Source organism: Klebsiella sp. 141240 (genome assembly GCF_050600805.1).
GTDB lineage: Bacteria > Pseudomonadota > Gammaproteobacteria > Enterobacterales > Enterobacteriaceae > Klebsiella > Klebsiella aerogenes.
In genome coordinates this window covers 1-56712 of the sequence record NZ_JAQIRK010000021.1, presented here as the reverse complement: position 1 = coordinate 56712, position 56712 = coordinate 1, and the positions used below count along the sequence as shown (strand labels likewise).

The window sequence follows — 56712 nt, the reverse complement described above, 5'->3', positions numbered from 1 at the left end:
GCACAAATGTCTGAAAAACACTTTATCGTAAAGATCCAGAACCGTAACGGCGACCATGAGAAAAGCTATGTTCGTATACTCGTCAGCGATTGTGAGAAAAATGCTTGCCAGACGGCACTGATTTCCGAGTGTGCTGGCGAGGTTGAACAGCTGAGTTTTGAAGACGGTGGGGTTTATGACTACAACGGCGAAAATCACTACAGTGTCAGGAGCTGCGTGGAGGTTGCCCCTGAAGATGTTGCAACTTTGCAACGCTACCTTTAACACCTGCGGCATTAAAAAAAATATCGGGTGTCTGTTACAGGATGCCGCTGTTTTAAACGATGCCTCAAAGATCGCTATCGCTCCTGATGCCTTCATTAAGAGCGGGTTTGTGGTAGGTTCAGCGTAACAAAACTACTGGAATTTTGGTTGCCTCGATGAAGAGCTGCTTTTCTGATTTACCCGTTAAAGACGGCAAGTCCGGAACTTGGAAACTGGACACTTTCGAAATTACCACAGATAAGGCGCTGACCCTCGCCCTTCGTGCCGAGTGTACTGGTAATACAGATGAGTTTATCCCGCCCGGTAGATATCGCCGCTTGTCCAACGGCTGGGATGTGGTGATGTCCAATACCCCGATGGAGATCCGAACCTGCCAGGATTTTATAGAGCGAGCCACCGGGCGGGTGCTCATTAATGGTCTTGGTCTTGGTATGGTGCTCCACGCCATTCTTCAGAAAGACGATGTAACCCATGTCACGGTAATCGAAAAAGAACAGGATGTTATTAACCTCGTTGCAGCCTCGTTTGCAACCGATCTTCGCGTTGAAATTATTAATGCTGATGCAATGGAGTATTGTCCACCAGCTGGCGTTACGTACAACGCTTGCTGGCATGACATATGGACAGACTTCGCAACAGCTAATCTCGCACAGATGGATAAGCTGGAAAGTAAGTACCGGGACATCTGTGACTGGCAGGGATCGTGGGGCAGGGAGGAGTGTGAGCAAAAGCTCATTGAGTTCCAGAATCTTGAGGCTGATTAATCCAACTTGCGAAGGTGTCTCCGCTAAAGGAGCCCGGCTCGCTCTGTGCAAGCCCAGCTGTGCTGCATGATTTGGCAAAGTCTTCAACAAACCAGATCGGTCTGATTTAGTAATCTCACTTCCAACCATCAGGCCGATATAATAACTGTATCCCCATTAGGATGGCTGATGAGTACGATTAATACGGACTTAATTGCGCATATCTACGCTGCCTCCGAATCGCCGTTGACCAACGACGAGCTTTATCGCGAAGTGCAGCGTAAAACTGGCATGTCGGATGCCGAATTGCACGAACTGAAAGAATTTGGGTCAGATAAAACCAGAACCAGCGGCGTCAAACATAAGGTTCGCTGGTTTCAGCAGACTCTCCGTCAGGCCGGGGTCATCGAACGCGTTCCAGAAAAACGGGGCGTCTGGAGATACGCCTCTAAGACGAAAACAAACCTGCATGAGTCATGGGAAAAGCTCTGTGTTGTCGGTTTCTCAACTTCTCTTGGGGCATCGGTTTTTGGAAACGCCTATGCCTTCTTCAGCAATATCACCGAGCAAATTCATCTTTGCCTGACCTCGCCACCTTACCTCCTTCGAAATTCAAGAGACTACGGGCACGGAGGGGGGCGTGGCGAGCAGGCTTATATTGACTGGCTTCTGCGTATCCTCGAACCGATCGTGAAACAGCTTGTACCGGGCGCAAGTGTGGCATTGAATATCACTCAAGATAGCTTTAATAGGGGTAGGCCTTCACGTTCTCTGTATCTGGAGCGTCTGACACTGGCATTATGTGACAAGCTGGGGCTTGAGCTCATGGACAGGCTTCAGTGGGTGAATCGCAGTAAGCCCCCATCGCCAACGCACTGGGCATGTAAGCAACGGGTGCAGCTCTGCTCATCGTATGAGCCTGTGCTGTGGTTTACCAATGATGCGAGTAAGGTTCGTTCAAACAACTTACGTGTACTACAACCGCATTCAGACCAGCATCTAAAATTGCAGGCAGCAGGCGGTGAAAATCGCACGACCTTTTATGGTGATGGGGCGTACCAGCTTAAAAGCGGTTCCTTTGGAAATAAAACAGAAGGAACGATCCCCAAGAATACTTTGTTTTACGGCAATAGCTGCGCTGATACGAGATTTTGCCATTCCATTGCCCGCGAGCTCGGTTTTCCGCTGCACGGTGCAACGTCTCCTACCAGGCTTGCAGCGTTTCTGATTGAGTTTTTGACAGAGCCGGGAGATCTTGTTGTAGATCCCTTCGCTGGCTTGCATAAAGTCCCCATCGCAGCCGAGCGACTTGGCAGACGTTGGCTGGCGACGGACAAAATCATGGAGTGGCTGGCGATTTCCCGAAACCTTTTTACGGCCGCACCGGGATATAAGAGTAACCCCATGCTGGATGAGCTCGCCGAACTGTATCGGACTTAATGCAAGTTAACGGTTTTGATAAAGTGGTTTGAAGCGACAAACGGTTTATTCATTTAGCAGTGGTTCCACCAGAGAATGGCAATATTAACGGCTTAGCATATACCGCTGAGATAATCAGGTAGTCATTCATTTCCGGTTGTCTGTATTAACGAGTGTATTCATTATTCACTTGTTTCTACGATATAGACCCAACAAAAACAAATTGATGGTTGTGATACAGATGTTGTTGGATTAACTAATTTGGTAATTTAGACGGTTTCTAAATTAAAGGTGGACAGATATGAAGTCAGATTCAGAAATGGCTTCTCCTATCGAGTTGCACATTGGCGATCATGTCCAGCGGCATGGTGCTTTATCTGAGGTCATGCATATTGTTGAATCCAAATGCGATATTCCCGGCGGCATCCGGGTAGCAGCATGCATTTGACGGGTTATCGGTAACGTTCCGGGCAATATTCCTCGTGGTTGGCTGGAAACACCGAAGCGTATGGCTGAGCGAGGCGTTAAGTGGGCGACGAGTCTGCCCGGAGGGCTTTACTTTAACATGCAGGGGAACGCACATGCGAAAGTAAGCCGGGTTATTCGTAATGTGACTAACTGAAACTTTTTTCTGAATTGCGGTGTAAAAGTTACTTTTCACCGCGTCGTTTTCCATCACTACTAATTCAGAGTTTTTCTGAAATAAGCAGAGTTAAAGCTAACGATTTATTCAGGCCATTTTATTCTAATCATTATCCTACACTTCAAAAATATGCAATATTTTTTCTTCTGACCTATTAGCCAGAATTCTCGATTCGGTATCATTTACTTACGGTAATTCTTTTAAAAACGAGGTAAATGGCATGCATTCTCAGGATCCTATCACGAAATTAACCCAGACGTTGCAACGCGACGATGGTTCTCAGGTTCGTATTGTAGCGCAGCGGGGATATGGAAGCGGGCTTACAGCCTCGCTTGATGTGTACGTTCTCCGTCGTGATTCCTCTGAAAGCAACTGGTCACTGTGCGGAAAAGATCCTCACCCCGAGTGGAGAAAGATGTCAGTAGATGAGTATCAGAAATTTGGACGCTCAGAAATGCTGCGCTATGCCACACCAGGTGAAATTCTCAGGGTGGCATCCGCTATTGGCCAGCCAATGAGCTTCCTCGATGGCAACCCTGCGTTTTAGCCTGAACCCTGGCGACGCCTTTTAAACCGGCGTCATTCTTTTTACGAGCAACAGACGGAGAAAAAATGAATCTGAACGAACGAAGCACGAGCGCAGCGACGCCAGATTTGAGCCGACTTTATCTCATTTCCGGGCGCATTATGTTTGATGATGATGATCAGGCCTACCCGGTCGAAGCCGATTCCCCTGGTGATGCAGAGGAGGCTTTTCGGCATCATATTGCCGACAGTGCCGACGACTTAGAAAAGGTGATTATAGTTTCCTCTACAAGTTTCGCTTCAGCTCACAGCAGTCGCGTAATTTGTCGGCCTGCCGTGAAGTAATTTCAGCTTCCAATGATATTTCCCTCTTTATAAAAGCCGCCGTCTGGCGGTTTTTATTTGCAAAAATGAATATTAATCCTGAACAATATTAATTTAAGATGAGGTGGTGTTCATATTCTTCTTAATATTTTTTCTAAAAAAACGACTTCAGGTTATTAGTTGGTAGTAGTGTGTTTGTTATGATCTTCTCATCAAATACATTAATTAAATAATCAAGGAGTCAACTGTGGCAGATAATTATACTCTGGCGTCGTTTATTATTCCCTGCACTCAGGAGCAGGCTAAAATGGCACAAGAAGCAATCACATTCGTTACCGAAGCAGAAATTGCAGAAGGTGAGCGTTTGCTTGATAAGCCACTGGCAGATTGTTCTCTGACTGAGAAGCTGATTCTCAGTATTATTGAGAACCACCCTGAGTATGACCCTTCAGAGCCGAGCTTTGGGCAACCATCCTGCCCAGACTGTAATTATGAACTGTCGTTCGCAACAGAAGTTAACAGCAGTGGGCTGTCAGTTTTTCATGGAGAGACTATTGATCTTGACCATGCAATTTGCCTCACAACTGCCGTGCTGTCGGTATTCGACCTCCCGGAAATGGTAACAATTACTGCTGCATTTACATGCAGTAAAAGCCGGACAGATGAATTTGGGGGTATGACTATTCTGGTCACAAAGGATACCCACTATTACCAGGATGGCTGTCAGTTTTCTCGTCTCATGAATGAGGCTCACAAAGCCGGTATCCAGTATGCTCTGTGTAAAGTGACGCATTACCACGGTGAGAGCAGCTATGTGGCAAGCTATGTCCTGAGCTGCGACGTAGCGGATTCAGCCCAGGAGGTCGTTAACAGACGACTGAAGGCATGTGCCGGAAAAGAGCCAGAAGACGGAATCTATATTCTGAGTGAAGAAGACAACACCAGTCTTTCGGTCGAACTCGTTACAGAACTGTCTCCGCTCGATTACGACAAGCTGAGCAAGCTTCTTCCTTCCCTTGACACCCTTTGCGGCGCATAAGCCTGCCTGATAACCGTAGCCACCGGTTCCCCCGGTGGCCTGGAGCCTGCCATGACCAATAAATTCATAGTATCTACCGTTGTTTGCATCAATGACTTTGCAAGTGATGTTCCGCAAAGTGTTTCCTTACGGATAGATACAATGCTTGAACAGCGTATCCGCAAATTGGCGACATACGTGAAAAAAAACGATCTTCAGTTAACTGAGTTTTACTTCTATGACGCTAACTGGTCATTTTGTGGTGAAGATGAAATTCAAGAAATAACAGACCAGGATGAATATAAGCATAGCGATAGCACAAGGCAGGAAGCGATGCTGCGGGAAGTAATGCCATCAGCACGTACGGAATGCCCGGTTATTAGGGTGATGAAAGATTCATTTCAGCTTTCTGCTCTACCACGCCATTGTGGTGATGACATGACTCTTAACACTCCTTCAATTCCGCTGTCTGAGTTGAAAACAAATGTCACGGCTTTTATTACACCACCAACCTATATCTAATAGCTGTGCTGGGAGATTAAATTACAATGGGTTTTTATTTTAAATCTATTTAAGAATTAAATTTGCGTGATTTTGATTTAATATAATTTCGCTAAATGGTTGCGCTGTAGTTATTTTAAAGTTCTAATAAAAATATCAGTGATGCAGCATATGCCGTGGTTCAGGAAAATATATGTTTATTGAAAAAAGTGACTCATTCCTTGAATTACCCTCAGAAGTTATTTTTCCTGAGGCGGCTAATGCTGCCATTTTGAAACATGATAAATGGGCTGATGTTTGGGAGACCCTGACAACCGATGCCGATCTGAACTATACCGATGAAAAGGAGACTGTGAGTCTTTCTTCTCTGGTCACGTCAGCCACATCTGCTATTTATCAGGCTATTACGGACGGATGGACGATGTGCGTGGGATACAGTGGCGGTAAAGACTCCCATTCTCTTCTTCACCTATTTCTGATGGCATTGATCAGGGCAGTACGTAACGGCACAAATATCAGCGAACATCATTTCATTCAGATGTCCGATACGCTGATCGAAAACCCTGAGATGCACTATCAGGCTTCACAGGTTCTCAACCAGCTTAGAATGTTCATTGCTGAACACCAGCTACCGGTCACAGTCCTTGTCGCCCAACCGTCTCTTACGCAGAGCTGGGTAGGCCGCATTCTGACTGGACGTGGACTTCCGACCTGGACTAATTCTTCAACCCGTCAGTGCTCAACCGACTACAAAATCGCCCCCCTGCGCAAGGCCAAAGCTCGTTATCTAAAAAACGCCCCGGCATCCGTACGAAGCAGGGTATGCCTGATGCTGGGCTCCAGGGATGATGAAAGTGCCCGAAGGGCCGGAAATATCCTCAAAATGGGAGGGCAGGCGAGGAAAGTAACCCTGACTGAGCACGGTGGTGAACTCTATCCAGTAAAGGAGTGGCGCACTCAGGACATCTGGTCTTTTCTAATGGCCTGTGGTTCCGAATCCCGCTTCCCTTTACCAAGCTTTATGCCGGATAACTTCAGCCTGGCAACGCTTTATAAAGACGCCACCGGAGAGTGTATCTGGTCGCCGGAGAAACCCACGCGAACCTCAGCTTGTGGGGCTAGATATGGGTGCTCGCTTTGCACAGCCGTAGGGGTTGACCATTCAATGGAAACGCTCCTTCGCACTGACCCTGAGAAATATGGTTATCAGGCAGGCCTAAGTCGTCTTCAGCGATTTCTTTCTAAGATCCAGTACGACTGGAGCCTGCGGGATTATATCGGTCGTAAAGTGTTCGAAGGCGGGTATGTGCGTCTTCAACCCAATATCTTTTCTTCGTCCCTGACTGAACGTCTTTTTCATGTCTGTTGCAGCCTTGATTATGTTGAAGCCAGACGTGCGGCAAAGCATCGCAGAAAGCTACTTTCCGGCGAGGTGGACGATACGGCTTATAACCGTCGTATGGCTGAGCCACAATTTCGGCTTGTACATGAAGCAAACGTGATCCACGTTGATTTCCTCTGGTCGTTGCACTGTTTCAACCCTCGCCCGTTTCGGGCAATTGAGATCTATCGCAGAGTCTGGGAAGAGGCCGATCTGGACCTTCTTGAGGATGAGCCTGACATGCTGCCTGTGGCCCGTACACCAATGCCAGCTCCACTCTGGATGAAACTGCCCGGAGGCCGGTTCGGTACAGCTTATGATGGACTGACTGATACGTTGCCGCTGATGACCTATTTTGACGGGCAGGCTGACCCCAGGGCTTCACGTAGCCTAAAGACCGGAGAGAGCAGTTCTGTCGTCGTGGCATTCGAGGAAGAGGATGAGCTGACTGTTGAAGAAGATACGGCGTCCTGGATTATCTGGCATGAATACGACGGGTTACGCCAGAGCATCGCTGACGGTGAGTTTACTCCAACGACTGCTGCTCAGTATCTTCTTCGTTATGGCGCGGTCCGAATTTCAAAAGGGAAGGGCGCTGTCTATCATCGTCTCGCACAACGGGGACAAACCTTTTCCCGCCTGGGGATAGGCGAAAGAGTGTCGCTTCCAGAGCTGGTTGCCAGTCGGCGTTTTAAAATACTCAGCGATACTGCATACCGTCAGGTTGTAGCCCGGAAATTGCGTGGACAGATAAAAAAGTTCAGATTCTGGGCATGCGTAGCTGCCTGTGTACAGTTGCACGTACACAACAAGACGGCACTCGGAGAAAGAATCTTAACGTTACTCGAAGGTGAGAGGGAACAGCAACAAGGTGCGATCCAGGCGAAGCTGAAGGCGGGAATGATGGATGCAGTTCTAACTCTGTGTAACCAGCGACTCCGGGTGAAAGAAAATACTAACCAGCCAGAGGAGTTCCGCTATTACCGTGCCGTAAGAGCTCGTTTCATGCGCCATTTATCTGAATGCCTTAAGCCAGAAAATGGCGGCGTTATCCGTGACGTTATCTGGGAACTGAGGGTGCTGAGCAGTGCTCACGGTACGACCAAAACAGGTTTTTACTATGTCGATAGCAATCGCCCGACAGCGAAAGGACTGTTAAACCGCCTTCTGATGAGGATGGTCAGGCAGGTCGTATAAGCGTCTGAAACGCGAAACACACGAAAATGAAGGGGTTATACAAAAAAAACTTAGCTTTGATCGTGATGTAATGTGGACATCATGTCCAAGCGTTGCTGCATCCAGAAAAGTAACTTTAATCCTGTTGATACAGCCTTTGCATTACCTGTTTACGCATAGCCTGGAAACGTTCTAATTAAACCAGACAAATATAAATTTAAATTAATTCACTCACCCCCGGAATCGGGGAACTAAACAAAAGGATCATCAATGCAAAATCAAAATACCCCCGCTCAGGAAAAACACACCGTATACCTTTTTAATGCTGAACATGCTGACAAGACAGCCGCCAAGCAAGCCGGGAAACTCTTCACGCTGGACATTGAACACCCAATGACCCTCAACGATCTCTCGCTGCTGTGTGAGTCGGTCGCGGACGCTGTGGGAGCACCTGGCGGTATTAAATATGAAATCACAACAGAGCCTAATGGGGTTCAGGAGGAATACTGAATCAGTGTGGTGTGAGTCCATTTTAATTTGAGGTTTCATGAGTTCTATCGAGAGGCTGAAGTATGACTTTGAAAATGGGAAGTCCCCGGACTTCCAAGCCTGAGGGGCCATTTGTATTAATCACTTTTGAGGGGGACGAATTTCTTTTTGATGACAGACATAATGTCGTCAAGATAAATGGCAGGCCTAAAAAAATGGATGTAAAGCGAAATTATTTTGAGTCCGATCTGGGAGAAGGGAAAGCGAAATACTGGACTTTAAATATCGAAGAGGCTCATCGGTTCAATTCGATTGATGAAGCGACAGAACAACTTTGTAAACTGAATCGCCCTCATCTGATCAAAATTCGCAAAGTTGAGGGGGTATCTGAATGACCAAAGAGATGTTTTTACGCATTTTAAATGAGGCACAGGCTCGTGTGGATAACGATTCGCTTCCGCTTGATGTTCGTATCCGGTCACGCACCACGGTAAATGATTGCGTCATCCGGGCAGATAAAGAGGGGTGGCCTATTGAGTATAAACAGAAGGTCTGGGTAGAGGCAGTCAGTGGCTGTTAACTTCAGCGGTTACTTAAGCCAGCTCCTGTGCCCGTGAGATTAGTAAAGGCGGAAAATGATATGGTCAAGGTGATAAATATCAACGGGAATTTAGTTGAGTTACCTGAGCCCTCAGCAAAGTTATCCAAAGCGGAATCACCTGATGGTAGGTTCTCAAAACCTAAAAATAAGATCTCTAAAATACAGCGAGCTGAGCTGCGAATGAAATTTGGGGGGCGTTGTGCCTATTGTGGTTGCAAGCTTCCTGAAAAAGGGTGGCATGCCGATCATGTTGAGCCTGTTCGACGCGACTTTGAACTGGTGAGAGCCCCGGTCGGCAGCGGCGTAACTCATGTTGCCCGAAGTACGGGTAAGGTTATGCACCCTGAACTGCATGCAATAGAAAACTTATTTCCATCATGCGCTCCCTGCAACCTTTTTAAAGGAGCTTTTAGTGTTGAAGGAATGAGAAATGAAATTACCAAACAGGTTGAACGGGCTCGCGCATATAGCGTGAATTTCCGTACCGCAGAACGTTTTGGTTTGCTTCATATTGTAGTAAAACCGGTCGTCTTCTGGTTTGAGCAGTATAACGAACAGAAACAAAACGAATAATTTCTCAGAGACATAAAACAAGTCAATCAACAGTGGTTAACCAATTAAAAAAGTCTATTAACTATTTTGATGCTGCTGAGGATCTGCCAGTTATATCCATAAAAGGAGAAAATGATGTATCTGCATCTTGTGCCACGTATTCTTCACCATATGAAAAACAAGTGTACTCTCATGTCCGTGTCTGTCCCTGAATTGTCACTTGAGCTTAAAGCTGATTCGCTGGTGGCAATGAAACCCTATCCCAACAAGACCTACCACGTTGGCATGCTGAAGGGGCGACGAGCATTAAATGGCTTTCTGGTAAAGAGCCCACGAACTTTAGCTGAGTTCACAATGATAACGCTCTGGGAAATAGACGGCTTTGGGGAAATTAGTCATACCGTAAAAACGCTCGTTCAGGACAACGACTATGACCTGGTCTCCCACGATGTCCTTTTGGCACATGCATACCATCAGACGGAGGAGGGATTGGGGTACCGTGTTCATCCATCCTATGACAGTTTAGCCCCTGTCGATTTTGAGCCAACAATGCAATCCCGGTACATAAAGGAATCCGACCTTTCTCACGACGTATGGGAAACCTATTCATGGGGGGAATTTCTGCGTTCGCGTGAAGAGACATTTCTGGCGATGACCATTTCTTCTTCTCGTTTAAACCACCCTGCATTTATCAGAGGAAACCGGCTTCCTCAAACTGACCAGGCCATCATTATTAGTTCCTAACTCTGCCTGGAATAAAAGTCAGACGACGGGTCAGATTTCTAGCATCTAATTAAATGAATGCCCGGTAAGCCGGGCTTTGTCTATTCAGCAATCAGCTTCTAAAATATAGTTGCTAACCGAAATTCACTCCTCCAGCTTGTTAGCTAAAGTGCTTACTTATGTATAATAATTTACGTCTGGTTATAAATTTTTTTGAATCATTTAACGCAACGTCTTAAGGATACATAATGTATAAGTTCACTCCCGTCCAAATTATTGCTGATTATATACTGAGGTTTCTTAAAAATAATGCGGATGCCAAGCTTTACGAGGCAATGCAGCGGCTTGAAACAAAAATCGGTCAGTTTATCGCTGATGGGGTTGATGAACATCAACTACGCTCTTCATTAAGCAAAGCCAGTCGATCTCGTTCCAGGGCGACTCTTATACAGGAGTGTGAGAAACTTATTTCGTAAAAAGAGCATCATCCGGGAAAGTTACTTTAACGATAAATGGCTCCCTTCTTATCGGTTTAAGTTGACGGCCATCCCTACTAAAGCCATCATAAAGCTTGATTAGCATTCGAGTGTAGCACAACTGATTTTCATAGAGTCTTTATCCATTCTCCAGTTCTCTAACTGTATAGGTTCTATTCATGCCCAATAGCTTCGATAAGCCGCAGACGCGCCCAGCACATAACTCTGATGCCGAACCCTTTTTTCCCAAAAACCTTGGTTCGTTTATAGAGCAGGTGTCCGGAAGAGATCTGGCAATGCTCACAGAATCCGAAAAAGAACAGCTTGCGCACCTAATCAAAATTGGACGGAGATATGGAGTTTCTGTAGCTATCGTTCCCGATACAGACTCTGCTGAGCTTCATGAATTACTGTCTAATGCCGGTTCCATTGAAAGGCAGTTTTCCATCTATGAACGCATCCAGACGAAGATTGCGTTCACACGGTGTCAGGAAGCATAAACAAAGTGAGAAATACAACTACGTGGTATGACGTTGTACATGTTGAAATCATTACAGGCGAGCGAGACGGCAGGATATGGGTGCTGAAGCTCTCCTGTGGCCATACAGTATTTCGTCGAATACCTCCTCTTCGTCTTCATAGCCTCACCGCTTTTTCTCTGCGGGAGCCCCCAGAAAAATGTCGGTGCTCCCTTTGTAATTCGAATCCAAAATAAAACCTTTTTAAGGCCCCAAACTGAATATCACTGGATAAATCAACCTCTACAGCGTTCAATCATAAACGCTAAATTTATATTTCATTCATTCTATTTTAAAAGCGATATAAAAGACGGAATCCGATTTAGTCTGTTTGATGCTTAAATCATCTTTAGTGCCCTTTATCTTTTACACAGCGACTTTAACATTAACCTGAGCAGAAAAGTTGTTTTCAAACAAAGTGCGAAAACTTTCTGCTCAGGTTATTAGCCGGGTAAGCCACTTTGTTATATTTGTTTCACATTAACAGAGGAGGCGATATGCAAATTGAAAAGGTGATGTCATTACTTGAAGTGCTTTCAAGCTGGCTTGAAGATAACATCAATATGGATTCTGAAATTATCTTTGATAATGACGAAGATAATACCAACTCAGAAATTCTGTATCCTGCTGTAGAAAAGGCTAATGCCGTTTTGCGCAAAATGGCATCTTTATCTTCAGATTCTGTTCATGCAATTCGACAGCGCTTGCAGCTTGCCGTAGAAGGCAAAGCTGAATTGTCCCTCAAGGATGTGGGAGAGCTTCTGCTGGCAACAAAGTATCTGATGTTGTCCACTGAAGAGGGAGAGTAAGCCTGTGACCACTCTCGTATTTGAAATGGCGGATATTAATAAACTGATCGAAGAAATTCGCACCGCAAAAACGTTTTCGGTCACCGCAGATCAGATCTATGACCCGGCATGCTATCCGGGGGGAGCCCTCCTTAACGCTGAGGGACAGACTGAAGAAGAGGCGCGTAAAGCTGGTAGGGTTTTCTTTCCCTCATCCTCAAAAATTGCCAGCACACATCTGGTGCCAAAAGTGCTTCTCGCGCACAGTCATGGTGTATACCTGATCACTAATGCTGAGCTTGAGGGCTCTCCCGCATCCCGCGATACTGTGGCTTACGCCCAGGGGATGAATCCAAAACTGGATGAGGACTGGGATTACGCTTGTGATGCCGCTTTGGGTGGGTCTGATTGTAGCTATACCATTCCCGTTGAGTGGCTGGAGTTAGCGGTAGAGCAGGGTTTTCAGGAGTTTCGACTTCGAATGAGTGAAACCAAGATCAAACTTGTCACTAAATAGTATGTCCTTGCTGTTGCCAGTCAAACATTGTCCGCCAGTCGAGCTGCTGGCGGATTGTTTTATATAAGGAGGGGAAGGTATGTCAGGTTTAAGCAGTTCCGCCCAGAAGCTTACAATGGCACAGATTTACGTGTTACGACGGATGGCATCCGGCACGGTCTATGATATCTCTGGCAATTTCAGACGGGCCAGAGAACGGCGTACGTTTATGGGGAATCCTGATGATGTGACGTGCAGGAGCTCTCCGGTCCTGTTCCGGCTCGGCCTCGTGGAGTTATGCCAGCCAGCAAGCCATCTGGAGCCAGGTTTATACTATCGGCTCAAGTTGAGCTCCTCAGGGCATGAGGCTCTCAAGGCGAACGCACACCTCTAACATTTGAGATAGTTCGTTCGCAGCCAGGAAAGTAACTTTCACCTCAAGTGTGACCCTTACTACCTCATTTATGAGTAAACCCCCCCTCTGATATGTCGAAAATGCTCATTTATACGAAAATAGTTTCTCTTCAGGTGTGATGTAATTACTGAGAATTCTCCCTGAATGGAAGGCAACCGATGAAAATGTTTTTTACCCCTTATGTTCGTATCGTTTTCTATTTTTGCGCATTGATTTTTATTGTTTACAGTTTCAGTGATTTTTTCCAGGGCGTCCCTGACAGCACCTTCTTCAGTGCGGTCATCATGCTACTTGTTATCGGAACCATTGTTGCCCGGCATCTGGATCGCAAAAAATCTCTCAAAAATACTTCACAGATTTAAGTTTCAACTCAGGCCACTCTCGGGTGGCTTTTATAATTTAATAAGGACCGGTTCATGCATAACCACGAAATTCAGACCATTGCTATATTTAGTGCCCAGTATAAAAACATCGAAGATGCTGAAAATGCAGGTGCTTTATATTCTGTAGATATTGAATATCCGATGACACTAAATGATTTATCGCGGCTTTGCGACTCTATTGCCGAAGCAGTAGGTGTGCCTGGCGGCGTCAAATACCAGTTCGTGTCCCAGCCGGAAGCGCATGAAACCAGCTTCTGATAACCAGTAACCAAACTGCCTAAAAGCAGGTGCAAAGCCATGAAACAAACAAAGTCTTCTATGTCACGTATTGTGCAGCTGTACGACGGGAGCCGATACGGAAACTGCGAGCAGGCTGATAACGAAGGAGAGCTTTTTACGGTGGTGTTGAATAAGCCTTCGCAGATCGATGACATCCGTAAAATCGTAGACACAACCGCCGAAGTACTTGGCAAAGCTTTGCCAGTACTCCTCTTATAAAGCTTACATCCGTGAAGGATAATTACGGTCTTACTACTTTCAGTTTTTCATTCCAGTGCCGTCCATTTTAATTTATCGATTTTAAGCGGTCGGCGCTATTTCATCGTTTCTTTTCCGACTGTAATTCCTTATATATAGGAATATTTCAAAGAATTTTTCTCAGGTTATTTGTGGCGGGATGCCAGTTGTTATAATGATTCCACATAATCTGGAGAGTTAATCATGATCACATCTCTAATGAATTTCCGCGATTTAACCGGAGAGGCAGTCATCCAGGCGCGGCAATGCGTTATTAATGCGGAGATCGAAGCGGCCCGGGAAAAGGTAATTCATGCTCGTTCGTTATTCGAAGCGGGTATACATAATGTTGTAAACGGTAGTTCTGGCATTAAGGCTGCGGCAGCACATTTTCTGGTGATAAAACGTTTACAGACTGACACTCGGTATCTGGATGCGGTTATCACTGATAACCTTTGCATGTTTTCTCCTGAGGGTTATCTGTATCTGTTTATGCAACAGCGTTATATGCGATAAAACAATGTGTTAGGGAAGTATCTTGCCATTAAAAATATTAAAAAGGTGACTTGATGAAACCATTTGGACTTGCCGGAAAACCCCGGCCCGAACCTTGCGGCTGCTGCTGGTATACCCGTGAGGACTGCCCTTACGTCAGCGCAAAATAGATCTATCGCCGCAGGCAGCGCAAGGCAGAACGCCAGCGTCAGCGCAGCACCATTGTGATGGCCGTTTCTGAATTTCGCTGACTTCTTCTGGAAATATCATTTTTTCTCCAGAAGAATTTTAAAATAAAGGGAAATCTCTTCACGGGTATCTGATGTTTATTGTTTATGGTAAATTGCGCCACATTAATTTTTGTGGCGCAGTTCGTGTTGGCTTAAGGATATAATATGAAAATCAGCCAGCTGGAATCCGGGATGCAGGTTTGGTCTGTAACCCGTACCAAAATGGGAAATACCACCATTACAACGGTCATTGTCCACCCCGTTGTCATTATAGAAATTCATGATAATCATGTGATTGCTCGCTGGAACGGCAATGCACCACGTCGTTTTGGAGAAACGGCTATCAGGGGCTGGAAGAAGGAGAAGCCCCTGCTTGTCCGTGAACCTTTCGGAAATGCTCGCCTGGCCACCCGGGCTGAAAAAGCCGCTATGCAGGAAAAAGAGTAATACCCCTTTTAGCATCCACAATTTCAACGTCCATCTGCCTTTAACCTTGCCTGTTAATAACGGAATCCTTTCTGACTGGCCGGATCCCACGCATAACCTGAACTGTTGGCTAACCGTCTTACAGCCAAATTCCCTCCTTTATCTGGCAGGAGTGCGTCCGTGAGCTCTGTATGATCTACGTGTTTGTTCAGTAGAGCACATAACAGGAGTGGGGTATGACTGAATTAAATAAAAGCCCGTCCGGTTTTTCCGGAGCTGATGTCAGTAAAGAACAGGCTGCCATAAGGGCACTTGTAGAAAGAGTAGTGACCAACTATCGCAGCCGGACAGCACCTGATCGGGTTCAAAAGGCTTCGGTAGCGTTTAATGGGGGATTAATCCTGACCCTGATGCTGGCCTTGTCGCTATTGGGCTACCTTGTGGCGGAATTGTTCAGGGGGTATGTTGCGGATAGTTCACCCTATGTGCCTGGTCTAAGTTATTCGCAATTTTCGATGCTGATGATCGTTGAGCTGTGTCTATGCTTTCTCGCATGGTTTTTGGTTGTCACAGGGGACTATCCCCGGCCGTGGATATTTCAGGTAGTCCCGATGGAGCAGTACTGGTTCTTTGACGAAGTGGATGACGACGATCTTGCCCGGCTTTCCTGTAACCCTTACATCAAGCGCTGGCTACTTGATGAAATGTCCGGTATTCATCGACTGACCTACACGAGGCTGCATGATCGACTGGAGCGCATCTGTAATATTCCATCCCATCTCGAATACAGCCGTATTCAGGCACATAAGCTTTCCCTAATCAACGGAACCAGTGCCTCCTGATCCTACCATTGCATCCGGAAATTAAACGGGCAGGAACTGCACTGTATGTTCCGACCAAGCAGCTGCCCGTTACCCTTTTCTTTAGTGTAAAAAGACTGTCTCCGACAACCGGAAGTGACTCATGTCAAATAAGTTATAAATCAATGATTTATGCAGGCAGGGTGTTTGGCTGATCAGGGCAGAGTGATATAATGACGCTGGTGCTGGAGGCTTTTGCCCCAGCCAGCGGTAACACTGTTTGACTGTGGTAAAAGCAGAAAGCCCCGAGTAATTTTTCAATTAACCTGTACTGCACCCATTTTGTTGGACGATGAAATGGAATAGCCCCTGATATGTCAAAGCCAAAATACCCTTTTGAAAAGCGCCTTGAAGTCGTGAATCACTACTTCACTACTGATGATGGTTACAGGATCATCTCGGCACGTTTTGGTGTCCCCCGAACCCAGGTCAGGACATGGGTTGCCCTCTATGAAAAACATGGAGAAAAAGGTTTAATTCCCAAACCTAAAGGTGTTAGTGCTGATCCTGAGTTGCGTATTAAGGTCGTGAAAGCGGTGATCGAGCAGCACATGTCCCTTAATCAGGCTGCTGCTCACTTTATGCTTGCTGGTAGTGGTTCTGTAGCCAGGTGGCTGAAGGTTTATGAAGAGCGCGGAGAAGCTGGTTTACGCGCGCTCAAGATTGGCACCAAAAGAAACATTGCAATATCAGTTGATCCAGAAAAAGCGGCATCAGCATTGGAGCTGTCAAAAGACCGACGCATTGAGGATCTTGAAAGGCAAGTTCGATTTCTTGAAACGCGGCTTGTGTATCTAAAAAAGCTGAAAGCCTTAGCTCATCCCACGAAAAAGTGAAAGTACTCAACGAGCTAAGGCAGTTTTATCCTCTTGATGAGCTTCTCAGGGCTGCGGAGATACCGCGCAGTACGTTTTATTACCATCTAAAGGCTCTCAGCAAGCCTGACAAGTATGCGGACGTTAAAAAGCGTATTGGTGAGATTTATCATGAGAATAGAGGCCGATACGGATACCGTAGGGTAACGCTGTCTCTTCATCGAGAAGGGAAACAGATTAACCATAAAGCTGTTCAGCGCCTGATGGGAATCCTCTCACTGAAGGCAGCGATTAAGGTCAAGCGATACCGCTCTTACAGAGGAGAGGTAGGGCAAACCGCCCCCAATGTTCTCCAAAGAGATTTCAAGGCTACGCGGCCAAACGAGAAGTGGGTTACCGATGTTACTGAATTTGCAGTCAATGGGCGCAAGCTGTATTTGTCTCCAGTAATAGATCTCTTCAACAACGAAGTTATTTCTTACAGCCTTTCGGAAAGACCAGTGATGAACATGGTCGAGAATATGCTCGATCAGGCATTCAAAAAGCTTAATCCTCACGAGCATCCTGTTCTGCACTCTGACCAGGGATGGCAGTATCGTATGAGAAGATATCAAAATATCCTTAAAGAACATGGTATTAAACAAAGCATGTCCAGAAAAGGCAATTGTCTGGATAATGCTGTGGTGGAGTGTTTCTTTGGAACCTTAAAGTCGGAGTGTTTTTATCTTGATGAGTTCAGTAATATAAGCGAGCTGAAGGATGCTGTTACGGAATATATTGAATACTACAACAGCAGAAGAATTAGCCTGAAATTAAAAGGTCTGACTCCAATTGAATATCGGAATCAGACCTATATGCCTCGTGTTTAACTGTCCAACTTTCTGGGGTCAGTACAACCCGAGGCCCCTGTATGCTAGTCACACACAGCGTAGCCTCTTGCCTGCTTAAATGCAAGGAGAAGAAGGCCATGAAAATGCCGAACCAACCCATTGTTTTGTGCATATTAATAGTTTGTTTAACGCTGTTGATATTCACCTGGCTCACACGAAACTCGCTTTGCGAGTTGCGGATGAAAGACGGAACAAGGGAGGTATTTGCTATCCTGGCCTACGAATCCGGTAAGTAGCTGACAAAGAGGGGGGCAACCCCCCTCTTTTCAGGGTGTGGATTAGTATGCCATCGGCACCTTTTGAAAGGGTTCCTCTAAAGCGGAGGAACCCTTTTTTCTTTTAGTGAAAAGATTGTGGTTAGTAACGTTATGCAGGGTAAGCGTTCATATCAGCGGGCCACCAGCCATCTTTCATTCCCATCATGAAATTGCGGTTCATTGTGCCCACAAACACTCAGCTGGGCACCGTTCCGCTTCATGCAGGTCCGGTGCATCTTCATTTTCAGACGCTAAGCTGATCGGGGTGCATCGTGGAGCAGTGATGCCAGAGGGAGAAATTGCAACCGTGAAATCAAAACTTATCATTCGGCTACCGGGCAGTGGTACTCACCTGGCAGAGCATGTATTTATATCCGGGCCTGGCTGATGCAGCCCTTCATACCTTCTGCTTCTCAAGGACACGGCGGAGTTTTTTTACCTGGGACGCAGTGGAAAGTGTGCCGGTTCTGGGATGGCATGCGCTTGCCTTTTCATCAGGTTTAAGCTCATAGGCTAATGCCAGATCGTTCAGAGCCGCCTCAGCTTTCAGCAGGGCCTCAATGGCCGTGTTCAGGTATACAGTTCGGCTCTCATGGTTCATCAGTATTGTCCTCACAAGGGTAAAATGACAGGCGATACCTGCCGTTTACCCTTTGTCTCCGTTAAGAATGGCATTACGGCAGGCTTCCCAGATAACCTGGGCATTAGCATCACACTCCACGAACCCGCCGCACTGATCGTATATCACCTGGTATACCTCTGGGGGAATCTTCCCAGGCGCAACCGGAGTTGAGCGTTTGCCTTTATGAATCTCATCTGCGGTATCACAGACAGCGTCGAGATGCCGCGACATCCACTCAGATAATTTCAGACCCTCTCGATTTGCCTGTTTTACATAGCGAACCTTTCTGGAAACCGTAGATCGCATCTGAATCTGTGTCACAGCTGGCACATCTTCTTTCATGGCATTCTGTAATGCAGCTTTGGGCTTTTTCATGTTCATGGTTGCTTTAAATTATTCTGGAGTTCGTCTGTTATAAATGCTGCCGTGATCTGTCAGCGTCGCTTAAATAGTTTATCGCCTTCCGCCAGTTCGCCGTTGAGCTGTTCAATCACACTCCAGATGAGCCGATCATCCGGCGTTGAGCCTGCACACTCTTTCACGACCGCCACGGGTCTAAATTCTTCAGGGTCTGCCTGCCCGGAGGTGAAGAGCCTGCTCTCAACCCAGTGGGCCCCCTCTGTGCAGCAGTGGCAACTGGTTTCAGGTGGTTCATCCAGACCGTCCACTCCACAGGCTGAGCAGGTGAACAGTTTGCGAGACCCACCAGCCAGTGGCGTATCGCAAGCTGCTGGAAGTGCGCCAGCATTGCGCCAGTAAAGCACATGATTTGAATCGTAGCAGTGTCCATGAAGCAGAAGCGAAACGCCGCAACTGCGAGTTTCAATGGCTTTGCCTGTGCCAAGGTATTGCCCGATTTCGTCCCATACGTCCACTAAGGTGTCAGGCAGCGGACGCGTAACAGGGAACTTAGCGCAGTCGTCCGGGGTGCCTTTAATGCAGCAGAGGGCCGAATACGCAAGCTCCTGCATTTCGTAGGAGTACTGACCACATACCACGCGTTCCAGTTTGTCGATTAGTTGTTCTTTATTCATCATACTTAGCCTTATTAAACAAATTCATTACACCACTGGCACCATCTGGGCAGGAGCAGACTGCGGCCCGGTAGTAGAGCCGCAGGGGGTGTCGCTGGACTAACAGGCGCTCAGTGAGTCCCGCACTTCCTCATGACTGGTCATATTCAGAAGAAGCTTTCCAGGGCAGCGTGGTTCCGCCTGTGAACGGGTGACGTCTTCATTGAGTGCCTGGATATGAGCAGATTCAACGGTCCTACGCTGTACGACATGGTTGCTAAGGTTGAATTCGCACTGGAGCCTTCTGGCATCAGAATCCGCGTTCATTGCAATGCGTTCATCAAAGCGGCGGTTCATTCGCAGAGCCTCTTCGTGAGCTGCATCAACAAGGGTGCGTCTGGTGACATAGTCGTTACCAGCAAAAAACGATAGCTGAGCGTGTTCCGAAGAGTAGTCGGAGCTTCCCTTACAACGGGCAATCGCGGCTTCAGAGTGCAGGATTAATGAACTCAACCGTGAACAGACGTCATTGATGGTGCCTGTTTTCAGACAGTCGTGGATAAGTGTCCAGGCGGAAATGCTCAGCGGGCGGCTGGTGGTCACATAGGGATTGTAATGATCAACCGTTACGATTGTACGCAGTGAATGAAGCGATTCGGACTGCGTACGTAAGTCACGGCGAACAGTAGATGCCACCGAGGCAACATCTTTACATTCTTTGTCGGACATCGAGTCCAGTACGCGGATCTCCACCTCTGCCGCCTTTGAGGCGATATGCGCACTAATCTCCCCCTTAAGACGTTTGTAGTCAGCCTTGAAGCTTCCCACGCTGTCAATATCGATCCAGTAACCACAGCTGTAACCAGCATTACCAAACTCGTCATCTTTCTCATAGTTCGGACAGCCGTCATTGCTCCAGCCAGCTTTTTCCAGCAGCTCGTCAATAGCGACCAGCTCAGCCATTGGTGCATGTTCGATAATGAAATAATGGACACGGCCCCAGGCATATGCGCGTGAACGGCCATCAACAGAAGTATCAGAAGTCGTCTGACGGGAAAGTTTCATGAGGTACTCCAGTTCTGCCCGGTACCGCCGGGGCGGTGGTGCGAAAGCCGCACCATGAATGACACTATGATCCTCCTGACTTCTATTGTCAATACAATTGAAGCGGCGTTTTATTTATTCATTATTTGGACCCGGCTCGTACGGAACGACCGTCGGGACTTGCCGATCTTTCTACGGTGAGCAGGGGAAGGGAACATCCCAACGCTTGTTTCCAGATGTGCAGCCTGGGAGGGCGCAGAATGCCTGACAGAATCATCGTGCAGCGGTGGCGAAAGACCCGACAAACGGGAAAAGCATCCTTTTATTCCAAATCCAACCTCAGCTTTTAATTACGCCAGTACGTTTCCTAAACATGCCAAATCGGTCTCTTATACGCCCGGATGGGCCCGATGAAAACGATAAAATGAGAAAAAGAACCCGACACATCGCTGCTCTCTGGGAAAGCCGGTCAGCAGATGGAGCGCCAGAAACTAAATCCGCTGGTTTTAATAATGATTGAGGAGAACAAGATGAAAGATAACAAGACACGTCCTGTAGACTCGTATGCTCATGCTGATTTCATGGAGTCCGTCTTCAGCAACCTCAGGGCTTTCTGTGATGCGGAATGCCAGCGGCTAACTGCCGGTTATCCCCCAACTGTCAAACCAGAACAGCAAAGCACTGACGGCCAGCTGTCGGCGGCATAAAGCATTACCTGCCAGTTCGTTCAAATTTCTGCTTCCTTAAGCCCGGGCCAAAAGCCCGGCTCAATCCAAAAACTGAACGTACCAGTTTACCTCTATATCTCCTGAATCCCCTGCGACTTACAAGAGACCCGCACCGGTTTAGCCATTCCTGTCCTGCCACTCTCCCATCACTGGCCCAGACAACCGGAAAAGTAACTTTTCTCTCTGAGTCACCTTCTGAACCAGTTATTTTGCTTAAACGTAAAAACGGCCCACTGTTGTGAAGATTTAAAACGGACGGATCGAGTAGTATTGCCTCAGGAAAATTTTTAAAAAAAGTTACTTTTTCTTCTCCGCAACCTATTAGGAAAAATGTCGAACCTGGTATTGTTGTGTTGTAGCGCAGTTAAACAACCAACCAAAAAAGAGAACAAAAATGTCCGCAATCGAAACTGAAGTAAAAAACAACAGCAACGAAATCAGCCTTCGTGGTTACCTGGAACGCACTGGTAACGGTGCCCGTAAAGGCAACGGCCTTATCATTGACCCTTCGGTTGTTGTAGAGCAGGAAGGCTTTAACACCCGCACGGCCGGTATGGGCGAGCTCTACTATTCAATGCCTCACGTTGTGGAACACCTGAACAGCCTGGCCGATGCCTACATGGAAGACCCGTTCAGCGTGACGCCTATCGTTGTTCAGATGGTTAATGGCGTACCTGTACTGCGTCAGGGGGCTTGCCGTATCCGTTCCATCGCTATTGCAAACCGCCAGCTGGAAGCAGAAGGGCGTGAACGCATTACTCGTATTCGCTGCGAAGAGTTTCGCGGTAGCGCTTCAAAAGCAGAACTCTTCACCCTGACCGGCAACTCCAACCTGGCGCTGTCTGTCGTAGCTGAAGCGCTTTCAATTAAGCGTCTGGTTGAAGATAAAGAAGAGCCTAAGACCTTTGCGGAACTGGCAAAAAAACGTGGTAAATCAGAGCAGCATCTTCGCCAGATGGTTCGCGTACTGGACCTGCCTTCTGAACTACAGACCATGCTTGTGAGCGATCAGGTGAGCATGTACGTTGCACTGGACGAGTATATGTACAGCGGTGAGGATGCGGTAGATAACATCAACAAAGCGATCTCCATCTATGGCAAGGCGACGAAAAACACGCTGAAATTCGTCAAAGCTGCCAAGGTAGAAGAGCGCATGGCAGATCCGCAGACTCCGGAAAACATCGGTGCTGAGCAACCGGCAGATGATACTACCGATAACACCCCGGTACCGGATCAACTGAACGATGAAAGCAATACGGAGACGCTGGATACGCCACCGGTACAGGAACCGGCTCCAGCTCCAAAGGACAGCGCTCCTAAACAGAACCCGGCAGGTAAAGCACCTTCCATGTCCAGCGTTCTGAACAAAAAGACTGTGACCGTCATTGCAGACACCGCGATCCCGATTTTTGAACGTATTGCTGAAGAAGCCAAGCTTAAAGAAGGTGAATCTGTCAGTACTGATACTTACACGCTTGTTCTGACCAATGATGAAATGAACGATATCATCAACGCTCATGCTGACCTGAAAGAGTACCTGCGTAAGCATGCTGATAAGATGAACAAGGGACAGTCATGATTTTCTGACCGACCCCTCCATCCGGACGGGTCGGTAACTTTTTCAGGACAAGGGGAAACAGGGCAATGAAGAAGGCTGTTATCAACGTAGACAAAACTAACCCACTGCCAGTCCTGACGGATTCGGTGACCCGGGTAAGTATTCAGTGCACGGCAAAAGATGAAAACGGGGCAGGGATCGAAGTGAATATACTCGACCTGATTCAGGATCATGATACGGCTGAAGTGAAAGTGCAGTTTGGGAGCTCGCCTGTTCAGGCTCTGGCGATGCTCCGCCGGGTTATGACAGCACTGGAAAAGCAGGCAAACGCAGAACTGAATACAAACCACTATTCGCGTATGCAGTGATCTACTCTGGCAATTTCATCCATGCTGCCTCTGATCTGTCAATCGCGGGCGAAACCTCAGGATGAATAACGCTGATGTTAGCAGCTGGTGGAACAAACAGACTTAAATGGAAAATTGCAGTGAGTAAAACAATGCGTAACGTTGTTGCGGGTTACATTCAGCCGCTAAGCGGTTCCCGGACACTATGCTAAGCGTGGTCAGACGAAAGCTCAGCAGTATCGTCGACATGCAGGAGACCGTCAGACAGTCCTCACAAATGCTTGAGTCTGATGCAGCCATATTCCTGAAACGCGCCATAGTTGCGAGGATGCTTCAAAAAATAAAATATCAGGATAGTGAAGTTTTAAAAGACTGCCTTGGCGATTTTTTTATTTATGAACAACGTGAAAAATTGCGCCGACTTGGCGTGATTACTAACTGGGGGATTAATAAAACAGCAGACGGGAAGAATAATAAGTTGTGATAACTCAGTAAATATTAATTTAAAAAGCGTCTTCAGAAATAGAAAAAATGCAAATTATATTGCTACGGGTTATTAGCCGCTGAGGCTGTTTACATATAATACTTCTAAACAGGAGGTATTATGAAAAAACAACTGGCGTACGCTTCAAACTGTTCTGACAGTCTTTATTCGTATATTTATCGCACTCTGCAAAAACGGGCTGGTGATGAGAATGAAAGCCTTTATCAGCAGGCCATTTCCCGCTGCCGTACAGCTAAACAAAAAAAGAAACTGGCCGGGTATTATGCCGGTCCATGGCAGCTGCTTTTCAACGCGTGGTGTAACAATCGCGTCCCTAACACAGCGGTGCTGGCTCTTCTACTCCAGCAGTGCTTATCTCATTTCCAGTGCGAAGAAGTGATCGCAGCCTGGCAGTAACCCTATCAAGCCCCTTCGTATAGCGGAGGGGCAGGAGATATCTCATGTACAGAAACGACAGAAACGTGGATTCCTTCAACCTGGTTAATGCTCTTCAGCCGGTCTTTCGTAACACCGGCTGTGGGATATTTGAATACGATCGTAAAAAGCAGAATGAAACCGCTGATTCAATCTTACGAGCGTTGGCGTTAAATGCCGATTTCGCGAGGGCCTTAAAACAGTACGTCCGGATTAATTCTGTACGACGGGTTGTTCAGTTCGATGACGGCTCGGTTCGCTATGGTATTCATGCCGAATTTGAAGGGCATGATAAAATTAATTCCTTCCGTATTTTTAAAGATGAAGATACAGACGCATTTGACTCCTATTTTTATTTGGTTTGCGATAATAAAGCTGAGCTGGTGGATTTTAAAATGAACTCTCTCGATATTCAATTACAGGCTGTTTTTGAAAAAGTGACAGGTATTTATCTGTCACATTAAATATTCAAATTTTCAATCCTCGGGCTGATAGACAAAAAACGCACTTTAGAATAAAGATGAGATGAATATGAAAAACGTAAATATTTTGACTACCGATATCGCGGCCATTAATGCTCTTTCTGGCGTAGAACTGACGGACTTTCTCACTGCCGGGTATCAGGTAAACTGGTCAGGAGAAAGGGAGGTTTCGCTGGTGGGCTTTCCGTGTTTAGCAAGCAACAAGCAGCCGGTAGAAGTTGGTCCCGGTATTTTCATTAATCGCGTGTACAGCAAAGACAGCCAGTCTCTGTGCGGGAAATTGCGCTATGACCTGTCTAATGGTCTGGCATCCGGCGCATTTTCATTTTTCTCCCATTCAGGCTGGTATGGGGGATTCCGTGTCGTATCCTTCCGTGACAACGGGCCAGCTGCGTTGATCAACATTGGCATTGTCCATGAAAATGTTTTGAATGCGTTTTGTGCTGACTTCCCCCGGGCCAATGTGAGCGTAAACCGTTTTCATTGTGGCATGACGCTTGAGCAGATCCGCATGTTCATTTCAGACACCGCTTACGATATGCCGCTTTATAACAACGAGTCTGACTTTCGCAGGCTCGCCAGTTAGCATGGAGACTGGCTTCAGTGCTTACGCCTAAAAACCAATGAGCGAAGTGGCGGAACCGGTTGGCTTCGCCCAGTTGGCGTGAGCGATTAGTTCTATACGGGAAGAAGTCATAGTATTCTGAAATGATAGTTATCTCATACGAACGATAGTAATGGAGTTTCTTAATGGGCGTTGATATCTGCTGGCGATTTCAAAGGGAAGAAAAGCCTGGTAAATGGATTAATTTATCAAGCAATTATAAAGGGGACCGATCATATCTCCACTTTGCCTGGCTCGGATTTGATGTAGATCGTGAAAGGGCGAGCACATCAGCAGTTTTTATCCACGCATTACGCGGATTACCTGATGATATACCGTCCGAAGATGATGATTTATTCGGTGAACATTCATACTCATGGCTGACTTCGGAAGAAATTTTGTCAGCCATACCACCCGATAACGCCGGAGAGGTGATCCAGGAATTTGTCGAAGAAGTAAAGCGTCTCCACGTGGAGAACGGCAGCGTCCGTTTCGTCTTTGGATTTGAAGGGTAACCCGTAAGAAAGTAGCTATCTTACCCGGCTAGGTCTCCAATCTCTCAGATGCTCAAAGAGGGCCGGGCATGGTGCCCACACATCCCCTACCATTCCGATTTGATATTCGTCTAATACACCCTTTAAAGAAAACAAGCAGACGGCAATGAGACGTCGGATTAGCGTCAGCAAATATGAGACGTCAGTAGTCGATGTTTGTCCTGCGGAACGTGAATCTGTTTACAGGGGGTAAAGCCGTACCATCCATGAGGGCTCAGAGAGCCGGGGTCTCCTCCAGATCACTGGAAGTTATTGACTCTGGCAGGCCTATCCCTATGACTTTTTCCCGGATGGCAAATTAAGATCGAACAGGGCCAAATTAGTACTCTTTTCTAAACGGAAATACTGAATCACCCTGATATAACTGGTCTCTCACAAGACAGGAGATCATCAATGGAACGTGTAATATTTTCAGTAATCTTTTTTATGATGCTGGGCGTACCTTTTTACCTTCTTTATAAAATTGCCCGGGACATTTTTGGGACCGCCGGTGCTGGTGAGCCTGCACAATTGCCTCAGGGCAAGCAAAGACGCTCAGGAGGCGCTGGTTCGGGTTCGATCTGGCAAGGACACCATCTACAGGGGAGCAGCCATTTGAACCCCCTCGGAGGTGATTGTAATGGTGAAAATAGCATAGCTGGTGGTTGTGATGGTGGCGGTGGAGGAGGAGGAGGAGGAGGTGGTGGTGGTGACTGATAGCCTGCAATTTTAACTATCAGGATGAAACCCATGTCCAGCAACCGGAAAAAGAATTCATATCAACCGAAAAGCCCTGCCTTAAAGTGAAGCGTATTAAACGTGAAGGATGCTGAATTAGAGGGTATCGGTTTTATACTGAAGCGTAACTGGAAGAAGGATCTGAAATTAACTATTACGGAAAAGTAACTTTCTGACTCACCACGTACGCCCCTCGGTTATGCCATACAGTTTGATACGAAAACAGATCAGTAAGTAGATTGCTATACGCCGGAGAGAAGTCTATTTTTCATACACCGAACCTGTTTGGCCTGCAATGGAAGCAGGTATAATAATCACATACAAAGGAGGGCATTATGAATAAATTTTTATACGTGCTTTTGGCCTGGATTGTTGTGCTTTTTATCGCCAACAAACTGCTCGCAAGACGTAAGCCCAAGACGGTTAAAATCCTGGTACAGCGCAACGGGAAAGCCGCAGAGGTTGATGCTGTAGTGGTTCAGGGTTCAAAGAGAGCTAACAACAGTTCTGTTGCGGACAGCGACGCGGTAGATAGTTATTTTGAAATGAATCCTTACTCCCGCGAAAACCAGTCGAATGGTTGGGCTATGCTGGCCAGAGACGATGACCAGCTTAAATAATCAGTTGAGTGTGATGTGTAAAGCAGCTTAAAACTCTAAATGGACGAACAGGGGAGGTGACAAAGATGACAACCAATACAACAACGACCACCTACCGCTCAGAAGAAATCGTGCCGTTCAGACGGCCCAAAGGGGATCTGGATAGTCGGTATATGCCTCAGGTGTATGCAATGGTGCGGAACTGGGCAAGTAACCCTGCTCAATATGGTGAGGGTGTACTGGCCTCCTACCGCCAACCGGCAGTAAACCTTGCCTACCAGGTAAAAGGAACTCGTGTTGTTTTAATTCTGGTACCAGTAGAGTGCGAGCCACCTGGAGTGATAATGACGGAAACAGTCCTGTGGCCGTCACTATCACTTGTAGAAGTCTTGCAGACCTTGCAGGAGGCCTGGCAAAATATTCCGGCGTTAAACCCCTGACGACTTCTGTCAATATCACCGGCTAGTGATTTACCTCTCTGCTGGTGGTCAGCCCGCCTAAGTTCAAATTATCTCTTTCTAAATTAGCCCGGATAAAAATCGGTCCCTCTAAAATAGCCTGCCCTGAGTAGGCTACGTCATACAAAGCGTTGGCCAGTCACCAGCTGGCTGGTGGCCATAATGCTCCACAGGATAAACCGTATCAGAACTACGCAAAGAAAAAGCCCCAACAATTTACCGATGGGGCCTTTTGCAGACATTTTACAGCCTTACCAATGATAGAGCGCTAAGGCTTCTGCTTAGTGAACAGACTTGCCCACAGATAATGGATAAAGTTGAGCAGAATGTATGTTACTCGTTGCTCGAATTTCATCGGGGCTTTGTACTTTGTCGTTATGTTGTGAATATGAGTAAGGTCCGTATAGAGCCCTGGCGACTTCCTTGTTGACTTCAACACCGAACAGATGTGCTGAACAGACTCCGGTGTGAACAACCGTAGCCCTCGTCGTTGTTTGACTTTATGGATAAAATCGTCCATCCCCATACATAACCATTCCGGCTTGATGCCATCAAACTTACAACGTCCGTTTATGATGACGACATTGATACATTCCAGTTCTCTAGCCTTAAGAGCAGACTGAATAGCCCTGATGTGCCCCTGGTTTTGCTTAAACGGGTTCTGCAACTTGAGGGTTCGGGACTGAGTCCATTTCCGCCAGTGGCTTTCCTCCAGAGTACCGTAGAGCTTGCCTACGTAGTTTTTCTGCTCTATGACGTATATACCATGTGGGGCTACGAGAATGTGATCAACCTGAGTAGTGCTATGAGCCGACAACTGAAAGGTGAGATCACTAAGTAGCCCCTGAGCTTCTTCAGGAAGCCCAGATTCAATTGCCTTTGCAGTCCGCCGTTCCGCTATGGCAGAGGTCATAAAACCCAACAGACACAGCAACACGACGAAAATAAGGATAATGAAAGCTACCCCCGTAATGCTCCACAGCAGATTGAAAGCATCCATGTTACCTCACAGAGGGGTAGCTGGTGGCATTAACAGATTCTACCAAGCGGGTAGTGGTACCGGTAAGGCTCTCAATATTTGAAGACAGGCTCATCAGCATGCCGAGTGCAGAACGGAGATTACGATGAGGCTCATTGTAGTTTTTGAACGTGTCAGTGGAGTACATTTTTGAAAGACGTGTACGGATCTCTACTGACGTAAGATCTCCATCCACCAGGCCGTACTTAACTGCCTGAGGTGTTGGCCATACACGGCCTGAATAGAGAGAAACAGCATCGGCATCATGACGCGAGAGAAGCTTTTTACCCCGTCCAAGTTCAACATCAGTTATAAATTTTTCATGCATCGTGTTCAGGATCTCCTTCTGCATGAACTCCCTCGTTGAATCGGACAATGGGTGGAAGGGGTCAAGAGCATCTTTGAACTCACCGGCCGTAAGGGGCTCATTCTTGACGCCTACTGTGCTCATGATCTCTGACAGATTCCAGTGGTCCATACGCACACCGATAGAACCGATCAGGGCATTACTGTCGGCATAAATTGCATCAGCGGGCGATACCGCGTAATAGCATGCGGATGCGCATATGCCTTTCACACTAACGATGATTGGTTTATATGAGTCTGCGATATCAGAGAAAAAACGACCGGTACCGCTGGAGAGTACTTCGAGGGAGTTTTGCTTCGACCGTGCTTCATCGCCACGTTCTGTGCTCCCGGTTTTGTTACTCTTGTCAGCGGCTACAGATGAAAGAGAGCAACCGGCATCTGATACGCGTTCAATCTGTGGCTGGTGGTTTTTAAGCGCGTTTATCTGGCGGTAAATAATGATGGCGTCAGAGGGACCACCACCACCTGACTCTGCCTCGATAATAACTGCTTTGGCATGGGGATTATTGTAAGCTTTGGCAAGAGCTGTTGCGATCACTGTTCCATCGCCCGTTTCCGAGCCGGTACCCATCTCGCCAGAAATCCGTATTACAGCTATATGGTCTTTCTTCCCTTCAGCGTCCTGCCATTGTTCGTAAAGATTGTAGAAAGAAAACCCTACAGCGGTCATGGCAATTAGCGACATAGCAACTTTTGCCGTGGTATGAATGCGAAACATCTTATAAAAACGGTCAGCGTTATCATTGAGCGATTCTTTGATATTTGTAGGGGACTTCCTTTTTTTACTGCTTAACATCTGACCACCTTTACATGAGTTTTTGAAAGTTAGACCACAAGCGATTCAATGCAATTCCCAGTATCAATAAAGCGACTGGTGGGAAAAGTTGAGCGATATTGTTAAATAGTGACATATTCGGCATGACCAGGTAGACCATCGTTAAAGCACTGATCACCCAAAATGCTCGAAACCAAATACGATAAAACTGAACTGTAACCTTACCAAATACGTACCTCTTCAATTTCCACTGGTACATTCCATCTGCTAGCATGGCAAATAGATAGGGCAGAAAAACGATTAGCCACCCCAGGATTAAGTTCCACCGGAAAATGGACTGATAAAGTAAGAGGGGTATGTTTTTGGCCATAGTGTAATTAATAGAGGTAAATTTTTCAGCAACAATGTTAATACCTCTGGCTGGTTTTTTGGTGTCAGGGATCAGAATAGTATTCAGATAGTCAATTAACTTATAGTCATGTACCAACCAATTTAAAGTCGCTTCACTATTTGCAATAACAGACTTCCAACGGTCATTTGATATGATGGACCGGCTTGCATTAACCTCCTGAGTAATCTGATATTTGAGCTCCTCAGTATTCTGGAAAGCCAGGCTGTAACCAAAATAAATGACCATGCCAAAAAAAAGCATTGTTCTGAGCACTGCTGCTCTGCTTGTATTATCCGCAGCCATTGCTTTCCCTCCATTCACGAAAAAGAGCTAGCCTCTGATCGTGATTGCAATAGTTGTTACGCCACATCGTCGGGATACCCAGGAGCCAGTGGTACTGTTTAGGTATGATTTGGTCGATGAGGCTTAACTCCGCCAGTTCTTTATGCTCTGCGCTTTTCCACTCGATCTGTCCCACATCAGGAACAAATACAGCGGTCCTTGCTTTTGCGGCCTGGCGGGAAAATTCTATAAAGTTGATGCCCCACGGCGTCCAGTATCTGTACTGCTCGTTTAGGCCGATGTTAAACACCGGCAGAGAAAGAGTTGAGTCGGCAAAAGCCGAAATCACATTTTTGCAGACTCTTGGACTATCTATTTTTTCCTGTTCGGTTTTGAGATGAGTCAGCAGTGCACGGTCAATAATGCTGTTAAAGGTGTTTGTATAAAGGCCATTAGGGTCAGGAAGCCGATCTATGGCAGTAATGATTTTAAATTTTAACCGAGAAAGAAAGGGAGAGTCCTCAATAGTAACTATATGACTATGTGTTGTTTCTGGATGAATCTGGGGTTTGATGCGCTGTACTTGTTTAAAAGAGACACTACCTGGCAAATTAATGAATGCGCCCACCGTGCGTGTCAAATCGACGAAATAAGGCAAAAGATAACAACCAAGCATACGGGCATTCTTCTTTACAAGATCACACCGTTCGTCATTGTTATCGAAAGAAATACGGAAACTAACGAATTTACGTTCAGGACCTTCGCTGGTGGTCAGCGATTGAATCCATTCATGGCATGAACCTTGTGGTACCGACCAGTAGCTGGTTTCACGGTCCCCAAAGGGATCAGTCGTGATCAACTCTCCCTTTAAAAGGAAAAGCTCAGACAGGGTATTTGCCATGGAGAATAGGGAATCGATATCGTTGCTCTGACAAAATTTTCCCAAATGATGAAACGCGTTTTTTTCTATCTTAGTTAGCCGATCTCGAACTTCCTGAGAATCTGCGTACTTTAAACCCAAAGACTGAAAGCGCCTTTTTACGAGCGAGCGACATTTGCTGACTTTTAGTGCAGAGCTTAAAATTTGCTGGCGCGTCAGGACAATTTTTTCATCCATCAATGCAACTTCCTTAGAAATTTATTAAGATTTTTGATATCGAGATTTTGACGCAAAGTAACTTTTCCGGCCTTCTTGAAAAGCATTTCCGACAGAGTTGTGTTTGGCTTCATTTGTTTCTCAGCAACAGCAATAGGGATTTGGCCTACAACCTTCCTGCCATCTTGAAGCCTGGCAACTATGTGAAACATAGGGACCTGACCCAAGAGATCCTTTGGAATACTCTCTTCTAAAGTTGTCTGCTTTCTTTCTGAGATTGAACCTGAGAAGTTATTATGCGGCAAAGATGTTTCTGAACCGGTCGTATAAGTGACCATATTTGTGCTTATCGCACTCTTACCAAAGTTCTCTACAACAAGCGTCTGAGTAGGAGTATCGTTGACTCGCAAGCTTATATAATTGTTGCAGAGCCCCGTAATTCGATTGGCAGTTTCAACACTTGCCGCAGCAATAAAGTCGGAGATGGTTTGGGTGCAAATAAACAGTGCAATTTTCGCTGCACGACCCTGCGCCAGAAGGTTAATCATAGGGTTGTTAATGGCTGAGTGTGCCTCATCAACAAAAATACTTATCCTGGAATTAGCTGACATATCACCATCCTGAGCGTTGTAGCGACTACCGGCACAGGAGGTCAGATCTGACATTATTAATTGAGAAATAGCAGCTGCTGTATCGGGGTTTGAAAGGCCATCAAGCGAAATGTATAGCACCCCGCCAGTGCTGAACATCCCTTCGCTTGTTACAATTTCTCTTGATGATACTGAGTTCGGGTTAGGAGATAAAAGCTCATTTAAAGGTTTTTCAATGAGCATATCGAAAACAGGCATAATACCTGCGGTCATTTTAGCCATATGCTCTGGGTCGGACATTGAGTAATCAATAAGCTGGGAAACAGTATCTAACCAGTCTATTTGTTCGGACCCCTCGTAATTCATGAAATGAGCCGTAAACCATTCAGCGAGACGCTTGAAACGTACCGGCAAGGTTTCGTTAGCGACGTACTTAACTTTTTCGGTCCAGACATCGTAACCATAATATCTCGCGTAACATGACTCCATTACCTTGACTGTAAGATTCACAATAGACATGTGGCTTTTCATGTTCTTGTGAATCAGATAAATAGAAGGCTTTTTCTCTATGTAAGAAAGCCCGGAAATCACATTGGAAACGAGAGCTTTGGCATACTGAACGAATGGGTTAACCTCACCGGGAACTGTCACCAAGCTCAAAAGACGAGATGTTAGGTCAGAAACATTAGTATAGGTGTTGCAGACATCAATACAGACCGAAGATGCTGGCTGGCCAGGATGAAATTTATAGAAAGGAAGACCGAGGGTCTTAGCCTCTTCCATTAGAGATTCTCGCCACTCTGCATCGTTCTTTGGATCTATGACAACAACAACATGACCAAGATGAAGCATGCTAATGCTTAGTAAACGCTGTAGCACCGTTTTCCCGGTACCCACGTTTCCGGTTATCAGAGTATGACCAAACCAATTGTCTTCAGTTACAAATATGGGTTCCCTACGTTCCACAGCAAAAATTGCATTGCTGCCGCCCATCTTACGAGCCATTGCGTCAAAATGTCTCTTAATTGGGTTGAAGACGAATGGCAACTCGATCTCACGTTTATCACTGGAGAGGTTAGCTATTTGATATGCCCGATCCGCATGTTCCGGGCCCCACTCAAACCCATCACAAAAATAGGACTTTCGCTCGGGTATATCCTTATTTTTATTTTGATAATCCTGAACCAGTTGACGATACTTTCGCTCATTGGAGAAAAAGTTACTTTTGTTAATTACACGCAGTGAATCAAGACTAACGAACATGAAATGTCGCTTGAATACACGCCAATGAGCCATCAAGAATGGCGCTGCTGTTTTGCAACGATAAAGGCACAGCAAAAAAAGCAATATTGAGGTGAACAGAACTATTGGGGCGATGTCCAGTCCGTCTGAAGAAAGTCCCATATAAAGCATAGAAACCGAACAAATCAAAAGTATTGAGGCACTACGATACTCAAGAATAGGCCGATAAAAATTCTCTTGTGCATGGAGGTTAGTCCTCTTCGAATCTGACATTATAGGTTCCCAGCCTCTTTCAGGTTATTGATAATTCGTTCAATGTCCACTTTCGCCCGGTCTGATGCGGCCAGCAAAGTAGGCATGTTAAATGCATGGCATTTTGTATTGATCACAGCACCAGAATTAACGAGGTACTGAGGAAGCTTATTGAAAAGATCTTGAGCCTCTAACTGCGACCCAAATTTTTCCACGCAAGATTGGGTCAGATAGAGAGTATTAGGAGTACTTACCATAAATCTGTTTTTGCGCTTTCTTTTAAACGCCACCTCCATTTTGGACAGAATTTGATGCAGTACTGACGCAATTTCTACAAATTCAAGCTCTGTAACGTCACCTTCGCTTATAAGCGAGAATTCACCATTTTGGTCTGATTCAGTAGTTGCAAAGACTTTACTGTTCAGATTGTGACCAGAAACAGGTGATGCTGGTTTTTGTACTTCTGCTTTGTCCGATGATTTATTCCGGTTGCGCTTGGGATTTTGTTTTTCTACCGGTGCTGTTGGGGCGAACAGTCTGGCCAGTGCTGGCGAAAGATGATGCCCCTTAGCGTCTGTGGGCGCATGCTCTCCATTTGATTCTTCAAGTACAGGAGGTAAGGCGGGCTCTTCACTTGCCATCACACTGGTTGCGGCTGCTTCGGTCTGGGAATACACAACTTCAGCTGGTGGTGGGCAGTTACCCTCAGTATCTGGTTCTGAGTTTTCTTGTCCTACAGAAACATCCATAGAGCGTTCAATCGTACCCTGGGGATCAGCGTTCTGTTCTCGGTTAAGTTCTGGTAATTCTGACGGCTCGGGGAGAAGCTTTTCATTATGGACCGAAGAGCTTGTTGCACAACTACCGACTTCTGGCCGAGAAACACTAAGCTGTGTGAAATCGGTATAATCAATGATCTCATGCTCTTCATCTTCTTCCTCAAAAAGATGTTGATAATGTTCATATTCCACAGCCTCAGTTTTCAGCGGACCAGTCGCGGATGCACTATCGGTTCCATGATATTCCACGTCGCCAGAATGTTCTTCGACTGCATTTACACGTGGGGGAGGCAGCTCAAGCGTTTGCTTTGGACGTGGGGCAGAGTTTTCAACAGAAGACTCATCATTAATCACTAATGCCTGATACATAGAAGTATTGAAAAGTGACTTTAAAGTTGTTGGCCTTCTTGGCTCATGATAGGTGAGCTGGAACCCGGCGCAGTTATCGCCGAGCTGGACTAAACGCAGATCGTCAATGTCCCTTACTATCCACATTCCATCGAGAGAGCCTTCTCTGAATGTCAGTTGGAAATAGGGCTCTTCACTAAATGCTTTTTCATCTAATCCCGGCAGCAATGCCATAGTGGCATCTATGTTGAGGTAGGGGACAGCATCTACACACACTATATAGTCATTGGAAAGTGGAGCGCTTAAAAGGAGTTCATGAAGTTGGTTGACCAGGACATGGGATTCCGTGTCCTTTGCCGATTCATCTTCACTTTCTTCTATATCAGGAATGACAGGATCAGCTGCTTCCTCACCCTCAGATTTAACTATCTGCGTGTCATTATCAATTTCATTATCACTTTCGGCTTTCTTCTCAAAATCGTCGGATGAGCCTTCATTTTTCTTAGAATGTATATCAACATCAATAGAGGCAGTGGAGCGGCCTAAATCATTAACCTTAAGAACAGCCGTCTCAACAGTATCAGTAATTTTAGTTATAGCGTCCCGACCGGGCACTGGTCTTCTGTATTCAGTAACTGTTTTTTGCTCGTCAATGTAAATAAAGTCTTTATTGGCATTAACGCTAAAAAGACCCGGCACTGAGTCAGGGATTTTATAGGAATCAAAGATTAAACCAATCCACCTTAGCTTAAGAAGGTTATAGAATTCTAGTTTCCCTATCCCATTTCTAAAGATGTTTGATATTTCGTTTTCCGAATAGATACCCGGAATGAAGTAGTGAACGACACGCTCATCATCATAGGGCTCGACGTAACCACGTTGAACTAGGGATTCTACCAATACCGTCTTACCAGCCTCTCCCTGAGGGAAGTTATATTTATGTAATTCGAAATCATTGAGAACAAAATCAAGGAATGCGTTCTCGTTAAGGTATACCTCACCATTTACGATAATGATGTGCATAGGCTTAGCATTGTAATTGTTGATATTGATACTGGTAAAGTTGTGCTTGATGGTACTAATGGCCCTTGCTGCTGCATCATTAGAACGCAGACCCATGATAGGGTCACGTAAAACATTAAGGTCTGTACCAGTAGAATAGAAATCAGCGGTCCTCACGCATTTAGACAAAAAGTCATTCCCATCAGTATAAACGTTTAGGGCGGTGATCATTTTTGAATAAACACGTTCTTTATTTACCCGATCCAAAAATGCAAGACATACCGGGTTTAGGATTCGCTCAAGGAAAACGCTGGACCAGATATTATGTTGATTATGAATACGCTTTCGCCAGTGGATTTCGTATTCAACCACGTCATTTTCACGTGCCCAGTCAAGAAGACTTTGTGAGCTTGGCGTCCAAATGATCGGACTAGCTAAATTCAGGCTTACAATATCGAGATCGTAAACCTTTCCGGCATCATGGACTAAACCACAGATAAACGCAGCATAGAGATATACTTTTCTACGGACTACTTCTTCATCTTGATATCCGATTGGTCTCAGTTCTGAGTGATGCGCATTTTTTAAAGAGAGTATGGCCACTTCCAGGCTGTGAGAAAGTAACCCACCAATACCATTATGATGATGATTTTCGGAAGCTGGCAAAAGATGTATCCAGCGAACATATTCAACCAAGGGCTTTAATACTAAATTAGTAAATGTATATGCATCGTCCCTGATGTCGCTATCGCTGATAGCTAACATCATTGAAATTGAGTGCAGCTTTTCCCGATACAGAGACAGGATTGACTGTTCATTAAATGTCTGTATGCCCGTCGGACGAGTTGGATACTCGATGAATTTCAGGACTTCTGGATTTGGATGATCAGGAACAGTGTACTTCTGATCTCCTAGAATCTGCGCAAAAGGAGAGAGGCTTGATATATCCTCAATCATTACAGAGGTTGCATCATTCTCCTGAGATGAGAATATCCCCAAAATCCGTTTAATACATAAATACAGCGCCCTGAAATTCATCATCATACCTTATCGACGTTTGCCTGACAGTTCGGCTGCAATGTATGCCTGCACACTTTTATATTGCATTACTTTGGTGATGAACTCTGCTGGACTGTATGGCCCATCCTTACGGCGAGAAACATTCAGAGTCTTTTTCACATTCTCAACATATAAATTAATACTCTTTATAATGTTGTGAGACATAACCGGATAGTCGCTTACAGCCAGTAAACCCAATGAGTTGTACTCATACATTGTGTTCATGAGCTGGTTCATCTCGAAGATGTACTTGTAAAACCTCATGGTGTTGTGGTTATTGAAGTTGAGTTGTACTGGTTCAAAACTGAAAGGTACAAACTGAGTTGATGACATGAATGAGTCATTCTTGTCGAACTCAATTGACTTAATATAAGCAACAAGATTTTCTTTCATCTTATTGTTTTCTTCATGCAGCTCGTTGAACCAATCCTGAATAGCCTGAACAAGGTCAGGATGTTTAACTGCATCAACCGTTTTAAAGAGAGAGGAAATAGCGATACTCACATCATCAAAACCTCTGATGACTGCTCCATTTCTGGCAGTTAAAAACCGGTTAAAATCTGGGGTGCCGGGGTTAATAATAACTTTGGCCATACCCTGGTGCTCTGGTCTACGTTGAGTAGAAGTTTGAGCGTTTACGCCTTGCTTTTTATTTGAACCTTTTACCATTACATCTTTTGGTTCAATGTTAATACGCTCATTGTCCGTGATAATTGCGTCGGTCATTGTGCCACCTTAGTTTTTGAGTATTGACGGATTTTTCGTCCAAGTTCGATATATGCTGAATGATAGAGCTCAAGCATTTCTCTGTAAGGCTCCAGCAATGCTTCCGTTTCAGAAATCATTTCGTATTCCCAGCTGGCATGGTTTACAAAACAGTTCTTAGAATATTTTCCACTTTTCATTGGTTGCACCCGTTTTGACATGTGACTAGGCGCTCTTGTTTTATAAGGGCTGAACTGATGCCAAGTGATCGTTACTTTTCTGGCATTACCAATTAGCTCAACTTTTGGTGCGTAAGAACCCAGATACTCCCTCTTTGGAACTTTGCTATGTCGGGTAAGGTTAATCTCTTGGTGGTTTCGTTCCTTCCACTTGATCCAGTATTTTGTAATGAGATCTTCAGCCTCAACACGCAAACCTTCAATCTGAGCACGTAAATTTTTACGTGTTAGCTCTATAGAACTTATAAGATTCGAATTACTCATGACGCCTCCTGATGTGAAATTACTATACCGGAGGAAATTTCCGTTTTTTTTCACGAACAGAAGATTTTTGAATGCTCTTTGATGAGGGAATTGAACAGATGTAATGCACTCGCTGTTTCCCCCATTCGGGAGGGGCCTTCAGAAACAGTAACAGCGAGTTTAGCCTCACTTCCATCGCTACCCTCTAAAGTTACTTTTGAGGGAATGACCATTGTGGATTATTGCTTTTGATAATGTGCATTGCTCTATTAAAGTTATACATATATCTAGTGCCACTTTTCCAAAAAAAATGACCCTATGGAACTTTGTCCATAGTGACACTTTTATAAAAAGTGACCCTATGACGACATTACATAGGGTCACTTTTCAAACATAAGTGACCCTATGTGAGGTATTCATAGGGTCACTTTTCTTTGTTTAGTGATCCTATGTAAGCATGAGGTTGATGAAAAGTAAAAATGTCAGTTTATGACGGTCAGTGAAAGACGTCGTTATTCTAATCCAACGTTGGGAGGGGCTGGATTTAGGTTTTTTTTTAATCGCTTCACATTTCGTTAGCATGCGAAGAAATTTTGATAAAATTCTGGTCAGTTTGGTTAAAAAGTGTTACAAGTAAGCGGTGTGGTTGAAGGGATAGATTTAAGGCTTATTCAAGCCTTAAGAAAATACTAAAAGTTACTTTTCACCCTACCGAACACCTAACAAAAAATCCATGTTGAAGATTTGAACAATTGTAATGGCGCAAGGACAATCAGCACATGTCAGAATCTGATAATTTAACTCGTAGCTTACTCGGTAAACTTTTCCGCACTGAGATTTCGCTTATTCGTAGTTACCGTGCATTTTTAATGTTATTGCCTGTGCATGGATCTTCTGCATATCAAACTGGGACTCCTCTTCTCCAGCGTCGCCTATTTGGGAAAGGATTTAGTACAGCCGCTGATTTAGCTTTTGAAGTGGAAACACGTCCAGGTAGTTTTTTGGTTCCGCGTACACTCGGAAAGGAAATTACATGGGAGAGGTTTTTTTCTGCGGTCTTGGACGGTGATTCCAATGTAATTCGTGAATATGATACAAATGATATTGACTATGGTATTTACGATGCCGGTGAAAAAGTGACTTTTCTGAATGGTACAGTGGATATCTATAATCCCAAGAAGATTCATGAGTTGCGTTCTAAATGTGTTGATATACAGAATGACTACTTTATGCAGGTGTTCTTTATCTCAATGCTCGCACCAGAGTTTGTAAGTGTTTTCTTTGGTTTAAAACCAACTACAGCTGATGCTATTAAAGACATTGGTTATTCATCGTTAAAAACAATTAACGATGTCGTTCTTTTCCCACGTACAATTGCTTTCTCACAAGGGCATATTGAAGAGAGTGTTTCACTTAAAACGAAAGTTTTTGCCTGGGCTTATGAATTGTCTGCTGACATCCGGTTAGGAAAAGTTAGTGATGATTTGATGGAACTATTACGTTATGACACTATGTTCACCAGTCACCGTCAGGATGTGTTCAACACTTTAACAAATAAAGTTATGTTAAAGGATTATTAATATGGCAAAGGTCGATCAAACAAAAGCTAATGCTCTATTGCGAGCAGCAAGGACTATGTCGCTTGGGGCAAATAAAAATACAATACGAATTTTGTACGGTAATCATGTTGCTGAAAATATCGATTTTGAGCCTGGTGCAAAAACAAAACTCAAAAAAGGTATCCGGGGCTGGAGCAAACGCACAGATAACCGCCGAGCTTTTTCTGCTGTTATTGATGTCGCAGTTAACTATTTTGGTTTTGATCCAATAAATCCGGAAGCGAGTTTTCGGCAAATTGACTTCAACCGAATAATGAGTGTCCTTCATAATCTGGGATACTTTGTATGCGCACCGGAAGTTAATAAAATAATAGAAATCCTTACTTCTATGAAAGAAATTGAAGAACTAGGTGCCTGCGAAAAATGTAAACGCCCATACATTGTGCCAGTGACAAATGATGCTTATTGTCCACGTTGCAGATTATCTTCAACTGCTTCAGCCATAGAGAGGTATTCTCAAGAAGAATTAGATTAAATTTAAAAAAGATATCGCGAAACTTGCCTTGTCTGAATCTAAATATTGACTTAAGTCAAATTCTGTTGTTTGCTTTACAATCAAATATTAGTTACAACTTAAATATTAACTCTTGACAAGTAAAGATATAATTTGATTTTTCTTTATACAGTCTTTCTTCGTTCCAAAAAATGTTCACCTTTTTTTCTGTTGAAAACGTAAAACTACTTAGGTTCTCTAAAACCTTCTATGCATGACGACTTCTTAATCGCTTTCAATTAATATATTTTATATTCTTGCCTAAGTTCGCTTCTTTGATCCTTAGCTATTCCTTCTTTGAAATATAGAAACAGCGTTACTGGTGATGATTTTTTTCAGCTCTTAATACACCTGTTTTCAAAGCAATATTTGCTTTTAGATATTCGATAAAACCATGTTTTTGTTACACCGGATTTTTCACAATGTGCAAGATGGATGATCTTTCCATCACCGAGACTATCTTCTTAGTCAGCACTCCTTTTCCGTCCTTTTCAACATAAAAACGACCATGCTATACGAGCTCTAACCTTTTTTTTGTATGCCATCATAACCGCATCAGAAAAGGAGAACGGTCTATGACTCGTATTGCATTAGCGCCTTCAAAGATGGTTTTGCTTATGTCTTTGGTAATTACTGGTGCCCACGCCAGCCCTGAGCAACCCCTAATAAAAGATACGCCCTTTGTATCAGGCCAGGCTTATAAGAAGGGTTTCTTCTGGTATGACGATCCTGCTAAAAAAAGCGAAGCTGAAGAAGAAAAGGTTTTGCCACCAACCGGTGCTGCTAGCTCGCCTTCAAAAGAGGAAAAGGTAGATTTAAATTCAAAATGGCTAAAAGAGAATATGCCTCGACTGTTAACGCAGGCAATGGATAACCCTACCGCAGAAAATCTATCACGTTATTACACGGCGCAAAGGTTAATGCTGGATATCAGTACGCGTTTTTCTGACAAATCAAAAGATTATTTTCTTAAAAACCCGATGATGTCTGAAAAACGCAGGCAACCAGTGGAAAAGGTGGCACTGGATGCTCACCGCACTGTTGTTGAAAAAAATCAGCAAACGGTAATGAAAGATATCTTTACTAAGTCAGGTTTATTTTTCTTTTTCCAGAGTACTTGCCAGTTTTGCCACGAAGAGAGCCAAATACTTCAATTTATGCAGAACTATTATTCGGTAGATATTCTTCCAATCAGTATGGATGGAAGGCCATTGCATAATGGCCTTTTTCAGGATTTTAACATCCCCAATGCACAAATTATTGATCAATTTAAAATTCGAGAGGTACCTACAATTTTCCTGGTTTCAAAGGATGGGACATCAGCTCAGCGCATTAGTGAAGGCATGATCTCCGCTGATGAATTAAAGAACACTATTATACTTGCCGCGAAGGGCATGAATCTGATCGATGACGCTTCGTTTCAGTCAACTCTAGATATTAAAAGGCAATATACCATCGGTGATGATGGCGTTATTACCGTTAATAAATCCGAAATGGAATCAGACCCATTCTTACTTCAAAAAATAATGGACCAAAAACTCGAAGGCTATGACATGCCTACGGCCGATCCGGTCAATTATCTCAATGCTGGCGGCAGTTTTGGAGGCACTTATGCGCAGTAATGCCGTTTTCAACTTCAAAAAGTTACTTTTGTCTCTTTCTGTTTGTGCTGCAATTTTAGCCCCGACTGCAAATGCAGACAACGCAATGCGTAACATTTTCAATGGCATGATGACGTCTACCAGCCCGGCCACCTTTTCCACAGCAACCCGTACAGGCATAGTTGGCGGGTCAATGTCTTACCGAACAACAAACGTTAATACCAACCTTGTTTCCATGTCGTTTCCAAAAGCTTCTGTCGGTTGTAATGGTATTGACGTTTTTCTTGGGTCCTTCAGCATGATCAACGGGGACCAGCTTGTGCAGGTGGCCCGTGGTATTGCCCAGGGTGCGGCTATCTATGCTTTTAACGTTGCTGTTTCAGCTATTTGTGCTGACTGTGCTGCAACGATTAATGACATCCAAAACAAACTGCAAGCGCTAAATAAATTTGCGAAAGATTCATGCAATGCAACTTACTCTTTCCTTTCTGAAAACGTGGGTACGCCAAGCCAGTTCGCTAACTCAGTTAGCTCTGGACCAGCCTCAATTCTGGGATCGATTAATGGTCTCATTCCTGATTTTGGCTCATCGATGACAAAGTCACCTGAAGCTGTCACTTCTCAGGTTAAAGCAAAGGATCCCGAAGAGTTCGCTGAAAAATTCAGTGGTAACCTCTTCTATATGTCGTTCATGGATATTGATAAGGGAACAATGAACATCGGAGGGGTAACGGAGTTATCCGGTTATAAATTGGCAGAACAACTTATGTCTCTCGTGGGTACTGTCATTATCAACTGGGATAGCAAAGGCGAAAAAGCGGGAATGGAAGTCCGCCCGTCTACCATGACTGTCACGGATTACATCATGGGGCCACCAGCTGGCGGATCAATTAAAATGCTCAAGTGTTCTCCGGCACCAGATCCATCATCCCCACGAAAGGCTCAGTGCCTTGTCATGTCAGAAGTTAATGACGGTGGTTTTAAGGGATTGAAGGATACCATTTCTGATCTTCTTTTAAACGTACAGAAAAAAATCATCAACGACGTTCGTGTTTCAGATGATGAATTACGCATTATCTCCTATATCGGCATCCCGACCATTATCGACTCTTTGCAAACATTCGAAGCACCGGAAGGGTACGCATACATTCAGGACATAAGCACTATTGCTGCGACGAGCCTCGTAATCAACATGTTGCGCCAGGTTGAGGCCAAAATTTCAACCATGAGCATACCGAGTGAGTCGCTGTCGGGTAAAAGGGATGATCTCAACCGATTAACAGACAATCTCTCAAAACAGGTTAAAGCCGCCTATGAGCTATCGCACAGCCAGGTCGGTACCAGCTCGGACGTCATTTCAACCTGGGATAACCGTCGCCTGCAACGGAAGGCTTTCACTGAAAGTATTCGTGGCACACGTAACTGAGGTCTGACATGGATTACAACATATATACCCTGGGTGATATTGATTTTGTCTGGTCGGCTTTTACCGGTATTGCCCTAATCTTTTCTCAATATACTGGTGTAAAAGAGTTCCTGACCACGGCCGCCGTTGTAGCAGGTGTGAGCCTATTCTATAAAACGTGGCTATGGCTTCAGGCTCCGACCAAAAATGAATTACCGTTTTTCTCCTGGTTTTTGGGGTTGATCCTTTTCATGATGGCAATGGTTCGAGTGGATGTAACTATTGAATCTGTAAAGTCGGGAGAGGTCAGAAACGTCGACGGAATTCCAATTTTTATTGCTGCGATGGCCACCGTCACCACTAACTTAAGCCAGGGTTTGCTGAAGGATTATAAAACTGCGTTTGATCCGCTTTCTCCGGTGGACCTGTCTGCAACAACTCTGGACGATGACATCACCCTCGGTCCGATGATCCGATTCGTGAAGTTTTTGCAATGGGGCGGCGATAGCCAGGGCTACTGTTCTGCATTTCCTGAACCGGCCAGCGGGCTAGGGCCAATGAACGTATGTGCTACCGTTCAGTCTCTTGCATACAACTGCCTGAAGGCTACCCAAAACTCAAGCGCAAATATTGCCGGTAAAGAAACTATTTTTAACGATATTTTCTCAGCTAATCTGGCAGATAGCATGGACCGGATTAATCAGGCGATGAAAGGCGCACTGAAGAATGCCTCTGCCAGTATTGTTGGCGCTAACGGTTCAAAATCTGGTACGTGTGATGAGGTCTGGTCAACTGTGAAACAGGTTACCAGTACAGCTGAAGCTCGCCAGACTATTTCCCTTATAGGACAGACAAACGGCATCCTTACTCCAGACGAAGCAAATGGTGCACCTACCGGCGCAAGTTTTACTGATGTTATGGCGTCAGCAAATGGTATGTACGGTAAGGCTATTGGTTCGTATGACGCCACCCTGAACCTGTTCATAATGAATGAGCTCAGAAATGGCGCAAGCAAATATAAGACCCCACTCGGTCTGGCTTCCGATATGCAGTTGTTTGAGGCTTCTCTGAAGCGAACCAACACAATGGCTTCACAGGGCCAGTTGTGGTTACAACTGTCTGGAGCAGCAATCGCATTCCTTGAGATGTTTGCTTACATGGTTGCTCCATTTGCTTTGCTTATGCTGCTGGCGTTAGGTGGTAATGGTGTTGCCGCTGCGGCGAAATATTTGCAACTTATTCTCTTCGTGAATATGTGGCCGCTTACGGCAGTAATGGTCAACGCGTATGTGAAGAAAGTCGCGACGGCCGATCTGGATACCTGGAGCACCCTCAACAGCCAGAATAATGCCGTCACGTGGATGGGGCTCCCAGGGCTTGCGGAAACATACAGTTCATACCTGTCTGTTGCTTCCGCGCTTTATGCTCTGATTCCGGTACTCACATTATTCCTGATGACACAGTCGATTCACCCGATGATGAATGCGGTTAAGGGAGTGACCCCCGATGCGCCGGTGGATACTGGTCATGTAACGCCCAAAGTATGGGATGGCCCTAACAGCGGTAAATCTTCATTTGGTGACGTGACACGAACCGCCTTGACCAGTACCGGTCAGGGATACAGCGATGGCGGCGCAGTTGATTCAAGTAATTTCCGTCTTGGAATGTGGAATGCTGGTTCAAGTATCGCTAACAGCCAGGGGCAAGGATCAGCTGTAACCTCATCAGTTATGAGTGCGGCAAGTAATTCATTCCAGGCTGGTTACAGTCAGATGAGTGAAATTGGAAGGTCAGGACAGTCGAGCCAGCAGTTCTCAACCAACCTGCAAACAATGAAGCAGATCTCGGATAAGATTGGTGCCTCTGTAGCAGAAGGTATTGCAACGAAACATGGGGTGAGTGCGTCTCAGATGGCCAGCATTGCTTCAAATGTTATTCTAAACGCTGGGCTTAATGGAGGTGCTGGAACTGGCAACGGAGCCGGGCTGAAAGCAGCTGTAGCAGGGCAATTGAGTAGCGGCGCATCTAAGACCAATACAGGCAGTGACTCGCTTTCAAATGACCTTTCAAAAGCAATCACGAATCAGCTTAGCCAGGATTCTGCTTTGACTGACCAGTTCAGTAAAGCGGCGTCTCAGGTAAGCAGCGATCAGATATCCAATACTAATGCGTTTAAAGAAGCATCGTCGAAAATGAACCAGGCGACACAGACGATGGCGCAAAACATTTCTACATCGGTATCGACTAACGCCAGCTCCAATAGTGGAATGAGCCTTGATTCTAAACAAAGCATTAACCTGGACAGGTTCTCCGATTCTATTCGCAACAAAAACTTCAGTGATGATGATGTAAGGAATTTTGCTCGTAAGAATGGGCTGGATGAGAATGCGTTTATGGAGAAATTCAACTCCTATAACGATACCTTCAAGGCCAGTAATCAGCTTGGTTCGCAGCTTCAACGTACTGACGCGCTTGTGGCTGCAACACGAGATTTCAGTGAGCAAAAAATTGCGATTGATACCGCCCGGGGAGAGACGGCCGAAAGTAATAAACAGGATCTCCGTGAAACCTCCAGCCTGCTTAAAAGTCTGGTTTCCGACTTCGGTGGTAATGCACAGCAGCTGCTACCTATCACCAATCAGCTCGACAGAATTTCAGGCGAAGGGTCAGGAATTAATACTATCACTCAGGCACAGGATAGAACTCCTGACAGCGTAAATACGTCTGGCGTGATGAGTGCGTCACGCGTAGGGGAACTGGGTGGAAGTGTTGATTCGCAGGCTAAACTCGGTCTTTCCTCCAACGCTCAGGACGCGACTCAGCGTGTCCCTGGAAAAAGTGAAGCTGGCTTTACTCCGTATAACCTTGATAACGCGGGCAAAGGCGATATTCAGGGAATACATAACAACAACGTGGGCCGCACTTATTCTGATGAAGAAAGGAATGTGCTCAATTCTCTCAAAACGAATGGCCCTGTACTGAATAATCAGGGTGTAGAGAAAGTCGTCAATTCAGGTCAGGATGTCAGAAATGCAGAAGGCACATTTAACGATCTGGAAAAGGCTACCGGAGGTCGGGTGGTTGGTGATGGAATGGATCAACGAGCCACTGCTTTGAACAGTATGTATCAGAGCGGTCAAGTTCGTGGCTTATCTAATAACACTGATAACTACTTTAGTCGTGTTGCCAACAACCCGAACTTAAGCCGGGACGATAAGCGAGCTGAATTGGCACAGCAAGCTGTCTTTACCTATGGTGCCAGCACCATGGCTACCGGTGCCGAAAGAGAGCAGCTCAAAGCGGATACCCAGAAGATCCTTAATGAACTGGGTAACTATAACGTTAACTGGAGTATGAATGACGTTCAGAGCATCCATAGCAGTTTCAACACTCATAACAGAGCTGATGGTTCACTTGAGTCAGTCGTACGGGCAAACCTAGGAGAGGGTGGGTCGGGCGGTGGTCTCGTTGGTAACCGCACTCAGACCGTCACAGATCGCTTGGTTGGGGAAAAGATAGAGGCCAACACTGAGCGGGGCGCGATTTCTGGTGCGCTACTCGGGGGCCAGCAATTTGTTTCGGATACGCTAACCAGCGTTGGGGCGAAACCGGTAAATGAGATGCTTACGGGAGCGGGCATCCTTCAAACCCAGACATCGATAGCAAATGATGCCTCTAACCCTGCAAATATGCCTGATTCTCTCCAGGGTAAAGTCCTTAATCACATGCAGATGTCTGATGGCGTCGCAGCTGTAAGTGACCGGTATCAGAGTATTAGCAGCGACGGCGTTTCGACTTATGCGAATGCAGCGCAGAACTCTGAAAGGGCTATCCGGCAGCAATTGACGGATGACCCACGCTTTGGGCCTCAGAAAGCAGATGAATTCATTCAGTACATGAAGTCAGAGCTGAGCAACACAAATGAGCCTTACCAGTCACGTGTCGATAAAGCGGATCAGTGGCTTAATGAAAATAAAAGGTAGGTGAGTTTCAAATATAACCTAATGAAAATTAAACGTATTTACTAAAATATGGTGTTAAACAGTGAAGGCCGCAAAGTATAAATTTGCGGCCTTTTTTATTCATAAACTTAGCTGATTTCTGTACAATCTCGTTCTTTATGTAGTAGATGTTCCGGCTGAATAGGCACTGAGACACAGGACATGGCAAACAAAGTAAAAGATATTAACCATCCATCTATTAATGATAGAGAACGTCGTGTCTTGGAAGAACTAGGTATATGTAATGGTGCACACTTTAATAATTTGCTTAAAATTGCCCGCTATCGTCTCAATGCTGGTTATTCCCATGCTGAAACTGTACTTTCTTTACGCTGCACAGGCTCATACATTGAGCGTACCGTAATGCATGCCCCCAAAAATACCCGTAAAAAACTACGTGAACACCTACAAAAATTTGCTCTAGAGACAGAGCAGAATAGCGAAACCGTTTATTCTAATTACAATACTCAGCTCCGTGTAATTCGAGAAAAAAAACAAAAAGAACATTTGATGGCCAAGCGTAAGGAGTACATTCGCGTTCGGCTAGAATCTTGTAAAACAAGGGGGGAGCGGTTGATGGCGTTCGGTCTAATTGATACTATCGATCCCGAATATATACAGGAACTGGAAGACCATCTGGCTAAGGTTAGTCATCGTAAGATGTTGGAGGATAATGACCGAAAGGTAAAAGAACGCAATAGACTGTTGAGTGAAATGAAAAAAAATTCAGCCCGTCTCACCGAACGAATAATCCTGTCGGAAAAAGAGGAACCAGATGAAGAAGCCTCTCTTCCAATACTGGTACGTAGATATATTCCCGGCGGACGTGCCGCAGAGTTCGCTATTTATGCACGTTCAAACGCTACATTACCTCCACTAGAGATCATTGAGGGTTTTCTAGGGTATCCAGTTGGTGGCCGCGAAAGATCGCAGGAAGATCAGCCTAAATCTCCACCGGCCGCGATTATGGTCGCTATGAAGACTGATGGTATAGAAGAAAAGGAGCTTCAGCCGAATATTCCTGATGAAACTACTGTACCGGGTAAGCGTAAGGGTAGTAAGACAACTGTCGAGACACGACCAGATCAGGCCTCATTTGCAGAAGCCGTCCGCAACAACTGTTATGACCAATGTGTGATTACAGGCTCTAGACTGCGCCAGCGCACTGAGGCTGCTCATCTGATGGAGCATCGTAACGGAGGAGTAGACCATTATACAAATGGGTTGCTCTTACGCCATGATATACACGATCTTTTCGACGCAAACATGATTGCCATTCATCCGGTGACGTTGGAGGTTAACATTCTCGCTGAAGCTTTGGCGGTAGATCATGATTTAGCGGCATATCAAGGAGAGTTTATTAAGCCGCTGCGTAAACCCATCAATACTGAATTCCTAAAGCACCGTTGGCAGGTTTTTCAGCACCGGAACCAAACTGAGCAGCAAGCTTAAGAGACCGGCATGTTTTCTTCCAACTGTGCAATGCTTTGACCCGGGGCAGAAATGGAGAAGCATAGAACTGATAATGCGGGCATGCTCTCCGTAAAAGTTACTTTAATTCAGGAAGCCCAACGTTTCATAAGCAGATGATACCTGGTGTTAAGAGCTGCAAGATCAGATTCGGTGAGGCCGGTGTAATAATTGGTTTTTTGCAAATGTGGATAACCGACCGGGAATAATGATTCGTCGTCATCAAGGCAGATAAATGCTTTAACTCGATGTGAAAATACAAAGTCCTCACACTCAGCAGCCCGCACACCTGACTGATTAGGTTTTAAATATACCGAATCGGTAGCACCTATGACTTTGTCTCTATAAGGTAGCCGGAAAAGAGATTTCAGGTAAGTTATACTGGCACATTCACGCCACGAACTGGAGATGACAATCACCATGGAAGGGCATTTATCCAGTAATTTTTCCACCAATGGCATTCGCTCAAAGGTTTCATTTTTGCACCTGTGACAAACCCCATCGAAATCTAAGAAAAGCACGACATGCGAATCAGGGAGAGGGCCCCATAAACCAGCTGTTGTTTCTTCAGGAACACATACTTCTTCATGAAGAGGGCTTTTCTGCATCAAGAAAGAAGAGAGAATCTTAAATATATTTCTTGCAGAAAAAGACAATTTATTACCCCTGAGTCTATGCGAATTTTTTGCGGGGGGGTACCCAAGCTACTCGATGATCTTCTGTAATATCAGGTTGAATTTATTTAACAACAGGAGTCGGGTTTTGCTCCGGGACATTTTTAGCTATATGGCCATTGTATCGAGGAGGTTGTTGGGTCCATTGATAAAGCTCACCCATCCCGTTACGCTGCTGGATCCGGCGATTGTACTTTACCATGAAGTTAAATATGTACTTTGCACGTACCTTTGGGGTTTTGCTGTTGTAATCTGCAATCCCTTCAAACACATTGCCCTTGCGATCAACAATTTTTCTGTAGAGCCACCATGTTCCAACCCAGAAACTAGCGCAAGCATCGTAAGCCAGAACCCGCCACGTTACAGTCGGGAAATGCTTTTTTATTTCAGGCAGATTGGATGAGTTGATCTGCATCGGGCCAATATCATAAGTGCCGTTAGTATTCCTGCTGAAAGTACCAACCTTACCGCCTTCATTGTCAAACAACGTAAAAACCAGTTCGGCATCAATTCCGAAGAAGCGGGCGGCATCCGTAATGCACTGAGTGTAAATCTCATCAGGAACGGGAATAGGTTTCACATCATCTGCTGGTGGTGTAAACACAACGATTTCTCCACTGAATCTACGTTTTATCTATTCTCCCATATATCTATCGACTTTCTTTCGGCTTTACCCGTTGATTTAAGCGTTTAAGCAAAATTCTGGAATTTTTGGGCGTGATAATATTAGTGCTCGATTCAAGGAGCATAAATGAAAAAAATTATTAAGGCATCGGTATTACTTCTTTCATTAAGTACCGCCTTCACGATGAATGCCGAGCCGGTTAATACAATGGTACTGCCAGATGCAGCCCGGGATAAGCTCAAAGCCATTGGGCTTTCAATCGAGCACGTCGAACCCTCGCCAGTAAAAGATATTTTTACGGTGATTTCCAGGGAGGGGGTAAGTTACGTGAGCAAAGACGGAGATTACATTTTTACCGGAAGCTTATTCCACGTGAAAGGTAAAGATGTGGTAAACACCACTGAGCAGGCCATTTTAATGGGCGTCCGGGAATTCGCATCCAAAACAAAATCCATCGACTACAAATCACCAAACGAAAAATACCGGCTTGCTATCTTTACCGATATAACCTGTGGATACTGCCAAAAACTGCATCATGATCTGAAGTCTTATCTTGATGCCGGTATTTCGATTAAGTTTCTTGCATTCCCACGTGCAGGACTGAACTCGGTAGTAGCCGGGAACATGGCCAAAATCTGGTGTTCAGCAAAGCCAAACGAAGCTCTGGATGCAGCGATGAATCCGGTTTCAACTATCCCGGAAGGACGTCCTGATGAGGCTTGCTTAAACATTATCAAATCGCATTTCCAGGTGGCCTCAACAATCCCGCTGCAAGGTACTCCTACCATGGTGACACTAAGCGGCAAACCGCAGTTATTTACGGGGTGGCTGAGCCCGGAAAACCTGGTGACCCAAATGGGCGCTGCGCAAAAGTAACTTTTCCGACTGTAAGAGGTGTGTATGAAATCTACTTTACTGAGTACGTTAATGCTGGTTGCTGTAGGTGTACAGCCCGTTTTCGCTGCACAATGTCAGTACGGAGCCTGTGGAACGGAAAACGATCCAGGAATCGTATTTCTGATGTCATCGGTACAAATGGATCAAGGTGAACAACTAAAGGAACTCTCTGGTGTTGCGACCACAGGTGACACCATCTCTAAAAAGATGGAAAGCTACCTGGGAAATAAAAAGCTCAAGGTAAACACCGACAGTACCCGCAAGGGGCCGGGTAATACCACCATCAGGCCTACAGATGAGCTCGCCCCAACGAGGCAACTAAAAGTTATCCGGCCCGAACTGGTAAAAAATCCCGATTCGCAGCTCGTGGTAGCTTTCAATGAGCGCCTGGCCTGATTTATTGACTGAGAGCGTCCAGAAGGAAAAAAGATGTCGATACTCAGTAACTTCGTCATCAGGGCAACGGGGATACCTGACAAAAAGTATCTCCGGGATCCCGTAATAAAACGTTGTTATGAACGTCTGAGTCGTAGGGTGCCTGCTCTAATGACGGGTTGGCTTCTGTGCATTCTGGGTTCAGGGTATGTCAGTATGGCACTGGAACAGCCTGATAGCACTGTGTTACTCAGTCTGCTGCTGTTGTATGTTATGTCAGGCATTTTACTGATGCAGTTCCAGTATATGTATTCAGAGCGAAGCATAGGCTACAAGTTCTACCTGGAAGTGCTTATGAATGCAGCCGCCAGTACTCAACATAAAGAACAGTTACAGTATCTAATCATTAATAAGCCCAATTCCATCACGATGGGCGATCTTTACCGACTTTATGATTTTAATGGGGGAGGGCGATAGCCACGTTTATGTGCGTGTCCAAAAGTCACTTTTGAACATTCTCTTCCCGCCGTCTGCTTTCAGTTCCAGGGGATCACTGCAACATAATTTCCGGAACGCAGCGGCGCATCAAATTTATCAGTAAAGGCGTCGATCATTGCTGAATAAGCAATGCTGTCTGACGGCACAGGTGCATTGCTTTGCATACTCACTTTCAGAACCTGCTTTGCTCCTTTCGCTGACGGGTATACCTCGACATCCAGCTGTCGCATATAGTGCATCTGCGACATCGTCTCAGTGCCTATTACCCCATCGACCGGCCTGTAGTCATAGTCAGTATGCGATTCGCCATGCTTGTCAGTTCTCGTTGTCTTTTTATCTACAACGTAGCCTGTCACCCCAGTAAGAAGCTGCTCGCTATACTGCATGTTCTCCTGTGAGCTGCTCATTCGGAACCTGAGCACATAATCTGGCTGGTGAGTGGAAATAATGACTCCTTTTTTTGCTAATCCATCAGCAAAACGGCCTGAAAACATTCTGGACTGAATACTTTCGTCCGGAGGGACTATCTGAAACCTTTTATTTGTAACAGGACGAGGCATTAGATCGTACGCATCTACCTGGTTTGCGAAATGATATCCACAACCACTCAAAAGCATTGCGGTTGTGAGTATAAAGCCCTGCCTAATCATCCTTTAATCTCCAAAAAGCATTGTTTCACGAATAATTCCGATTTACCGGGCCAGTATAATCCATCGCAGGTTAATAACTAACAGGCTGAAAAGCATAAAGGTAGCTATGTCTAAAGAATTTTATTTAAAACCGATGGCCACGATTTTAATTTCTGCGGTAATTGCTACCGCTGCCTCGGCGTTAATCGCGGCAACTTATTTTAAACCGAAGGTGCTCAGTGAGGAAGAAATTGGCAAAATTGCCGCTACTTACCTGGTAAAAAATCCCCATTATTTAGTGGAAGCAGGTAAGGCGCTGGAAAATCAGAACGTAAGTGCCTCAGTGGAACGAATAATTCCATATGCGCCAGCTCTGCTGGATACCAAGGAGACGCCAAACATCGGCCCGGATGACGCCGACGTCGCGGTAATCGAGTTCTTCGACTATCAGTGTATTTACTGCATGCGGGTTACACCTGTTGTTGAATCGGTAATGAATCAGAGCAAAGATGTAAAATTCTTCTTTAAAGAATTCCCGATTTTTGCCGGTTCAAAACCTGTATCTGCCATGGGGGCCGCTACGGGTCTGCACGTCTATCAGAATTTCGGTGCTGAAGCCTATCGTAAATACCACAACAACCTGATGGCTGTGGCTCATACCTTCATGACCTCTCAACGCAAATTCGAACTCAGCGACTTTAATACTGTGGTGGATAAGTCAGGGTTTAACAGCACGTTTTCTGACAGGGAAAAAAACCGATATGAAAACGTGATCTCCGGCAACATGCAGCTGGGCGAAGCGCTTGGGATCACCGGCACACCCGGCTTCATCATTATGAATATGAAAAAGCCGAATGCGGCGACTACCACATTTATCCCCGGGGCTATGGACGCAGCAACTTTGCAGGGCGCAATCGAAAAAGCTCGCGGGGCCTAAAGTTACTTTCACTTTTGATGAGTACGGCCATGCCGGTCATGGCCGCTACGCTTTTACAACGAGTAATTCATCCCAGCGGGTCGTATATCTCGGTGATAGCATGGCCTGTTTCATACGAAAATCCTGTTGAATGCCTTCCCCCAGCAAAAACAGAGCTCCGCGCTTTTCTTTATTGAACCGGTCCATAACTTTCATCAGTGCCTGACTGCCAGGCCTGGCCGGGCGCTCATCAAACAGGCTGAGTTGCTCTGTGCCGTCAGTCATAGCGGAGAGCATTACCCCAGCTTTCGCATACGCTATCCCGGGTTTGTAAATGCGGTTCAGGATGGTCATGGCTGCATCAACCAGATCGCGGGTGTCCTGTGTAGCGGTAAGCGGCTCGATACCACAATTGCTGTAGCGGTTTTCACCTTGCGCATAATTGCTGCTCTGAATGAAGACTGTGATTTGACGGGTCCACGAGCCATCCTTGCGCAGCTGCTCTGCCGCCCGGGCGGTAAAAAATGAAACTGCCTCATGTAGCTTGCCTATCTCATTAAGGCGCTGACCAAAACTTCTGGAAACGATAATCTGTTGCCGGACAGGAGGGGATTCATGCAGCCGGAAACATGGTTCGCCATGCAGTTCCCGCCAGGTACGCTCGATTTCAACGCCAAAGCTTTTACGTAAAAAGCGAACGTCGCTATTATAAAAATCACCGGCAGTGATGATCCCGAAAGCCGACAGGCGTTCACTGATCTTTTGACCAATACCCCATATTTCTCTGGTACTGATAAGGCCCAGGAGCTTCCTGATCCTGGCCTGATCAGTCAAAACTACAACCCCGCCTGTAGCTGCCCATCGTTTGCTCGCATAGGTGCATAATTTAGCCAGGGTTTTGGTGCTTGAACACCCCACACCACAGGTAAGGGACAGATTATGAAGAAGTGTACTTCTGATCAACCGGCCGTAATCTTCATAATCTATTATCTTGTTCATGTTTTTCAATAACATGAAATTTTCATCTATGCTATATCGACTCGATTGAGGCGCGAAGCTTTCCAGCGTTTCATGGAAGCGATTTGAGTAGTCTTCATACAAAGTAAAGTTAGAGCTCCGGACTTCGATCTGGTGTTGCTGAATCAAATCCCTGCACTTAAAAATTGGGGTCCCACGCTTAATACCAACGCTTTTAGCCAGTTTATTCATTGCAATGACGGACGAATCGTTATTGCTGGCTATGATGAGCGGCTTTTTTGCCAGCTTGGGATCCATCGCACACTCAAATGCCGCATAGGCCCCGTTAATATCAACGTGCATGTACATGGCTAAACTGATTCAGTGCAAAGGTGACGACGCCCCATATCTCAAGGGATTCGGGATTTACACGTATCGGCTTATAGGCTGGATTAGAAGGCATCAAAAGCAGCTCAGGATACGTGTGTAAGATCTTTACCGTGAACTCTCCATCCACCAGCGCAACGACGATAGAGCCGTGTCGTGCCGTTAAAGACCGATCCACAACCAGAATAGCGCCATCATTGATACCGGCATTGATCATACTGAGGCCCGCCGCCCTGACAAAGAAGGTTGAGGGGCGGTTACGGACTACATATTCATGCAAATTTAATTCATTATCTTCATGCCCGGCGCACGGACTCATCACTCCACAGCTCAGTAAATCACTGAAAAAAGGTGCCATTTCGTAAGGCTTGTTGCTAATGTGCTCAAGGATAACAGACATAGCTACACTCGAATTCTCATACTGTATGTATAAACAGTATTGCGAGTTACAGAGAAAAGATCAAATCTCTCCGGTAACGCTATCGAGCCTGACGAAAAATTAAGCTTTGTCACAAACACCAAAAACCATCTTTTACCGATAATGGCGAGCTGGCCTACGAAGAAGGTATACAAGCTAGGATGAAAGGATTCTGATGCCCCTCCCACCAAATTTTTTATCTCCTGAAGACCAGGCTGAGTACGATGCTTATATGTCAAGATTCAGCGAGATAAATCACTATTATGATTATCACACTGTCCCCGTGATTGACTGGTTCTTTAAACAAGCAACCGAGGCGTTGCATCACGAACTATGGATACCGGCCTGTACGAGCTTCCTGAACGGGATTGAAACATCACTCATGGTTACGTTGAAGTCGCTGATGCTGAAACCAACAGTTAACGATCAGCATGCAGCTCCTGAGCTGGTGGACTTGGAGGGTATCTCCGTAATGAGTAATGCCTTACTGAGAAAGGCCAAGCAGGAAGGGGTGCCGGTAGAATTACTTTCATTTCCAGCCGAGCAGGATATGTTGGTTAAGGTAGCAGCCGGGAGAACACCTGAAGCAGAAATTGTCAGGCTGAGAAACAACCTATGCCATGGCAACATTCTGGAGTTTATCATGTCTGTTGATATCGGTACTTCAGGACCCATACGTATTTTTACGCCTGAATGCTGTCGTGAACTGGCGCATGAACTTTCGTCCATTTCCAGGAATTGGGTGGTAGGTTTGCACAAGTACTGGGTCGACAACAATCTGATTTCCCCCTGAAGCTCCTTGAACCTTGCTTTCAGAAGCCAGGTGTATGAAACCCTATTGGATAATATTTAAAGCCAAAATATGGGGATCTCGTATTCGGTGACAGGCATGGTATAAATGATGTGTCTGAGCAACCATCATTGATAATCATGGAGTGAGTCATGAAATTAAAATACCTTCTGTTATGTGCAACTCTGTCTGTCGCCTTTACCTCCTCTGCGGTCCTTGCATCTGAAAACGGGAAAAAACCGATCCCGGGCAAATCAGATGTGATGGTTGCCGATATTTGTTTAAAACCTGAAATCCAAAGTGAAACCGATTATAAAAAAACGAAAGAACTGGTAAGGACTGAGTTTGAAGAAAACTTGCCTGTTGGATCTAAAATCAAAGAAAAAGACTTGAATGCCGTAATTGAAGCATTTGCTACTCGTAAAAGGGACACGCCGGAGCGAGCGGACCATTGCCAAGAAAACGTACGTGAAAGATACTGGGAAATGAACCCGGTGAAAGATAAATAAAATACATTCACGTTGTATAATATAGAGGCTTCAATTCTGAAGCCTTTTTTATTTTCAGATTATTTTGATTCTGACAATAATGAAATAAAATTGAGCATTATCGCTTAACACTGGATAAGAAAAAGAGCCATCTTTTATATTGGACAGGTTTGAATTTAAGGAATTTTGGATTCACAGTTTTCTGCGTTATTAGACGGCAAGGGCAATCTGGTATGATTCACCTAACACACGAATCTGGAAGGAAAAGTATATGGGTGACCTGGTCAGCAAAAATAGCATTGACCGTTTAGAGCGATTTCATTCTTTGCTGGCGGGTCAGTACTGGACGTCCACTGACAGCATCCCTGAAGAGGGTATTGTGGCAGGGGATACACTGCTCATTACGTCTTTGCGTGGCACTGTTGCAAATAGTCGGTGGTGATAAACTTATCATCCCCTTTTGCTGATGGAGCTGCACATGAACCCATTCAAAGGCCGGCATTTTCAGCG

Annotated in this window: 67 protein-coding genes and 1 pseudogene; 50 read left to right on the top strand and 18 right to left on the bottom strand. The window is 45.4% G+C overall.

Annotated elements, in window-relative coordinates; genetic code table 11:
• The first annotated feature begins 6 nt into the window (after nt 1-6).
• The 27 genes and pseudogenes from PGQ95_RS23440 (at nt 7) to PGQ95_RS23310 (ending at nt 17903) form a co-directional block, all read left to right on the top strand.
• Nucleotides 7-264, top strand: coding sequence for a hypothetical protein (locus PGQ95_RS23440; RefSeq protein ID WP_001290637.1), 258 nt, complete (start codon nt 7-9; stop codon nt 262-264).
• A 155-nt stretch (nt 265-419) separates the two neighbouring features.
• Complete coding sequence (locus PGQ95_RS23435) at nt 420-1028, top strand: hypothetical protein (RefSeq protein ID WP_000833773.1); 609 nt, start codon at nt 420-422, stop codon at nt 1026-1028.
• Between the two features lie 168 nt (nt 1029-1196).
• Nucleotides 1197-2447 carry a site-specific DNA-methyltransferase gene (locus PGQ95_RS23430; protein ID WP_000104323.1) on the top strand — a complete coding sequence of 417 codons (1251 nt, stop codon included), beginning with the start codon at nt 1197-1199 and terminating at the stop codon, nt 2445-2447.
• A 280-nt stretch (nt 2448-2727) separates the two neighbouring features.
• On the top strand, nt 2728-2874 hold the full coding sequence (locus PGQ95_RS23425) for a hypothetical protein (protein WP_001426334.1): 147 nt from the start codon (nt 2728-2730) through the stop codon (nt 2872-2874).
• 415 nt (nt 2875-3289) lie between these two features.
• Nucleotides 3290-3616: a hypothetical protein gene (locus tag PGQ95_RS23420; protein WP_000556022.1), complete on the top strand. Its 327-nt coding sequence runs from the start codon at nt 3290-3292 to the stop codon at nt 3614-3616.
• Between the two features lie 65 nt (nt 3617-3681).
• Nucleotides 3682-3939 (top strand): hypothetical protein, encoded by a 258-nt coding sequence (locus PGQ95_RS23415; RefSeq protein WP_042634392.1) that lies wholly within the window; start codon nt 3682-3684, stop codon nt 3937-3939.
• Nucleotides 3940-4165: 226 nt separating this feature from the next.
• On the top strand, nt 4166-4957 hold the full coding sequence (locus tag PGQ95_RS23410; RefSeq protein ID WP_000774870.1) for a hypothetical protein: 792 nt from the start codon (nt 4166-4168) through the stop codon (nt 4955-4957).
• Between the two features lie 51 nt (nt 4958-5008).
• A complete protein-coding gene (locus PGQ95_RS23405) occupies nt 5009-5458 on the top strand; it encodes a hypothetical protein (protein WP_000182314.1) in 450 nt (149 codons plus the stop codon).
• Nucleotides 5459-5630: 172 nt separating this feature from the next.
• Nucleotides 5631-8015, top strand: a complete 2385-nt coding sequence (locus PGQ95_RS23400) for a phosphoadenosine phosphosulfate reductase family protein (protein WP_000469466.1) — start codon at nt 5631-5633, stop codon at nt 8013-8015.
• 249 nt (nt 8016-8264) lie between these two features.
• Complete coding sequence (locus PGQ95_RS23395; RefSeq protein ID WP_001180999.1) at nt 8265-8504, top strand: hypothetical protein; 240 nt, start codon at nt 8265-8267, stop codon at nt 8502-8504.
• A gap of 62 nt (nt 8505-8566) precedes the next feature.
• On the top strand, nt 8567-8878 hold the full coding sequence (locus tag PGQ95_RS23390; protein ID WP_000172889.1) for a hypothetical protein: 312 nt from the start codon (nt 8567-8569) through the stop codon (nt 8876-8878).
• Entirely contained in the window at nt 8875-9063 is a 189-nt protein-coding gene (locus PGQ95_RS23385; protein ID WP_000159618.1) for a hypothetical protein, read from the top strand. Before PGQ95_RS23390 ends, PGQ95_RS23385 begins: the two co-directional genes overlap by 4 nt.
• 60 nt (nt 9064-9123) lie before the next feature.
• Nucleotides 9124-9657, top strand: a complete 534-nt coding sequence (locus PGQ95_RS23380; RefSeq protein ID WP_000241454.1) for an HNH endonuclease — start codon at nt 9124-9126, stop codon at nt 9655-9657.
• Nucleotides 9658-9768: 111 nt separating this feature from the next.
• Nucleotides 9769-10380: a DUF6012 family protein gene (locus tag PGQ95_RS23375; RefSeq protein WP_077248242.1), complete on the top strand. Its 612-nt coding sequence runs from the start codon at nt 9769-9771 to the stop codon at nt 10378-10380.
• A 227-nt stretch (nt 10381-10607) separates the two neighbouring features.
• Complete coding sequence (locus tag PGQ95_RS23370) at nt 10608-10835, top strand: hypothetical protein (protein ID WP_000276410.1); 228 nt, start codon at nt 10608-10610, stop codon at nt 10833-10835.
• A 179-nt stretch (nt 10836-11014) separates the two neighbouring features.
• A complete protein-coding gene (locus PGQ95_RS23365; RefSeq protein WP_001133831.1) occupies nt 11015-11335 on the top strand; it encodes a hypothetical protein in 321 nt (106 codons plus the stop codon).
• 515 nt (nt 11336-11850) lie between these two features.
• On the top strand, nt 11851-12162 hold the full coding sequence (locus PGQ95_RS23360; protein ID WP_001165367.1) for a DUF957 domain-containing protein: 312 nt from the start codon (nt 11851-11853) through the stop codon (nt 12160-12162).
• 4 nt (nt 12163-12166) lie between these two features.
• Complete coding sequence (locus tag PGQ95_RS23355) at nt 12167-12658, top strand: DUF3085 domain-containing protein (RefSeq protein WP_001424592.1); 492 nt, start codon at nt 12167-12169, stop codon at nt 12656-12658.
• Nucleotides 12659-13210: 552 nt separating this feature from the next.
• Complete coding sequence (locus PGQ95_RS23350; protein WP_000781545.1) at nt 13211-13414, top strand: hypothetical protein; 204 nt, start codon at nt 13211-13213, stop codon at nt 13412-13414.
• A 54-nt stretch (nt 13415-13468) separates the two neighbouring features.
• The gene (locus PGQ95_RS23345) at nt 13469-13693 is read left to right on the top strand and encodes a hypothetical protein (protein ID WP_000551490.1); all 225 of its coding nucleotides are present in this window, start codon (nt 13469-13471) and stop codon (nt 13691-13693) included.
• A 39-nt stretch (nt 13694-13732) separates the two neighbouring features.
• Nucleotides 13733-13933 carry a hypothetical protein gene (locus tag PGQ95_RS23340; protein ID WP_000814954.1) on the top strand — a complete coding sequence of 67 codons (201 nt, stop codon included), beginning with the start codon at nt 13733-13735 and terminating at the stop codon, nt 13931-13933.
• Nucleotides 13934-14155: 222 nt separating this feature from the next.
• Nucleotides 14156-14467, top strand: coding sequence for a hypothetical protein (locus tag PGQ95_RS23335; protein ID WP_001424621.1), 312 nt, complete (start codon nt 14156-14158; stop codon nt 14465-14467).
• A 374-nt stretch (nt 14468-14841) separates the two neighbouring features.
• A complete protein-coding gene (locus PGQ95_RS23330) occupies nt 14842-15123 on the top strand; it encodes a hypothetical protein (RefSeq protein ID WP_000703843.1) in 282 nt (93 codons plus the stop codon).
• Nucleotides 15124-15338: 215 nt separating this feature from the next.
• Nucleotides 15339-15944, top strand: a complete 606-nt coding sequence (locus PGQ95_RS23325; protein WP_000137793.1) for a hypothetical protein — start codon at nt 15339-15341, stop codon at nt 15942-15944.
• A 332-nt stretch (nt 15945-16276) separates the two neighbouring features.
• Nucleotides 16277-17646 (top strand): IS3-like element IS150 family transposase gene (locus tag PGQ95_RS23320; protein WP_087522250.1). Its coding sequence is split into 2 segments (ribosomal slippage): nt 16277-16757 and nt 16757-17646, totalling 1371 coding nucleotides; the frame shifts between segments, so codons are not numbered across the junction.
• 79 nt (nt 17647-17725) lie between these two features.
• Nucleotides 17726-17836, top strand: a pseudogene (locus tag PGQ95_RS23315) (DUF5431 family protein); the annotation flags it as partial.
• Nucleotides 17784-17903: a type I toxin-antitoxin system Hok family toxin gene (locus tag PGQ95_RS23310; RefSeq protein ID WP_223165953.1), complete on the top strand. Its 120-nt coding sequence runs from the start codon at nt 17784-17786 to the stop codon at nt 17901-17903. The pseudogene PGQ95_RS23315 and the gene PGQ95_RS23310, both read left to right, overlap by 53 nt.
• A gap of 418 nt (nt 17904-18321) precedes the next feature.
• Here the strand turns inward: PGQ95_RS23310 and PGQ95_RS23305 are convergent, their stop codons facing one another.
• From PGQ95_RS23305 to PGQ95_RS23290, 4 genes are all read right to left on the bottom strand, one after another.
• Complete coding sequence (locus PGQ95_RS23305) at nt 18322-18525, bottom strand: hypothetical protein (RefSeq protein ID WP_001015182.1); 204 nt, start codon at nt 18523-18525, stop codon at nt 18322-18324.
• Nucleotides 18526-18570: 45 nt separating this feature from the next.
• Nucleotides 18571-18921, bottom strand: coding sequence for a hypothetical protein (locus PGQ95_RS23300; protein WP_000743060.1), 351 nt, complete (start codon nt 18919-18921; stop codon nt 18571-18573).
• 59 nt (nt 18922-18980) lie between these two features.
• Nucleotides 18981-19583: a hypothetical protein gene (locus PGQ95_RS23295; RefSeq protein WP_001424602.1), complete on the bottom strand. Its 603-nt coding sequence runs from the start codon at nt 19581-19583 to the stop codon at nt 18981-18983.
• A 96-nt stretch (nt 19584-19679) separates the two neighbouring features.
• Entirely contained in the window at nt 19680-20624 is a 945-nt protein-coding gene (locus tag PGQ95_RS23290; RefSeq protein ID WP_000778030.1) for a DUF5417 domain-containing protein, read from the bottom strand.
• Between the two features lie 509 nt (nt 20625-21133).
• On the opposite strand from PGQ95_RS23290, the gene PGQ95_RS23285 reads away from it, so the two are divergent.
• From PGQ95_RS23285 to PGQ95_RS23235, 11 genes are all read left to right on the top strand, one after another.
• Nucleotides 21134-21310 carry a hypothetical protein gene (locus PGQ95_RS23285; RefSeq protein WP_001371930.1) on the top strand — a complete coding sequence of 59 codons (177 nt, stop codon included), beginning with the start codon at nt 21134-21136 and terminating at the stop codon, nt 21308-21310.
• A gap of 415 nt (nt 21311-21725) precedes the next feature.
• On the top strand, nt 21726-22910 hold the full coding sequence (locus PGQ95_RS23280) for a hypothetical protein (protein ID WP_001272970.1): 1185 nt from the start codon (nt 21726-21728) through the stop codon (nt 22908-22910).
• A gap of 65 nt (nt 22911-22975) precedes the next feature.
• Complete coding sequence (locus PGQ95_RS23275) at nt 22976-23257, top strand: hypothetical protein (protein WP_000710431.1); 282 nt, start codon at nt 22976-22978, stop codon at nt 23255-23257.
• A gap of 184 nt (nt 23258-23441) precedes the next feature.
• Nucleotides 23442-23720, top strand: coding sequence for a hypothetical protein (locus tag PGQ95_RS23270; protein WP_000953953.1), 279 nt, complete (start codon nt 23442-23444; stop codon nt 23718-23720).
• A 120-nt stretch (nt 23721-23840) separates the two neighbouring features.
• The gene (locus PGQ95_RS23265) at nt 23841-24137 is read left to right on the top strand and encodes a hypothetical protein (protein ID WP_000744346.1); all 297 of its coding nucleotides are present in this window, start codon (nt 23841-23843) and stop codon (nt 24135-24137) included.
• Between the two features lie 44 nt (nt 24138-24181).
• Nucleotides 24182-24619, top strand: a complete 438-nt coding sequence (locus PGQ95_RS23260; protein WP_000286107.1) for a hypothetical protein — start codon at nt 24182-24184, stop codon at nt 24617-24619.
• Between the two features lie 67 nt (nt 24620-24686).
• Nucleotides 24687-25223 carry a hypothetical protein gene (locus tag PGQ95_RS23255; protein WP_000800252.1) on the top strand — a complete coding sequence of 179 codons (537 nt, stop codon included), beginning with the start codon at nt 24687-24689 and terminating at the stop codon, nt 25221-25223.
• Between the two features lie 164 nt (nt 25224-25387).
• A complete protein-coding gene (locus PGQ95_RS23250) occupies nt 25388-25756 on the top strand; it encodes a hypothetical protein (RefSeq protein ID WP_000537761.1) in 369 nt (122 codons plus the stop codon).
• A 432-nt stretch (nt 25757-26188) separates the two neighbouring features.
• Nucleotides 26189-26491 (top strand): hypothetical protein, encoded by a 303-nt coding sequence (locus tag PGQ95_RS23245; RefSeq protein ID WP_000442694.1) that lies wholly within the window; start codon nt 26189-26191, stop codon nt 26489-26491.
• A gap of 356 nt (nt 26492-26847) precedes the next feature.
• Complete coding sequence (locus PGQ95_RS23240) at nt 26848-27132, top strand: hypothetical protein (RefSeq protein WP_001032029.1); 285 nt, start codon at nt 26848-26850, stop codon at nt 27130-27132.
• 65 nt (nt 27133-27197) lie between these two features.
• Nucleotides 27198-27551 carry a hypothetical protein gene (locus PGQ95_RS23235; protein WP_000210769.1) on the top strand — a complete coding sequence of 118 codons (354 nt, stop codon included), beginning with the start codon at nt 27198-27200 and terminating at the stop codon, nt 27549-27551.
• Nucleotides 27552-27837: 286 nt separating this feature from the next.
• Here PGQ95_RS23235 and PGQ95_RS23230 read toward each other — a convergent pair whose 3' ends face one another.
• Genes PGQ95_RS23230 through mobI form a run of 8 tightly spaced genes read right to left on the bottom strand, consistent with a single transcriptional unit; the run spans nt 27838 to nt 37980 of the window.
• Nucleotides 27838-28569, bottom strand: coding sequence for a nuclease-related domain-containing protein (locus PGQ95_RS23230; protein WP_000338612.1), 732 nt, complete (start codon nt 28567-28569; stop codon nt 27838-27840).
• Between the two features lies 1 nt (nt 28570).
• The gene (locus PGQ95_RS23225) at nt 28571-29752 is read right to left on the bottom strand and encodes a S49 family peptidase (protein ID WP_000952983.1); all 1182 of its coding nucleotides are present in this window, start codon (nt 29750-29752) and stop codon (nt 28571-28573) included.
• Between the two features lie 10 nt (nt 29753-29762).
• On the bottom strand, nt 29763-30425 hold the full coding sequence (locus PGQ95_RS23220; RefSeq protein WP_000718549.1) for a DUF4400 domain-containing protein: 663 nt from the start codon (nt 30423-30425) through the stop codon (nt 29763-29765).
• Entirely contained in the window at nt 30412-31521 is a 1110-nt protein-coding gene (locus PGQ95_RS23215; protein WP_000343599.1) for a hypothetical protein, read from the bottom strand. Before PGQ95_RS23215 ends, PGQ95_RS23220 begins: the two co-directional genes overlap by 14 nt.
• Nucleotides 31521-33605, bottom strand: coding sequence for a conjugative transfer system coupling protein TraD (gene traD / locus PGQ95_RS23210; RefSeq protein WP_001284076.1), 2085 nt, complete (start codon nt 33603-33605; stop codon nt 31521-31523). The genes PGQ95_RS23215 and traD overlap by 1 nt, the downstream gene beginning before the upstream one ends.
• Nucleotides 33605-36751, bottom strand: a complete 3147-nt coding sequence (gene mobH / locus PGQ95_RS23205; RefSeq protein WP_001011151.1) for a MobH family relaxase — start codon at nt 36749-36751, stop codon at nt 33605-33607. Before mobH ends, traD begins: the two co-directional genes overlap by 1 nt.
• Nucleotides 36752-36760: 9 nt before the next feature.
• Nucleotides 36761-37498: a hypothetical protein gene (locus PGQ95_RS23200; protein WP_000128631.1), complete on the bottom strand. Its 738-nt coding sequence runs from the start codon at nt 37496-37498 to the stop codon at nt 36761-36763.
• Nucleotides 37495-37980, bottom strand: coding sequence for a conjugative transfer protein MobI(A/C) (mobI, locus tag PGQ95_RS23195; protein ID WP_000071885.1), 486 nt, complete (start codon nt 37978-37980; stop codon nt 37495-37497). Before mobI ends, PGQ95_RS23200 begins: the two co-directional genes overlap by 4 nt.
• Before the next feature lie 758 nt (nt 37981-38738).
• On the opposite strand from mobI, the gene PGQ95_RS23190 reads away from it, so the two are divergent.
• The 6 genes from PGQ95_RS23190 (at nt 38739) to PGQ95_RS23165 (ending at nt 48530) form a co-directional block, all read left to right on the top strand.
• Nucleotides 38739-39539, top strand: coding sequence for a hypothetical protein (locus PGQ95_RS23190; RefSeq protein ID WP_000004209.1), 801 nt, complete (start codon nt 38739-38741; stop codon nt 39537-39539).
• Between the two features lies 1 nt (nt 39540).
• Entirely contained in the window at nt 39541-40053 is a 513-nt protein-coding gene (locus PGQ95_RS23185) for a hypothetical protein (RefSeq protein WP_001140953.1), read from the top strand.
• 593 nt (nt 40054-40646) lie between these two features.
• On the top strand, nt 40647-41693 hold the full coding sequence (locus PGQ95_RS23180; RefSeq protein WP_000196728.1) for a thioredoxin family protein: 1047 nt from the start codon (nt 40647-40649) through the stop codon (nt 41691-41693).
• Nucleotides 41683-43098 (top strand): IncHI-type conjugal transfer protein TrhH, encoded by a 1416-nt coding sequence (trhH, locus tag PGQ95_RS23175; protein WP_001257292.1) that lies wholly within the window; start codon nt 41683-41685, stop codon nt 43096-43098. Before PGQ95_RS23180 ends, trhH begins: the two co-directional genes overlap by 11 nt.
• Nucleotides 43099-43106: 8 nt before the next feature.
• Nucleotides 43107-47060, top strand: coding sequence for a conjugal transfer protein TraG N-terminal domain-containing protein (locus tag PGQ95_RS23170; RefSeq protein ID WP_000386159.1), 3954 nt, complete (start codon nt 43107-43109; stop codon nt 47058-47060).
• 180 nt (nt 47061-47240) lie between these two features.
• Nucleotides 47241-48530, top strand: coding sequence for an HNH endonuclease signature motif containing protein (locus PGQ95_RS23165; protein ID WP_001284752.1), 1290 nt, complete (start codon nt 47241-47243; stop codon nt 48528-48530).
• Between the two features lie 107 nt (nt 48531-48637).
• On the opposite strand, the gene PGQ95_RS23160 is transcribed toward PGQ95_RS23165, so the two are convergent.
• Together PGQ95_RS23160 and PGQ95_RS23155 are read right to left on the bottom strand one after the other, a co-directional pair.
• Entirely contained in the window at nt 48638-49156 is a 519-nt protein-coding gene (locus PGQ95_RS23160) for an HAD domain-containing protein (RefSeq protein ID WP_015059500.1), read from the bottom strand.
• A 130-nt stretch (nt 49157-49286) separates the two neighbouring features.
• Nucleotides 49287-49826: a lytic transglycosylase domain-containing protein gene (locus PGQ95_RS23155; protein ID WP_000494967.1), complete on the bottom strand. Its 540-nt coding sequence runs from the start codon at nt 49824-49826 to the stop codon at nt 49287-49289.
• A 147-nt stretch (nt 49827-49973) separates the two neighbouring features.
• On the opposite strand from PGQ95_RS23155, the gene PGQ95_RS23150 reads away from it, so the two are divergent.
• The 3 genes from PGQ95_RS23150 (at nt 49974) to PGQ95_RS23140 (ending at nt 51596) form a co-directional block, all read left to right on the top strand.
• The gene (locus tag PGQ95_RS23150) at nt 49974-50723 is read left to right on the top strand and encodes a thioredoxin fold domain-containing protein (protein WP_000720274.1); all 750 of its coding nucleotides are present in this window, start codon (nt 49974-49976) and stop codon (nt 50721-50723) included.
• Between the two features lie 24 nt (nt 50724-50747).
• Nucleotides 50748-51140: a hypothetical protein gene (locus PGQ95_RS23145; protein WP_000843244.1), complete on the top strand. Its 393-nt coding sequence runs from the start codon at nt 50748-50750 to the stop codon at nt 51138-51140.
• A gap of 195 nt (nt 51141-51335) precedes the next feature.
• Nucleotides 51336-51596: a hypothetical protein gene (locus PGQ95_RS23140; protein WP_001424629.1), complete on the top strand. Its 261-nt coding sequence runs from the start codon at nt 51336-51338 to the stop codon at nt 51594-51596.
• 59 nt (nt 51597-51655) lie between these two features.
• Here the strand turns inward: PGQ95_RS23140 and PGQ95_RS23135 are convergent, their stop codons facing one another.
• Nucleotides 51656-52003: a hypothetical protein gene (locus PGQ95_RS23135; protein ID WP_001684081.1), complete on the bottom strand. Its 348-nt coding sequence runs from the start codon at nt 52001-52003 to the stop codon at nt 51656-51658.
• A 370-nt stretch (nt 52004-52373) separates the two neighbouring features.
• Between PGQ95_RS23135 and PGQ95_RS23130 the strand changes: the two genes are divergently transcribed.
• Nucleotides 52374-53183 (top strand): DsbA family protein, encoded by an 810-nt coding sequence (locus PGQ95_RS23130; protein WP_000031377.1) that lies wholly within the window; start codon nt 52374-52376, stop codon nt 53181-53183.
• A gap of 45 nt (nt 53184-53228) precedes the next feature.
• On the opposite strand, the gene umuC is transcribed toward PGQ95_RS23130, so the two are convergent.
• Nucleotides 53229-54488: a translesion error-prone DNA polymerase V subunit UmuC gene (gene umuC / locus PGQ95_RS23125; RefSeq protein WP_042634445.1), complete on the bottom strand. Its 1260-nt coding sequence runs from the start codon at nt 54486-54488 to the stop codon at nt 53229-53231.
• Entirely contained in the window at nt 54472-54906 is a 435-nt protein-coding gene (gene umuD / locus PGQ95_RS23120; RefSeq protein WP_000111290.1) for a translesion error-prone DNA polymerase V autoproteolytic subunit, read from the bottom strand. Before umuD ends, umuC begins: the two co-directional genes overlap by 17 nt.
• Before the next feature lie 193 nt (nt 54907-55099).
• On the opposite strand from umuD, the gene PGQ95_RS23115 reads away from it, so the two are divergent.
• Nucleotides 55100-55717 carry a hypothetical protein gene (locus PGQ95_RS23115; protein ID WP_001130842.1) on the top strand — a complete coding sequence of 206 codons (618 nt, stop codon included), beginning with the start codon at nt 55100-55102 and terminating at the stop codon, nt 55715-55717.
• A gap of 149 nt (nt 55718-55866) precedes the next feature.
• Complete coding sequence (locus PGQ95_RS23110) at nt 55867-56223, top strand: hypothetical protein (RefSeq protein WP_000770127.1); 357 nt, start codon at nt 55867-55869, stop codon at nt 56221-56223.
• Nucleotides 56224-56509: 286 nt separating this feature from the next.
• Here the strand turns inward: PGQ95_RS23110 and PGQ95_RS23105 are convergent.
• The coding region (locus PGQ95_RS23105; protein WP_205715614.1) for a hypothetical protein at nt 56510-56712 on the bottom strand (203 nt) is incomplete at its 5' end.

Bases quoted from the DNA above. Each gene is read 5' to 3' on its own strand.
- PGQ95_RS23150 (WP_000720274.1), top strand. From the start codon at position 49,974: ATGAAAAAAATTATTAAGGCATCGGTATTACTTCTTTCATTAAGTACC.
- PGQ95_RS23425 (WP_001426334.1), top strand. From the start codon at position 2,728: ATGAAGTCAGATTCAGAAATGGCTTCTCCTATCGAGTTGCACATTGGC.
- PGQ95_RS23290 (WP_000778030.1), bottom strand. From the start codon at position 20,624: ATGAAACTTTCCCGTCAGACGACTTCTGATACTTCTGTTGATGGCCGT.
- PGQ95_RS23335 (WP_001424621.1), top strand. From the start codon at position 14,156: ATGATCACATCTCTAATGAATTTCCGCGATTTAACCGGAGAGGCAGTC.
- PGQ95_RS23415 (WP_042634392.1), top strand. From the start codon at position 3,682: ATGAATCTGAACGAACGAAGCACGAGCGCAGCGACGCCAGATTTGAGC.
- PGQ95_RS23380 (WP_000241454.1), top strand. From the start codon at position 9,124: ATGGTCAAGGTGATAAATATCAACGGGAATTTAGTTGAGTTACCTGAG.
- PGQ95_RS23305 (WP_001015182.1), bottom strand. From the start codon at position 18,525: ATGAACCATGAGAGCCGAACTGTATACCTGAACACGGCCATTGAGGCC.
- PGQ95_RS23265 (WP_000744346.1), top strand. From the start codon at position 23,841: ATGAAAAAACAACTGGCGTACGCTTCAAACTGTTCTGACAGTCTTTAT.
- PGQ95_RS23275 (WP_000710431.1), top strand. From the start codon at position 22,976: ATGAAGAAGGCTGTTATCAACGTAGACAAAACTAACCCACTGCCAGTC.
- PGQ95_RS23395 (WP_001180999.1), top strand. From the start codon at position 8,265: ATGCAAAATCAAAATACCCCCGCTCAGGAAAAACACACCGTATACCTT.
- PGQ95_RS23370 (WP_000276410.1), top strand. From the start codon at position 10,608: ATGTATAAGTTCACTCCCGTCCAAATTATTGCTGATTATATACTGAGG.
- PGQ95_RS23280 (WP_001272970.1), top strand. From the start codon at position 21,726: ATGTCCGCAATCGAAACTGAAGTAAAAAACAACAGCAACGAAATCAGC.
- PGQ95_RS23405 (WP_000182314.1), top strand. From the start codon at position 5,009: ATGACCAATAAATTCATAGTATCTACCGTTGTTTGCATCAATGACTTT.
- PGQ95_RS23345 (WP_000551490.1), top strand. From the start codon at position 13,469: ATGCATAACCACGAAATTCAGACCATTGCTATATTTAGTGCCCAGTAT.
- PGQ95_RS23240 (WP_001032029.1), top strand. From the start codon at position 26,848: ATGAATAAATTTTTATACGTGCTTTTGGCCTGGATTGTTGTGCTTTTT.
- PGQ95_RS23330 (WP_000703843.1), top strand. From the start codon at position 14,842: ATGAAAATCAGCCAGCTGGAATCCGGGATGCAGGTTTGGTCTGTAACC.
- PGQ95_RS23245 (WP_000442694.1), top strand. From the start codon at position 26,189: ATGGAACGTGTAATATTTTCAGTAATCTTTTTTATGATGCTGGGCGTA.
- PGQ95_RS23440 (WP_001290637.1), top strand. From the start codon at position 7: ATGTCTGAAAAACACTTTATCGTAAAGATCCAGAACCGTAACGGCGAC.
- PGQ95_RS23170 (WP_000386159.1), top strand. From the start codon at position 43,107: ATGGATTACAACATATATACCCTGGGTGATATTGATTTTGTCTGGTCG.
- PGQ95_RS23115 (WP_001130842.1), top strand. From the start codon at position 55,100: ATGCCCCTCCCACCAAATTTTTTATCTCCTGAAGACCAGGCTGAGTAC.
- PGQ95_RS23400 (WP_000469466.1), top strand. From the start codon at position 5,631: ATGTTTATTGAAAAAAGTGACTCATTCCTTGAATTACCCTCAGAAGTT.
- PGQ95_RS23165 (WP_001284752.1), top strand. From the start codon at position 47,241: ATGGCAAACAAAGTAAAAGATATTAACCATCCATCTATTAATGATAGA.
- mobH (WP_001011151.1), bottom strand. From the start codon at position 36,751: ATGAATTTCAGGGCGCTGTATTTATGTATTAAACGGATTTTGGGGATA.
- PGQ95_RS23300 (WP_000743060.1), bottom strand. From the start codon at position 18,921: ATGAAAAAGCCCAAAGCTGCATTACAGAATGCCATGAAAGAAGATGTG.
- PGQ95_RS23140 (WP_001424629.1), top strand. From the start codon at position 51,336: ATGGCACTGGAACAGCCTGATAGCACTGTGTTACTCAGTCTGCTGCTG.
- mobI (WP_000071885.1), bottom strand. From the start codon at position 37,980: ATGAGTAATTCGAATCTTATAAGTTCTATAGAGCTAACACGTAAAAAT.
- PGQ95_RS23430 (WP_000104323.1), top strand. From the start codon at position 1,197: ATGAGTACGATTAATACGGACTTAATTGCGCATATCTACGCTGCCTCC.
- PGQ95_RS23420 (WP_000556022.1), top strand. From the start codon at position 3,290: ATGCATTCTCAGGATCCTATCACGAAATTAACCCAGACGTTGCAACGC.
- PGQ95_RS23230 (WP_000338612.1), bottom strand. From the start codon at position 28,569: ATGGATGCTTTCAATCTGCTGTGGAGCATTACGGGGGTAGCTTTCATT.
- PGQ95_RS23295 (WP_001424602.1), bottom strand. From the start codon at position 19,583: ATGATGAATAAAGAACAACTAATCGACAAACTGGAACGCGTGGTATGT.
- PGQ95_RS23110 (WP_000770127.1), top strand. From the start codon at position 55,867: ATGAAATTAAAATACCTTCTGTTATGTGCAACTCTGTCTGTCGCCTTT.
- PGQ95_RS23270 (WP_000953953.1), top strand. From the start codon at position 23,442: ATGCTAAGCGTGGTCAGACGAAAGCTCAGCAGTATCGTCGACATGCAG.
- PGQ95_RS23215 (WP_000343599.1), bottom strand. From the start codon at position 31,521: ATGGATGAAAAAATTGTCCTGACGCGCCAGCAAATTTTAAGCTCTGCA.
- PGQ95_RS23160 (WP_015059500.1), bottom strand. From the start codon at position 49,156: ATGCAGAAAAGCCCTCTTCATGAAGAAGTATGTGTTCCTGAAGAAACA.
- PGQ95_RS23365 (WP_001133831.1), top strand. From the start codon at position 11,015: ATGCCCAATAGCTTCGATAAGCCGCAGACGCGCCCAGCACATAACTCT.
- PGQ95_RS23180 (WP_000196728.1), top strand. From the start codon at position 40,647: ATGACTCGTATTGCATTAGCGCCTTCAAAGATGGTTTTGCTTATGTCT.
- PGQ95_RS23375 (WP_077248242.1), top strand. From the start codon at position 9,769: ATGATGTATCTGCATCTTGTGCCACGTATTCTTCACCATATGAAAAAC.
- PGQ95_RS23225 (WP_000952983.1), bottom strand. From the start codon at position 29,752: ATGTTAAGCAGTAAAAAAAGGAAGTCCCCTACAAATATCAAAGAATCG.
- umuC (WP_042634445.1), bottom strand. From the start codon at position 54,488: ATGTACATGCACGTTGATATTAACGGGGCCTATGCGGCATTTGAGTGT.
- PGQ95_RS23325 (WP_000137793.1), top strand. From the start codon at position 15,339: ATGACTGAATTAAATAAAAGCCCGTCCGGTTTTTCCGGAGCTGATGTC.
- trhH (WP_001257292.1), top strand. From the start codon at position 41,683: ATGCGCAGTAATGCCGTTTTCAACTTCAAAAAGTTACTTTTGTCTCTT.
- traD (WP_001284076.1), bottom strand. From the start codon at position 33,605: ATGTCAGATTCGAAGAGGACTAACCTCCATGCACAAGAGAATTTTTAT.
- PGQ95_RS23255 (WP_000800252.1), top strand. From the start codon at position 24,687: ATGAAAAACGTAAATATTTTGACTACCGATATCGCGGCCATTAATGCT.
- umuD (WP_000111290.1), bottom strand. From the start codon at position 54,906: ATGTCTGTTATCCTTGAGCACATTAGCAACAAGCCTTACGAAATGGCA.
- PGQ95_RS23190 (WP_000004209.1), top strand. From the start codon at position 38,739: ATGTCAGAATCTGATAATTTAACTCGTAGCTTACTCGGTAAACTTTTC.
- PGQ95_RS23350 (WP_000781545.1), top strand. From the start codon at position 13,211: ATGAAAATGTTTTTTACCCCTTATGTTCGTATCGTTTTCTATTTTTGC.
- PGQ95_RS23285 (WP_001371930.1), top strand. From the start codon at position 21,134: ATGAAAGATAACAAGACACGTCCTGTAGACTCGTATGCTCATGCTGAT.
- PGQ95_RS23340 (WP_000814954.1), top strand. From the start codon at position 13,733: ATGAAACAAACAAAGTCTTCTATGTCACGTATTGTGCAGCTGTACGAC.
- PGQ95_RS23220 (WP_000718549.1), bottom strand. From the start codon at position 30,425: ATGGCTGCGGATAATACAAGCAGAGCAGCAGTGCTCAGAACAATGCTT.
- PGQ95_RS23260 (WP_000286107.1), top strand. From the start codon at position 24,182: ATGTACAGAAACGACAGAAACGTGGATTCCTTCAACCTGGTTAATGCT.
- PGQ95_RS23435 (WP_000833773.1), top strand. From the start codon at position 420: ATGAAGAGCTGCTTTTCTGATTTACCCGTTAAAGACGGCAAGTCCGGA.
- PGQ95_RS23135 (WP_001684081.1), bottom strand. From the start codon at position 52,003: ATGCAGTATAGCGAGCAGCTTCTTACTGGGGTGACAGGCTACGTTGTA.
- PGQ95_RS23360 (WP_001165367.1), top strand. From the start codon at position 11,851: ATGCAAATTGAAAAGGTGATGTCATTACTTGAAGTGCTTTCAAGCTGG.
- PGQ95_RS23385 (WP_000159618.1), top strand. From the start codon at position 8,875: ATGACCAAAGAGATGTTTTTACGCATTTTAAATGAGGCACAGGCTCGT.
- PGQ95_RS23250 (WP_000537761.1), top strand. From the start codon at position 25,388: ATGGGCGTTGATATCTGCTGGCGATTTCAAAGGGAAGAAAAGCCTGGT.
- PGQ95_RS23390 (WP_000172889.1), top strand. From the start codon at position 8,567: ATGACTTTGAAAATGGGAAGTCCCCGGACTTCCAAGCCTGAGGGGCCA.
- PGQ95_RS23130 (WP_000031377.1), top strand. From the start codon at position 52,374: ATGTCTAAAGAATTTTATTTAAAACCGATGGCCACGATTTTAATTTCT.
- PGQ95_RS23145 (WP_000843244.1), top strand. From the start codon at position 50,748: ATGAAATCTACTTTACTGAGTACGTTAATGCTGGTTGCTGTAGGTGTA.
- PGQ95_RS23185 (WP_001140953.1), top strand. From the start codon at position 39,541: ATGGCAAAGGTCGATCAAACAAAAGCTAATGCTCTATTGCGAGCAGCA.
- PGQ95_RS23200 (WP_000128631.1), bottom strand. From the start codon at position 37,498: ATGACCGACGCAATTATCACGGACAATGAGCGTATTAACATTGAACCA.
- PGQ95_RS23235 (WP_000210769.1), top strand. From the start codon at position 27,198: ATGACAACCAATACAACAACGACCACCTACCGCTCAGAAGAAATCGTG.